We start from the raw sequence: 55,325 nt of genomic DNA on the forward strand, positions 1-55,325 counted from the left end.
GGCCCAGCCCCGATCAGCATCAGCGCCATGTAGTCACTATCACTGGCCTTGCCCTTCAGCGTCGCGCCCTTGTTGAAGTGGAAGATGCCGAAGCCACCGGCCATGCGGATCAACGCGCTGTCGATCTGCTCGGCGTCATCGCGGAAGTAGCGGCTGATCTCGCTGCGGGTGGCTTTGTGCAGGGCGTTGGGTTCGCGCTGCCACTGGTCACCGCGGCTGAAGGAGACGAAGTACTGGCCGCCTTCCTTGTCGATGCGGAAATCGGCCGGTTTGCGCGCGCCGGTGGCGAAGCAGCCCTGCAACGGGTCGGCGCTGAAAGGAAGCCCGGCATCACCACTGCAGGCGGTGAGCAGCAGGAGGGCACCGGGCAGCAGCAGGCGGAGCGTGCGCATGGGATGTCCCGACGGGGCAGGTGCGGCTAGTGTAGGCAGTGCACGGGCGTGGTCCGTACAGAAATTCGGCAAGGACACAGGGGTTTTCGGATGGCGAAGGACAAGGCACCGTGGTGCGGCGTGGCCAGTTGGCTGGGGATCGTGGTGGGCTGGGGCGCGGGCAGCCTCGCTGCGCAGGCGGCGGTGGCCGCAGGCGGCAATGGCATGGCTGCGGGATTGGGCGTGGGGGTGCTGGGCGCGGCGCTGGTGGGCTGCGGTCTGGCGGTGGCTTCGCGCGTGCGCGGCGAGCGCTGGCCGTGGATCGGCATCGGTGGTGCAGTGCTGAGCGCGCTGCCGCTGCTGATGTACCTGCTGCGGATGATGTTGAAGCTGTAGTTGTAGAGTCGAGCCATGCTTGTATGTTCCTCCCGGCTCCTACGAGGTATGTAGGAGCCAGGGTGGAGGGACCGTCAAGCATGCATCTGCGGATACTAGCCGACAGACGAGTCGAGCGATCCCCATCCCGCACACGAACGTCGATAAAGGATCGTACGGCCCCCAAAGGGGATCGTCGATGTAGGCAAGCTAACGTCGGTGCGGTACCACCCCAGCCCCTTAAAGATAGCTGGGAGCCGTACAAATGTCTGATTCTCTCGATATTGGCGTGGACGTGGACTCCAAGGAGTTCGTACCGGCAGTGGCCGACCGCAAGGCCGGCGACAGGATCGCCAACACCCGGGCCGGCATAGCCCAGTGGCTCAACACCTTGCCCCAGCGATGCCGGATTGGCATGGAGGCGACGGGGCGGTACTACGAGTTGTTGGCTCGGATGGCTGGCCAGGCAGGCCACGTTGTCTATGTGATCAATCCACGTCTGATCAAGCACTACGGCCGGGCGACGGGCTCGCGTGGCAAGACGGACGCCATGGACGCCGAAGCGATCGCCCGGTACGTGAAGAAGGAGAACGATCGCCTGCGTGAATACGTACCGCGTACCGATGAGCAGCAGCAGATGCACGATTTGCTGCGCAAGCGGCAGACGCTGGTAAAGACACGCGCGCGCCTGGAGCAATCCTTCGGGGTAAGCAAAAGTGCCCCCGGGGAGCTGTCAGATCTGTTCTGCGCTCTGGCTGGGACGCTGTCCGAGCTGGAAAGCGAACTGCAGCGCTTGGGTCGCGATGGAGAGCATGGCGCGCTCTACAAGCGCCTGTTGACCATCCCTGGTATCGGCCCTGCCGTCGCCGCTCACCTGATTTACTACATGACGCGCTGGCCGTTGGCCAACGCCAACGCGTGGATCGCCTGCACGGGCCTGGATCCCCGGCCTAACGAGTCTGGCGGCAGAACGGGACGGCGTCGGCTGTCCAAACAGGGCGCGCCAGTGCTGCGCCAGATGCTCTACATGGCCGCAATGGGGCTCAAGCGGTGTCGCCAGGGGCAACCGCTCTACGACGAGCTGTCAAAACGCGGTCACCCCAGCACCGCCGTCTTCAACATCCTGGCCAGAAAGCTGGCCAGGATCGCCTGGGGTGTCTTCAAAAGCGGCCGGGACTTCGATCCGGCCATGCTGAAGGTGGGTCAAGCCTGCTTCCAGCAGGCTTGACCACGAACATAGGATCTCGACTTGTGGGCAACGCAGCCAGGCATGGCCTGGCTCTACTGGTCAGCGGCGGCCGGAGCATGCCATGCCGGCCAGCGGCCGGCACTACCGGATGCGGGTCAGGCGCTGCGGTGAATCTCCACCGTCACGTGCACCAGCTCCTCATGAATCGCCAGCGCGTTGCGCACGGTATCGGCATCCAGACTGACGTCGCTGGTGACCACGCTGGCGCTGACCGCGTACTTGCCGCGACCCACCTGCCAGACGTGTAGGTCGGCCAGGCGTGCCGGCCACGGGCCCTGTTCGATCACTTCGCGTACTTCGGCCACCACAGGTGCATCCATCTGCGCGTCGAGCAGGATGCGGCCGCTATCGCGCAGCAGGCCGATCGCCCAGACCGTCACCAGCACGGCGCCGACCAGGCCCATCACCGGGTCCAGCCAGGTCAGGCCCAGCAGCTTGCCGCCAAGCAGGGCGACGATGGCCAGCACCGAGGTGGCGGCGTCGGCCAGCACGTGCACGTAGGCCGAGCGCAGGTTGAGGTCGTGACCGTGCGCATGGCTGTGATCGTGGTCGTGCCCGTGATGATGGTCATGCCCATGCCCATGATGGTGATGCGCGTGGCCCGGGCTGTCGTGCAGCCACCAGGCGCAGAGCAGATTCACGCCCAGGCCCAACGCTGCAATGGCGATGGCTTCGTCGTAATGGATCGGTGCCGGCACCCACAGCCGTTCCAGCGATTGCACGGCCATCAGCGCGGCGACGCCAAGCAGTGCGATGGCGCTGGTGTAGCCGGCCAGGATCTCGATCTTCCACGTACCGAAGGCAAAGCGCGGATCGTGCGCGTAGCGGCGCGCGCAGCGGTAGGCGAACACCGAGAGGCCCAGCGCCAGCGCGTGCGAACTCATGTGCCAGCCGTCGGCGAGCACGGCCATGGAGTTGAACCACCAGCCGCCGACGATCTCCACCAACATCATGCTGACGGTGAGCCACAGGGCGCGGCGGGTATTGCGTTCAGCCAGCGGGTTGCCGTCGTCGAAGCGGTGTTCGTGGCGACGGGCGGCGGCGAGGGCGTCCAAGTGCATGGCGGCGGGAGCTGGAGTGGATACCCCCATAGGGTATATGATCCCGCCATGGCCCATGTACATAAGAATCGAAAGCAGCTGCGGACCCGGGTACGCCGTATCGCGGGTCAGGTGGCGGCGTTGGAGCAGGCGCTGGACAAGCCCGAGGGGGAAGCGGGGGACTGCGCGGGCGTGCTGGTGCAGGTCGCCGCGGTGCGCGGTGCCGCCCACAGCCTGCTGATGGAGTTGCTGCACGAGCATCTGCAGGAACACGTAGTGGGTGCCGATGACCCGCAGCAGCGGGCGGACGAGGCTGCGGTGCTGGTGGAGCTGCTGCGCCGCTACGGCAAATAGCAGGGGTAGTGCCGGCCGCTGGCCGGCAACTGCAGGTTGCGTCCGAAGCTCATGCAGTTGCCGGCCAGCGGCCGGCACTACCCGTGGCGTCCGAAGCTCATGCGGTTGCCGGCCGGCGGCCGGCACTACCCGTGCCGGTGCCGCGCGTTCCAGATATGCGTGGCGGCCAGCAGCAGGCTGCCAGTGACCGTCATCGGCGTTTCCCAGTCATGTGAGGGCAAGGCCAGCGCGCCGGCCAGCAGCAGGCCGAGCCCGGCGCCGGCGGTGGCCCAGGCCAGCACGGGCAGTGGGTGACGGCGCTCGGCCCGCCACAGCGCGTAGCCGGTCAGTGGCAGGGCGATGGCCACGAACAGCAGGTGGACCCATTCCGCTTCGGCCCAGGTGCCGAACAGCGGCAGCGCGGCGGCAAGCAGGGGCAACGCCAAGCAGTGCAGCAGGCACAGGCTGGACAGGGCGACCGCGCCGGCATCGAGCAGGGCGGCAGAAGGCGACTTCATCAGGGGAGGTTCCTTGCGCGGCAACTGTTATACAGTAACATTTCCGTTCCGCAGCCAACCCGCTCCGACATGAACACTGTTTCCCGCGCCGACCGTCGCCTTCCGGTCACCGTGCTGTCCGGCTTCCTTGGGGCCGGCAAGACCACCCTGCTCAACCAGATCCTGCGCAACCGAGAGGGCCTGCGCGTGGCAGTCATCGTCAACGACATGAGTGAGGTCAACATCGATGCGCAGCTGGTGCGCGAAGGTGGCGCCGAGCTGCGCCGCACCGAAGAGACGCTGGTGGAGTTCAGCAACGGCTGCATCTGCTGCACCCTGCGCGACGACCTGCTGCAGGAAGTGCAGCGCCTGGCCGAGGCCGGCCGCTATGACTATCTGTTGATCGAATCGACGGGCATCGGTGAACCGATGCCGGTGGCGGCCACGTTCGCGGTGCGCGACGAGCACGGCTTCAGCCTGAGTGATATCGCGCGGCTGGACACGATGGTGACGGTGGTCGACGGCAGCGCGTTCCTTGCCGACTTCGGTTCGACCCTGCGCCTGGCCGAGCGCGGCCAGCAGGCCGGGCCGGACGATGATCGCGGTGTGGTCGACCTGCTGTGCGAGCAGGTGGAGTTCGCCGACGTGATCGTGGTCAGCAAGATCGACCAAGTGGATGACGAAGTGTTGCAGGACACGCTGGCGGTACTGCGTGGCTTGAACCGGGATGCGAAGCTGCTGCTGTCCAGCTTCGGTGATGTGCCGTTGGCCGAGCTGCTGGATACCGGCCGCTTCGACATGGAGCGTGCGCAACGCGCGCCGGGTTGGGTGAAGGAGCTGCGTGGCGAGCACACACCGGAAACCGAAGAGTACGGCATCGGCAGCTTCGTCTACCGTTCGCGGCGTCCGTTCCACCCCGCGCGATTCGCCCGCGCGCTGCAGTCCGGCATGCCCGGCGTGATCCGCAGCAAGGGCTGGTTCTGGCTGGCCAACCGCATGGATTGGGTAGGCGAGTTGAACACCGTGGGCGCCGCGACGCGGACGCAGGCGGCGGGTTTCTGGTATGCCGCGCGCGACCGCGTGCGTGCCGGCCTGGAAGACACCGCACCGTTGTTGCCGCCGACACCGCTGCCCTACAGCGACCTTGGCTGGGCGCGGCAGCAGGCCGATTGCTGGAGCGCACCGTTGCCGGGGCTGGAAGAGTTTCCGGATGCAGCCGCGCACACGGCGATGCAGCGGCTGTGGCACCCGTTGTGGGGTGATCGCCGCCAGGAGCTGGTGGTGATTGGTGTGCACATGGATGAGCGTGCGGTGCGCGCGGAGCTGGATGCGTGCCTGCTCAATGACCAGGAGCTGCGGGCGGGGCCGCTGCTGTGGCAGCAGATGCCACAGGCGTTCCCGGTGTGGAAGCGCTGACGGTGCATTGAGGTTTCCTGGGCTGCCGGCCAGCGGCCGGCACTACCCCGGGTCGATACGCCATGCGTGGATCTACAAGGCGTCATGCCACTGCCAGCCCTCGGTGCTCACGTGCAGCACCTGGGTCGGCCGCAACGCCTGCAGCAGGTGCCGGTCGTGGCTGACCATCACCAGTGCGCCCGGCCATGCCGCAAGCAGTTCTTCCAGCGCCTGTAATGCACTGAGGTCCAGTGCATTGCCGGGCTCGTCCAGCAGCAACAGTTGGGGCGCGGGATCGGCGTAGAGCACACTGGCCAGTGTGCCCTTCACCCGTTCGCCATCGCTGAGGCTGCGGGCGGGGCGCTGGATGCGTTGTGCGTCCAGACCCAACAGGGCCAGGCGCGTGCGCAGCTCCCCGGGGTCGGCACTCGGGTTGGCGGCCTGCACGCTGTCGAGGATGCTGCATTCGCCGGACAGCCCCAGCAGCTGCTGGTCGAGCAGAGCCAGTGGCGCATGCCGTTGCACGATGCCGCTGCGCGCCGGCAGCTGGCCGGCCAGCACACGCAGCAGGGTTGATTTTCCACTGCCGTTGTCACCGACCACGGCGATGCGCTGCCCTCGACGGATCTCCAGCTGCAATGGTGCGCTGCAGCCATGTGGCAGGACCAGATCCTGTACCTGCAGCAGGCGTGCGCTGCCACGCTCGCCATCGGTGGCAAACAGCGCCAGTTCCGGTGCCGCATGAACCGCCGACGCCGCTGCGCGCAGCTGCTCTGCACTGGCCTGCAGGCGTTCGGCCTGCACCTGCTGCGCGCGGCCGTGGCTGGCCTCGGCGCGCTGCTTCTGCCGGCCGAGCAGGATGGGGGCCTGGTTGGCCTGCTTCGCATCACGGTTGCCACGTGCCTGGCGTTGCTGCTGGCGTTCGTGTTGTTCGCGCGCGCTGCGTTGCTGTTGCCGGTGCTGCGCACGCGCATGGTCAAGCTGGGCGGTGGCGGCTTCACGTTCGGCGGCGCGTGTGTCGGCGTAGTGCTGCCATGCGCCGCCATAGCGATGCAGGCCACGCCCATCGAGTTCGACAATCTGCTGCATGCGGCCCAGCAGTTCGCGATCATGACTGATCACCAGCAGGCCACCGCGCCACTGCTGCAACTGTTCGTACAGCTGTTGGCGATGGCGTGCGTCGAGGTGGTTACTGGGTTCGTCCAGGATCAGCCAGTCGGCACCGCTGGCCCAGGCGCCGGACAGCGCCACCTGCATGGCCTGGCCGCCACTGAGGCGCGCGGCCGGCTGGGCGGGATCGAGGTCGTCGGGAAGCTGCAGCGCACGCCATTGCTGCTGCAGGCGTTCGCGCAGGTCCCAGCGCTCGCCTAGGCAGGTGAAGTCGGCCTCATCGACGCTGCCGGCTTCGATGCGTTGCAGTGCGGCCAGTTCCGCGCCGACGCCGGCCAGTTCACCGACCGTGCCGGCGGGTGGATAACCGGGTGTCGGCAACAGGAACACGCGGCCACTGCCACGCACCTGGCCACTATCGGGCGACAGACGCCCGGCCAGTAGGCGTGCGAGCACGCTTTTGCCAGCGCCATTGGCACCGACCAGGCCGGTGGCGACCGGTTCGAAGGAAAACGTCAGATCGGAAAACAGCGGGCGGCCGTCGGCCAATCGATACGACACGCGATCGAGCGTGAGGGAATGCGGGGTCATGCGACCTCCATGGATGCCGGGTTCTCCCCTGCGCGCAGGGGCGGGAAGAGTCAGGCCGTCTGTTGCGAAGACGGCGGCATCAATGGCGCATTGGTCGCGAGCCTCTGGGAGGGATGAGGGGAGATTATACCGCCCGCAGGGCATGCGAATTGTAGAGTCGAGCTTGCTCGACTGCTTTTGAGGAGCAGTCGAGCAAGCTCGACTCTACGTGGCACGGCCATCGAGCGCGGATCTACCGGCCTACGGCACGGTTTCCAGGCGCGCGCTGACGAAGTCGATGAATACCCGCAGCTTCGGAAGCACGTGGCGGCCGGAGGGCCACAGCAGGTGGAAGATGCCGCAGGAGTGCACATGCTCGTCGAGCACGGTCAGCAGCCGGCCGTCGGCCAGTGCATCGCGCACCGAGTGCACCGGCACGAAGGCCAGGCCGATATCGCGCAATGCAAGCGCCACCCGCGCTTCGATGGTATTGGCCACCATGTGTACCGGCAGTTCCTGCGGTGTTTCATGGTCGGGCCAGTGGATCGGCCACAGTTCCAGCTTGCCGGTGCTGGGGAAGCGATAGTGCAGCAGCGTGTGCTGCATCAGATCGGCCGGCGTGCGCGGCGTGCCGCGCCGCTGCAGGTACGCCGGCGAGGCGACGATGCGGCGTGGGAACACGCCCAGGCGTCGGGCGTTCATGCGCGAGTCGCTGGGCTCGCCGACGCGCAGCACGGCATCGAAACCCTCCTCGATGACATCGACCAGGCGGTCGCAGAAATCGAGGTCGAGGCGGATGTCCGGATACGCGGTCATGAACTCGGCCATCAGCGGCAGGGTGAGATCGCCCACCAGCGGCAGGCTGATGCGCAGCGTGCCACTCGGTGCGGCATGCGGTTGCGCCAGCTCGGTGCGTGCGGCATCGCGTTCGTCGAGGATGCGCCGGCAGCGTGCCAGGAACAGCTGGCCCTCGGCGGTGAGGGTGATGCTGCGCGTGCTGCGGTGGAACAGGCGCACGCCCAGTGCCTGTTCCAGCCGGGCAACGCATTTGCCCGCGGCCGAGGCCGAGATGCCCTGCAGGCGCCCGGTCTCGACGAAGCTGCGGGTGTCGGCCGCGTGCACGAAGGTCTGCAGATTGGCGAGGTTGTCCAGGACTGACATGGGCGTGCGGGCAATGAAAGCGGCAGGGTAGGTCGGCGCGGCTGTAGCGGACGGCTCCGCCATCGCAACACTGTGGTGCGAAGTGGTGTGGAGCCCGTTGCGGCCTTGCAGTTCCGGCCATCATGCCGATTGCGGACTGCAGGGTCCATGATGCCCGGAGCCGCAACCGGCTTTTTGCACGAGGGCGTGGTGCCTAACGTGGCGGGCCTCTCCCCACGGATCACCGCGATGAACGCTGTTCCTTCCCTTGCACCTGCGCCGACGCTGCCGTCGGTGCAGCGGCTGCTGCAGCAGGTCCACCCACAGCGCCTGGTCGGTACGGTAGTGCTGGTGCGCGAGCACGGTGTGCTGCGCCACGCCAGCGCGACCGGGCTGGCCGATCGCGAGTCGGCCACGCCGATGCTGCGCGACCAGTTGTTCCGGCTGGCATCGGTCAGCAAGCCGCTGTTGACCACGGTGATCCTGCGCCTGGTAGCCGAAGGCGTGCTGGACCTGGATGCGCCGGTACAGCGCTGGCTGCCGGACTTCCGCCCGGCGCTGGCCGATGGCAGCACGCCGCCGATCAGCCTGCGCCAACTGCTCAGCCATAGCAGCGGGCTGGGTTACCGCTTCCTCGAAGCCGATGCGGATGGCCCGTACGCACAGGCCGGCGTCAGCGATGGCATGGATGCGAATCCGCTGACGCTGACCGACAACGTGCATCGCATCGCGCAGGCGCCGCTGCTGTTCGCGCCGGGCAGCCAATGGTTGTACTCGTTGGGCGTGGACGTCGCGGGCGCCGTGGCTGAAGCCGCGACTGGTGAAACGCTGCAGGCATTGTTCGCACGCCTGTTGGCCACGCCGCTGGGCCTGCGCGATACCGCGTTTGCCATCGACGATGCCGCACGGCTGGCCACGCCCTATGTCACCGACGCGCCGCAGCCGCATCGCCTGCAGGAAGGCGAGGTGGTCGCTCCATTCGAGGGTACCGTCGGCATCGAGTACAGCCTCGCCCGTGCTACCGATGCCAGCCGTTTCCCTTCGGCCGGTGCTGGACTGATTGGCAGCGCCGACGAGGTGATGGCGGTGTTGGAGGCCCTGCGCGATGTGCAAGCTTCGAATCTGTTGCCGCCCGCGCTGGTGGCGGCGATGGCCACCCCGCAGGTGGGCGAGCAGGGGCCGCCGGAACCGGCCGGCTGGGGCTTCGGGCTGGGCTTTGCGGTGCTGCGCGATGCCGCCGCCAGTGGCACGCCACAGAGCGAAGGCACCTGGCGCTGGGGCGGTGCCTACGGCCATAGCTGGTTTGTCGATCCTGCGCGTGGGCTGAGCGTGGTGGCGCTGACCAACACCCTGTACGAAGGCATGGACGGTGCCTTCGTTGATGAGCTGCGTGACGCGGTCTACGCCGATCTGGAGGCTGCGCGATGAGCGGCCATGCCATTGATGCGGCGAGTCCTGCCGGCGAAGCTACACGCCTGCCGTGGGCCGGCCTGCTGGCGCTTGCAGGTGGCGGCTTCATCACCCTGCTGACCGAAACCCTGCCGGCCGGTGTACTGCGGCCGATGGGCGAGAGCCTGGGCGTGAGTGATGCGGCGGTGGGCCAGCTGGTCAGCGTGTACGCGCTGGGATCGGTGATGGCCGCACTGCCGATGACCGCGTTGACCCAGCGCCTGCCGCGACGCCCCTTGTTGCTGGCCGCCATTGCCGGCTTCGTGGTGGTCAACACGCTGACCGCCGTGAGCAGCAGCTATCCGCTGATCCTGGCCGCGCGTTTCCTGGCCGGTGTGAGTGGTGGCCTGCTGTGGTCGCTGGTGGCCGGCTACGCGGCGCGCATGGTGGTGCCGTCGCTGCAGGGCCGGGCAATTGCGGTGGCGATGGTTGGATCGCCGTTGGCGCTGTCGCTGGGCGTACCGGCGGGCACGTTGCTGGGCCAGCAGATCGGCTGGCGCTGGGCGTTCGCGTTGATGAGCGTGCTGGGGGTCGGCCTGCTGGCGTACGCGCGCTGGGCATTGCCGGCGTTACCGGCGGCCGCGGCCGGTCAGCGCACGTCGTTGGGTACGGTGTGGCGCATGCCCGGCGTGCGCAGCGCGTTGGCGGTGATGGTGCTGTACGTGCTGGCGCACAACGTGCTGTACACCTACATCGAACCGCTGGCGGTGGAGGCCGGCGCCGGCCCGTGGCTGGACCGCCTGCTGCTGGCCTTCGGCGTGGCTGCCATCGTTGGTATCGGCATTGCCGGTTGGGGCGTGGACCGTCATCTGCGCACGCTGGTGTGGGCGGCCGTGATCGGTTTCATTCTTCCGGTGTTGGCCCTGCTGTTGTGGCCAGGACAGGCCACACCGCTGCTGCTGGCAACGATCCTGTGGGGCGTGGCGTTCGGGTCGGTTGCGACCCTGTTCCAGACCGCGCTCGCACGCCGTGCCGGTGCTGCTGCCGACCTGGCGCAGTCGATGCTGGTGACCGGCTGGAACCTGGCGATTGCCGCCGGTGGCGTAGCAGGCGGTGTGCTGTTGCAGGTCAGCGGCCCGAGCCAGCTGGGCTGGTTGCCGTTGCTGTTGCTGGCGGTGAGCGCGGCGTGGCTGTTGGCACGGCCGAAGGCCTGGGCGTAGGCGCAGACCAGACGTTACCGAGGTGCCGGCCAGCGGCCGGCACTACCGTGGTCCACGCCATCCACGCATGGCGTGGATCTGCCGAGCGCAGCGACCCGCGTTTGCTTTTGCTTTTGCTTTCTTCTGTTGATTCCGTGGTGGGACGCCGCCGCAATGTGTCCGTGGCCGGGTGGATGGGTTGCGCAGGGGCGTGAGCCGCATGGATGCGGCGACCGAGCTTACATGGACGTACTTGCAGCGCCCCCTGCGCGACCCATCCACCCGGCCCCAACTGATGGATCCACTGTACGCGACTCACCACGAGGGGCTCCGCCGTTGGCCGTCCTACTCGATCCCCTCACGCTCGATCGGCACGCTGCGCGGATTCTGCATGTGCTCCCGCGCCGCGCCATAGCGCTGCTGCCGCTTGTGATGGAACACCACGAACTCATCCCGCGGCAGCGGCCGCGAGAACAGCCAACCCTGCGCGAACTCGACCTTCCGGGTATGCAGATACGCCAGCTGTGCCTCGGTCTCCACGCCCTCGGCCACCACCCACAGGCCCAGCTCCTTGGCCATGTCGATGATGTGCGGGGTTACCGGGCTGGTGGCGCTCTCGGTGTCGATCGCATCGATGAATGATTTGTCGATCTTCAACGCGTCCAGTGGCAGCTGTTCCAGGTACTGCAGGCTGGAGAAGCCGACGCCGAAATCGTCAATGGCCACGCTGTGCCCGGCCCGACGCGCCTGCGCCAGCATCGTGCGGGCGCGGTCCAGATCCAGGAAGCCGCGCTCGGTGGCCTCCATCCAGATCTGCTGCGGCAGGATGCCGCTGCCGGCCATGTGCTTGGAGATCATCTTCAGCGCACGGCCGCTGCTGATATCTTCGGCGGCCAGGTTGATCGCGATGTGCGCGCTGCGGTCGGCCACCAGCAGTTCACGCATGTCGCGCACCACGTTCTCGATCACCAGATCGGTGACCGCGCCGATCATGCCGGCCTCTTCGGCCAGCGGAATGAACAGGTCCGGCCGCACCTGGGTGCCATCCGGGCGCTGCCAGCGCACCAGCGCTTCGGCGCCGACGCAGATGCCGGTATCCAGCTCGATGATCGGCTGGTAGTGCAGGTACAGCTCGCGGCGGCGGATCGCTGTGGCCAGCTCGCCGCGCAGGGACAGGCGGCGACGCGACAGCCAGATCACCAGGCCGGCACCGGCAGCGGCCAGCAGAACGCCGATCGGCACGAACAGCCACGCCTGCTGGCGGAAGGTCGCGGCAAGCGCGGTACGCGGCATGGTCGCGATCGCCAACCACTCTTCGTTGCGGGCGGTGGCATACAGGGTGTGGTGGTCCAGGCCTTCATCGGGGGCGCGCAGCAGGGTCTCCAGCAATGCCGGATCCATGCCGTCCTGCCTGGCCAGGAGACGCCCATCGGGGCTGGCCAGGGCAAGGCGCACGTTCGGGTCGGCGATGACATCGACGAAGCGGCGCGGATCGACCAGCACGTCGTAGTTGCCGTACAGGAACGACAGGACCTGGCGCCGTCCGCTGGCCTCGGGGCGCACATCCACGGCGATGCCGGCGCCATCACTGGTGACGTGGTCGGCCTTGGGCTGGTTGACGTCGGACAGGAACGGCCCCCACGACGTACAGCGCAGCTTGCCACCCTCGAAGTAGCCCATCTGGTCGACCGACGGCGAGGTCATCACCAGTGTCTGCATGCGCCGGATATGCTCGGGCCCGCAGGCGTCGTGGGCGCCGACCTCGGCCGACTGCAGTGCCGCCAGCGCTTCCTGGTAGGACTGGTCGGCGCGGCGCAGCGCGCGACCGGCGATGTCGCGCAGCCGCTGCTGCTCGACGCTGACTGCACGGTCCCAGGTGGCATAGGCCATCACCGCGATCGGCACGGCCGCGGCCAGCAGCGCCAGCGCGGTGCCACCAATGATCACGCGCAGCCGACTCAAGGCCGGAGCTCCAGCGGGGCGGGCAGGGCAGGGCACATGGTCGGGCCGATCCTTGGGCAGGTGCGGCTATCTGAGCATGACGCCGGGCCGGGCGGAATGGGACGAATCCGGTATTCGGTCACAATGTGATGAAAGCGACCATGATTGACGCAATCGGGCCGTCCAGCGCTGGCGCTCCGGGCCGGGGAGGACTAACGTCGAACGCTTCGCCCGCCCCAATGCACGCCCATGACCGAGCCCGCAACGCCCCCCGAGCACCTGCGCCGCAGCCTGTCCAACCGCCACCTGCAGCTGATCGCCATCGGCGGTGCCATCGGCACCGGCCTGTTCATGGGCTCGGGCAAGACCATCAGCCTGGCCGGCCCGTCCATCGTCTTCGTCTACCTGATCATCGGCGCGATGCTGTTCTTCGTGATGCGCGCGATGGGCGAGCTGCTGCTGTCCAACCTGCAGTACAAATCCTTCATCGATTTCTCCACCGATCTGCTCGGTCCCTGGGCCGGCTTCTTCTGTGGATGGACGTACTGGTTCTGCTGGATCGTCACCGCCATCGCCGACGTGATCGCGATTGCCGCCTACGCGCAGTTCTGGTTCCCTGGGCTGGATGCCTGGATACCGGCACTGGCCTGCGTGCTGCTGTTGCTGGCACTGAACCTGGTGACGGTGAAGCTGTTCGGCGAGATGGAATTCTGGTTCGCGCTGATCAAGATCGTGGCGATCTGTGCACTGATCATCACCGGCGCCGGGCTGGTGGCGTGGGGCTTCACCTCGCCCAGTGGCCACACCGCGTCGTTGTCGAACCTGTGGAATGACGGCGGCATGTTCCCGATGGGCCTGGTCGGCTTCTTCGCCGGTTTCCAGATCGCGGTGTTCGCTTTCGTCGGCATCGAGCTGGTGGGTACCACCGCCGCTGAAACCGCAGACCCCGAGCGCAACCTGCCCAAGGCGATCAACTCGATCCCGGTGCGCATCATCATCTTCTACGTGCTGGCGCTGATCGCGATCATGGCGGTCACCCCGTGGCGCCAGGTGGTGCCGGACAAGAGCCCGTTCGTGCAGCTGTTCGTGCTGGCCGGCATTCCTGCCGCGGCAAGCCTGATCAACTTCGTGGTGCTGACCTCGGCCACGTCCTCGGCCAACAGCGGCATCTTCTCCACCAGCCGCATGCTGTACGGTCTGGCCGAAGAGGGCCACGCACCGCGCGGGTTGTCGAAGTTGTCGCGCGCCGCAGTGCCCGCCCGTGGCCTGCTGTTCTCGTGCCTGTGCCTGCTGGGCGGCACGTTGCTGATCTACCTGATCCCGAACCTGGTGACCGCCTTCACCCTGGTGACGACGCTGGCCACCGTGCTCTTCATCTTCGTCTGGTCGCTGATCCTGGTGGCCTACATGGCCTACCGCCGCCGCTACCCGGAACGCCACGCCGCCTCGATCTTCAAGATGCCCGGCGGCGTCGCCATGTGCTGGGCCTGCCTGGTGTTCTTCGCCGCCGTGCTGGTGCTGCTGAGCCTGCAGGCCGACACCCGCCAGGCGCTGGTCGCCAGCCCGGTGTGGTTCGTGCTGTTGGGCGTGGGGTATTGGGTGCGGCGGAGGACCGCGAAGTAATCCAGCATTTGCGTTCCATCGATTGATCCAGAGATCTCTCTGGAGTGGGGTCAGAGACCGTTGCGCAGCAACGGGATCCGACCCCCGCAGGAAATCGGCCGTTGCCGTTGCTGTTGAGGTTGCCGGCCAGCGGCCGGCACTACCACGGGTGCAGGGCGCAGCCCTGCCGACCCCCATTCACCCAGCATTAGCGGGCGCGGCCGGATGATCCGGCCGCCATGTTCCGTCGCCCTCTCCTGCTTGCGCTGTTGCTGCTGCCCAGCCTGTGGCCCGGGCTGGCCGCCGCGCGCACCGTCTACCGCTGCGTGCAGGGCAACACCGTCAGCCTGGCCACCGCGCCGGAACCCGGTTCACGCTGCACCCCGAAGGAAATCGACGACAACGCCATCCAGACCCCGAATCTGTGGGGCAACATGGGCGTGTTCAGCGGCGTGCTGTACGAGCGCGAGCAGGATGGCGCGCTGGTCTACTCCACCCGCAACCTGCCCGGCTCGCGGGTGTTCCTGAAGTTCACCATGGCCACGCCGGCGGGTGAACCTGCCCACGAAGGCCTGGGCAAGGTGGGCAAGCCGCAGCTGGCGCAGCATGCCAAACAGTTCAAGGCCGCCGCCAAGGCCACCGGCGTGGATGACGCGTGGCTGCGCGCGATCGCCCATGCCGAAAGCAACTTCGATGCACTGGCGGTGTCCAGCAAGGGCGCACAGGGCGTGATGCAGTTGATGCCGGACACCGCGCAGGAGTACGGGGTGAATGATCCGTTCTCGCCGCAGCAGTCGATCGATGGCGGCGCCCGCTACATGCGCGCGTTGCTGCGTCGCTACAACGGTGATCGGCCGCTGGCAGCGGCCGCCTACAACGCCGGCATCGGCGCGGTCACCCGCTACAAGGGCGTGCCGCCCTATGCCGAAACCCTGGCCTACGTGGACAAGGTGATGGCCCTGTACGCACGCTACCGCGAGGCGATGGGCATCCGTACCGAGGTGCCGGCGCGCTAGGCGGGTGGTGCTGCACGCACGTGGTTCTACATGGGAGCTTGCTCAGCGCGAGGTGGAGGTGCTGACCAGTTCGTAGCGTTCGATGCGGCCCAGGCGGGCAACCTCGGCCTGCACGTCGGCGCGCTGCTTCAGCGCACGCCAGGCCGCATCGATCTTCACGTCACCGGGCAGCGACGGATAGGTGCGCATGTCCTGCAGGCTGGCCAGCGTTTCACCGCGTTCAACGGGTGAGCGCAACTGTTCGATCAGCACGGCAGCTGCGCCGTCGAGATTGCCCTCGTCCAGCAGCATTTCGCGCTGGAACAGGCGCGCGTCATCGCCCTGGGCCAGGATCGCTGCACGCGCGGCCTGTTCGGCCTTGGCATCGCCACGTTCACGGGCGGCAACGAACTGCAGCAGTGCCTGGGCCGCCTTGCCGTAACCGGCCAGGCCCGGTATGTCATTCACTGCCGTGGCGGCATCCTGCATGCGGCCCAGCGAACTGAACACGAAGCCGACGTTGAACTGGTGCTCGGCACCATCGGGGCCCAGTGCACCGATGCGTGCGGCCAGCTTGGCTGCCGCCAGCGCATCCTCGTTGCGACCCAGCCGGCGCAGCGCCGTAAGCCGGCTGTTGAGCAGCCATGCCACCCATTCGGCTTCCGCTGCCGAAGGCGCCTCGCCTTCGGCGGCCGCAGCGGCCATGCCATCGGTCAGCGCCAGCACTTCCTCGTTGCGGTCCAGCATCAGCAGCGTGCTGCTGAACTCGGCCATGCGCGCGTCCAGCGCCCGGTCGAGCAGGCCGGAAACCCGCAGTTCGTCGAGGTGCTTCTGTGCAGCCTGCACGGGATCAAAGCGCGGGTTGGCGCGGTCGACATAGGGATCGAAGCGCTTGTCACTGCGCAGCCGGATGATTTCGGCGGGCGCGGAGATGCGGGCCAGGGTCGCGGGGATGGCCTCGCCACGGCCGTTGTCGGCCTGCAGCGTGGCCAGTGCCAGCCACAGTCCGGTGGGTTCCAGGCCGCCGCTCTTCCAGCCGTTGTCGAACAGTGCCTGCAGCAGTTCCATGCGCTGCTGCGGCTGGTCCCGCAGGCGGAACTGCAGGTAGTTGATCGCGTGGTGGTCCACCGGCAACGGCGCTTCGGCATGCTTCAGCGCCTGCACCAGGTGCTTGGTGGCAGGCGCCGGTTGGTTCTCGGACAGTTCCACCGAGACCAGGGTCAGCAGGATCTGCGCATCGTCCGGCAGTGCCTCCTGCGCGCGCTGCAGATAGCGGCGAGCCTGGTCCGGCTTCTTCTGCACCATCGCGGTCCAGCCGGCCACCTGCGCGGCGCGGCCGCGATGTTCAGCATCGAAGTCATCCAGCATCGGATCTTCCATCAGCCGTTCCATCGCGATCAGTGCGCCCAGCGTGTTGCCACTGCGTGACTGCTGGATCGCCTCATCCCATCGCGTGGCATAGGCCTGGTGCATCGCATCGGCGGTGACTGACGGCTTCTGTGGTGCCACCGAGATCGAGGCGGAGGCCGGCGTGCTGGCCAGTGCGGCCACCAGCAGGGCGGCGAGGGGGAAGATGCGGGGCATGGAGGATCTCCATCCGTGGGAAGAGCATTGAACCCGCTGTAGCCAGGGAGAACAAGCGCAACGCATGGAACTCTGGTATCCGGCAGTACGTTTGGCCGTGGCGGATCCTGCGTTCAGCGTCTATTGTCAGTGCCTCTTCAGACAGCAGGCAGGCAGCACAGCACGATGGCACGGTGGCAATGGATGGCGGCAGGCGTAGCGTTGGCGACCGTAGTGGCACTGGCCGCGACCTGGTGGGAGACGCCGCTGCATACGCCGGCTGAACCGGCAGGCCCGGTTCCAACGCCGCTGGCGTGGACCGCGCAGATCGAGCCGCTGGCCGGCGATGGCCACCCGGGTGACCGCGATGGCGCGTCCGCGCAGGCGCGTTTCGCCGATCCGTACGCGTTGCTGCGCAGTGCCGATGGCAGCGTCTATTTCACCGATGCCGGTGACAACAACCGGATCCGTCGCCGCCTTCCCGATGGCCGCGTTGAAACGGTGGCCGGGCAGGGCGAGGGGCGTATCGATGGCCCGGCACTGCAGGCCAGTTTCAATACGCCCTCGGGCATCGCCGCCGACGCGCAGGGCAACCTGTATGTGGCCGACACCGGCAACCACGCGATCCGCCGTATCGGCACCGATGGCCAGGTGACCACGCTGGCCGGTGGCGAACAGGGCTACGCCGATGGCCCTGCCGCGCAGGCGCGCTTCGATGCACCGATGGGCATCGCGGTGGACGCGCAGGGCCAGGTCTATGTGGCCGACACCTTCAACGACCGCATCAGGGTGATCGGTACCGACGGCAACGTGCGTACCCTGGCTGGCGGCGAGCGCCCGGGGCTGGCCGATGGCCTGGCGGGTGATGCACGCTTCGATACACCGGTGGCACTGGCCTTCGATGCGCACGGCGCGCTGCTGGTGGCCGACCTGTTCAACAACGCGGTGCGTCGGGTCGGTGCCGACGGCATGGTCAGCACGCTGCTGGGCGATGGCGGCGTGATCAATGGGCCGCTGTCGCTGGCCACCACGCACGACGGCGTGCTTTACGTGGGTGACCTTGATGGCCGCATCGTGCAGGTAACACCGCAGGGCCACCAGATCGCGCTGGTGGGCAACGGCCGCCTGCCACGCCTGGCCCGCCCCAGTGGGTTGGCGATGGATGCCGATGGCAGCGTGCTGGTCGCCGATTCCGCCAGCTATCGCCTGCACCGCCTGCGCCCGCTGCCGGTGGGTGACCTGCCGGCACCGGCGCTGGTCGGGCCCGCTGCCGATGCAGCGTTGCCGGACACCGGTGGGCGCTGGCCATTGGCACCCCAGGATGGCTGGCATGAAGTGGTCGGCACGCTGGGCGAGGTGCGCGGCAACTTCAAGGGCGAGAGCCGCCACCACCTGCACGGCGGTTTCGATGTGCGCGGCGATGTCGGCCAGACCGTGCTGGCGATCGCCGATGGCAAGATCAGCAGCCCGGTAGCGGCGTGGAGCCTGGGTGGGCAGGCGGAGGGCCTGGCCGTGGACCGTCTCAAGTACATCCACATGCGGGTCGGCCGCACCCCGCGCGACCAGCCGTTCGATGCGCGCTGGCAGGCGCTGTACGACGAACAGGGCAAGCTGGAGCGGATGCGCGTGCGTCGTGGCATGCGCATCCACGTCGGTGATCGCCTGGGCAGCATCAACAACCAGGCGCACGTGCATCTGGCGGTGGGTACCGGCGGTTTCGAAACCAACGCGGTGGCGCTGGGCTTCCACAACTACGCCGACCACTTCGCACCGCGCATCACCGATGTGGCCCTGCTGGACGACAACGACCAGCCGATGACCGCAGGCAGCGACGGCGTGGTGATGGTGGCGCGGCAGGGACGTGGCGTGCAGATCGTGGTCGAGGCCTGGGACCAGGTCGACAACAACCTGCCGCGGCGCCGGCTGGGCATGTACCAGGTGGGTTACCAGATCCTCGATGCCGGCGGACAGCCGCTGCAGGGCTACGAACAGCCACGCTGGAACATCGTGTTCAACCGCATGCCGCCGCAGAACGAAGCGGTGCGCGTGGCCTACGCGCCGGACAGCGGCATCACCGTGCATGGCAGCGCGGTGACCCGTTTCCGCTACCTGGCCACCAACACCGTGCGTGACGGCCTGATGGAAACCGGGCGCTGGCAGCCGGCGGCATTGCCACCGGGCGAGTACACCGTGCGCGCCAGCGTGCGCGACTACAGCGGCAACGAAGGCGTGGGTCCGCGCGAGATCAGGGTACGGCTGCTGCCATAGCCGCAGCCGGGGCGCCGCAGCGTTCGCGCTCGGCGTCCATGTCTTCCAGCGGCCGCACCTCGATGCTGCCGAAGCGTGCCCACGGGAAATCGCGGGCGATGCGCATGGCTTCGTCGCGGTCGCGGGCGACGATCAGGTTGAAGCCGGCCAGCAGTTCGCGGGTTTCCGCGAACGGGCCATCCAATACACGGCTGTGGCCATCACGCACGCGCAGGGTCTGCGCGGTGTCAACCGGCTGCAGCTTCTGCGCGGCCAGCAGCGTGCCTTCCGCCTGCAGTCTGTCGGCGTGGGCGAGGCAGTCGCGCATCAGCGCGTTGAATTCTTCGGTGGGCAGGGCCTGCAGCAGGGCAGGCTCGATGTAGATCAGAAGCAGGTACTGCTGCATGGGACGGTCCTGGCGGGGGCGAGGTGTCCATGATGGCGCAGGTTTGCCTGCCAGCATGCTGCAGCGCGAAAAGCCGCCTGCGGCGGGCGATCGGCGAACGGCGGAGCCCCTCCGTGGTGGGGTGGGTTGGTTGCTGAAAGCTCGGGTTCTTGGATTTGGCCGGGTGGGGAGGCAGGGCAGGGGGCGCTGCAAGTACGTCCATGTAAGCTCGGTCGCCGCATCCATGCGGCTCACGCCCCTGCCCTGCCTCCCCACCCGGCCTTGGACAGATCTCTGCGGCTGACCCACCACGGGAGATCAACAACAAGAGCAAAAGCGGGTCGCTCCGCTCGCAAAGCCGAGGTCGCCAGCCACCCGCTGTTGCTGTTGCTTCTGCCTTTTTTCTTGATCTTCCCGTGGTGGTTCGGCCACCGGAATCTGTCTGGGGCCGGGCGGGTGGGGTTGGCGGGGTATCCGCGGCATGGATGCCGCGGCTAAGCCCCCATGGACGGGTTTACGGCGTCCCCGCCAATCCCACCCGCCCGGCCCACCCACAGGAAACCAGCTTTCAGCGACCAGCCCACCCCACCACGGAGGGGCTCCGCCGTTCGCCGACGCCCGCCGAAGGCGCGCTTTCCACGGAAGAAATAATTTTCAAAAGACGTGTCGATTCCCAGCCCCCTGGTTCGTTGTACCCAGTGAAGGGCACGCACCACGCGTCCCCACGGGAGACCGCAATGAAAGTGATGGTGATCGTGAAGGCCAACGCCGACTCCGAAGCCGGCCGCATGCCCAGTGAACAGGAACTGTCCGAAATGGGCGCCTTCAACGAACAACTCGTGGCCGCCGGCATCATGCTGGCCGGTGAAGGCCTGCATGCCACCCAGCGCGGACGTCGCATTCATTTCGGCAGTGGCGCGCCCAAGGTCGAGGCCGGTCCGTTTGGCCCTGCGGGCGAGCAGATCGCCGGCTTCTGGCTGTGGGACGTGCGCTCGCTGGACGAGGCCGTTGAATGGGCCAGCCGCGCGCCGTTCAACAGTGGTGGCACGCTGGAGCTGCGCCCGCTGATCTCCGCCGAAGACTTCGGTGAAGCCTTCACCTCCGAATTACAGCAGCAGGAACAGCGTCTGCGTGCACAGCTGGAAGGTTGACCCGATTCATTTCCCCCGCCGGGCATGGCCCGGCGCTACCCCCCTGAAACCCACGACGGAGTATTGCCATGAAACTGATTCCTTTCCTCGGCTTCAGCGGCCAGGCCCATGAGGCGATGGCGTTCTACGCCAAGGCACTCGGTGGCCAGGTCACCTCGGAAATGAAATACCGCGACATGCCGCCCTCCGATGGCTCGCCGGGCTGCAACGAGATGCCGCCGGAAACCCTGGACCACGTCGCGCACAGCCAGCTGGAAATCGGTAGCGCCATCGTGATGGCGGCCGACGGTCCCGGCGGTGGCGAGGGTGGCTCGACCACCATCAATGTCGACGTCGACAGCATCGAAGAAGCCGAACGCGTGTTCGCCGCGCTGGCCGACGGTGGCCAGGTGCAGATGCCGATCGCCGAAACGTTCTGGGCGCACCGCTGGGGCATGTTGATCGACCGCTACGGCAAGCCGTGGATGGTCAACTGCATGAAGCAGCCCTGATCCCTCTTCTTTTCATCCACAAGGAGCTTCACCGATGAATGCACCGCAACCGCAGATGATCTTCGTCAATCTTCCGGTGAAGGACCTGGAGAAATCCAAGGCCTTCTTCACCGCGCTGGGCTACAGCTTCAATCCAACTTACACCAACGATGACGCGGCAGGCATGGTCATCAGCGAGAGCATCTACGTGATGCTGCTGACCCAACCTTTTTTCCAGCAGTTCACCAACAAGCCGATTGCCGATGCGCACACCCACACGGAAGTGATCAACGCACTCTCGGCACCCAGTCGCAAGGCAGTTGACGAGTTGGTGGACAAGGCACTGGCCGCCGGCGGCAGCGAACCGCAGCCGGCGCGCGACCTGGGCTTCATGTACCAGCGCGGCTTCCAGGATCTGGATGGCCATCTCTGGGAAATCGCACACATGGACGGCGAACCGGGCTGACGGCCGCCGCAGGGAGAATCCTCATGGCTTACGTGGATGCTTACGTGCTGCCGTGCCCCCAGGACAAGGTGGCGGCCTACCGCCGCCTTGCCCGCAAGGCCGGTGCGGTGTGGAAGGACCATGGCGCGCTGCAGTACATGGAATGCGTGGCCGACGATGTGGAACCGGGAAAGAGCACGTCGTTTCCGCGTGCGGTCAAGGCCAAACCTGGCGAAACGGTGATCGTCGCCTTCGTGGTGTTCCGTTCGCGCGCGGCGCGCGACCGTATCAACGCGAAAGTGATGGTGGACCCGCGGTTGGCGTCGCTGGGCCCGAAGGACATGCCGTTCGACACCAAACGCATGTTCTGGGGCGGCTTCAAGCCGATTGTTGAAGCGTGAGCTGCGGCGCTTGTGCGGGCCGGGCGTGCGTGCTGTGATCGGCGCATGCTCGAGCCCGCACTGACGCAGCGTCTGGAAACCCTCTGGCGGATGGAGTCGCCGGTGTTGATCGCGCGCCTGGCGCGGCTGCTCGGGGGCGATGTCGGCCGCGCCGAGGAGCTGGCCCAGGACACCTGGCTGGCCGCGCTGGAGCGCTGGCCGGAGCAGGGCATCCCGGACAACCCCGGAGCCTGGCTGATGACCACTGCGCGCAACCGTGCCATTGATGTACTGCGCCAGCACCAGCGGGTGGCGCAGCAGCATGCGCAGTGGGGCGAGGAACTGCATCCGGCGCCGCTGCCGGCGCCCGACGACAGTCAAGCGCTGGAAGATGATCTGGGTGACGACCTGCTGCGGCTGATGTTCGTGGCCTGCCATCCGGTGCTGCCGGCCGATGCACGGGTGGCATTGACCCTGCGCCTGCTCGGTGGCCTGACCACTGTCGAGATCGCGCGCGCGTTCCTGCAGCCCGAGCCGACCATCGCCCAGCGCATCGTGCGCGCCAAGCGCACCTTGGCGCAGAAGCAGGTGCCCTACGAGGTCCCGCGTGCTGACGCGATGCCCGAGCGGCTCACTTCGGTGCTGGAGGCGATCTACCTGGTGTTCAACGAAGGCTATGCGGCCAGTGCCGGTGATGACTGGATGCGTCCGGCGCTGTGCGAGGAGGCATTGCGGCTCGCGCGCATCCTGGCGCACCGGCTGCCGGTGCCGCCGGTGCTGGGCCTGCTGGCGCTGATGGAGCTGCAGGCCTCGCGTGCCGCGGCACGGACCGATGCGCAGGGCGTGCCGGTACTGCTGGACCAGCAGAACCGCGCGCGCTGGGACTGGCTGCAGATTGAACGCGGGCAGCAGGTGCTGGCGCGCGCGCTGGCCGCCGGTGGCGCTGATGATCCCTATGTACTGCAGGCGCGTATCGCAGCGTGCCATGCAGCGGCGCGCCGCCCCGAGGATACCGACTGGCCGCGCATCGCAGCGCTCTATACGCAGCTGCTGCAGGTGCAGCCCTCGCCGGTTGTTGCATTGAACCGGGTCGTGGCGGTGCTGCGCAGTGACGGTGCCTTCGCGGCGTGGGCGCAGCTGCAGCCGTTGCTGGTGGACGCGCGACTGCGCGAGTACGCGCCGCTGCAGGTGGTGCGCGGGGAGTTACTACAGGCGCTGGGGCGCGACCTGGACGCACGTCACGCTTTTGCGGAAGCCGCCAGACTCAGCCAGAACCAGGCAGAGCGGGGCCTGCTGCGGCAACGGGCCGGCCTGCCTCCCACGGAGTGACCTCGACGAAGGCAGCACTTGTCGGCGGGCCCGCGAGCCGTTATGTTTCGCGCCCAGCGGACGCGTCAGCGTCCACTTTCCATGCGTATTGACCGAGGAGCGGTTGGATGTATTCAAGGACGAAGAGCGCATCGCGCGCTTTTGCGCGCCTGCTTGCCTGTGCCCTGTGCCTGGCCGTATGGCCGATGGCCGTGCAGGCGGCAGACAAATCACAGCAGGCCTATTGGGCCGGTTTTGCCTATACCGCTGATGCCGCTGCCGTGCAGGCGACCACGCCGCATGCGCACGCCGTGCTGGAAAAGCGTGGCTTGATCCCGCTCAACCAGACCCTGGGGCAGGGGCTCAAGCGTCGCCCGCCGGCCAATCTGGAACTGATCGACCAGCCGGTGGCGATGCTCGACGGCACCACCAGTGCGACAGTGCTGGCCGCGGCACTGGACCGCGAACTGGTCTCGGTCGAGCCGATCGGCGACCAGTACAAGGTGCTGGTGGAAGTGGCGCTGCAGGCGCTGTTCTTCGATTTCCGCGAGCGCCAGGTGATCGCGTCCTATCCGCTCACCCTGCAGCGCATCGATGTGCAGGATTACCGCCCCGACAACGACGATATCGATGCGATCGTCGCCGATCTGCTGTACGGCAACGCTGCGACCAGCCTGTCGCAGGTACTGGCCGCCAGCCTCGCCCAGGCCAAGCTGCCCGATGCCGCCGTGCGTCGCCTGCAGGTCGGTGGCGTAACCCTGTCCGACGCGGTCCGCGCCAAGCTGCCCGACCCGAAGTGGGAAGCCCCGCTGCGCGCCACGCTGGCCCATGAGCTGTCCAAGACGCTGTCGTCCAATACCGGCGTCGGCCTGCTGCCGCCGGCCTCGGGCCAGGCGATCGGTGGTGCGATGGCGGCGCGCTTTGCCGACGGCAAGGTCTACCAGCTGAAGATTCCCGAGCCGGACTACGTCATCAACCTGCAGGTGGATGCGCTGAAGAACGGCGTGATCGAAGAAACGCCGGCGATGAAGACGATGCTGTTCGGCGCGTTCTTCACCGCCAAGGTGACCGAGCCGTTCTCCGGCAAGGTCTATTTCGAACAGCCGCTGCGCAAGGGTGCCACCAAGGTGGTGCCGGTCACGCAGTGGCAGGTCGACCAGTGGTCGGCCAGCTACGAAACCCTGCTGGCCGGCTTCGACGCCTTCGCCGGCGCCGCCGCCAAGCGCGCCGATTCGCGCGGCTGGCTGGACGAACAGAAGCCGGGCGGCCGCCCGTTGCAGCAGCAGACCCAAGCCCTCCAGGAGTTGATCAAGTCATGTCGTTGATGCGTACCATCCTGCTCATCCTCATCGCCCTGGTGGTGGCCTCCCCGGTCGCTGCACAGACCGCCAGTTCACGCGGTACCGGTTCGGCCAGCTACGGCCTGCGCCTGAGTGCCGACACCCGCGCCCAGGCCCTGAACAAGGCCAAGGTCAATGCACTGGAGGCGTACATCGCCGAAACCGGTGCGGCCAAGCTGCGCCTGTTCGAAGCACGTCGCTCCGAGTTCATCGGCGAGATCGACCGCTACGTGCTCAGCGCCGTGCAGCTGTCGGACATTGAAGACAAGAAGGCCAAGACCTACACCGTCACCGTCCGCGCCGAGATCAACACCACACTGCTGCAGACCAAGCTGGATGCCGGCTCGGCCGTGGCCGGTGCCACCGCCGCGCAGCGCTCGCTGCTGACCTTCCTGTTCATGGCGCGCTCGCAGGACACCGTGCAGTCGTTCCAGGACAAGGAATACCGTCGCGTCGACGCCAGCAGCAGCTACAGCGAGAACACCCGTGAAGGCGACAGCTTCCGCGGCAACTCGGTCAGCACCAACGGCAGCATCAACCAGAATGGTTCGATGTCGGTCACCAGCGGTGGCAGCACCACCCAGCGCAGCGACAACATCAGCTGGAAGGTGGCCAACGCCGCCGAAGTGAACACCGCGATGACCGGCGCCTTCAGCGCCGCCGGCTACGAAGTGGTTGAAGCCGAATACGTGGAAGGCGAGTCGCGCGGTCTGCTCAGCATCGAGCGTATCCGCAAGGACTTCAGCACCGGCAACGACCTGGCCCCGGCCACCCTGCGTGATACCGCCAACGGCATCCGTGCGGCCAACATCCCGTACATCGCCGTCGGCACCCTCGACGTCGGCATGCGCGACCGCGACCCGGCCAGCGGCAACACCCGCGTGTTCGTCACGGTCACCGGCAAGGTGCTGGACGTGACCGGTCGCTTCCCGCGCACCGTGTCGTCGGTGGGCCCGGTGCAGTTCTCCGGTACCGGCCCGAACGAAACCGTCGCCCGTACCAACGCGCTGCAGCTGGCGGCTGAAAAGGCTGCCCAGCAGATGATCAACGAACTGAACGTCAAGGCAGTTCGTTGATCCGCCACCCCGGTGGGTGCCGAGCTCGCTCGGCATCGCCCGGGGTTACCGATTTCCCACGTGCCGCTTCGCGGCCGTCTCTCCCAAAAGGACACTCACATGATCCGCAATACCGCTCTTGTCGTGGCCATCGCGGCCGCCACCCTGTCGATGCCGGCCCACGCTGGCCTGGGCAAGCTGAAGGACCTGGCTGGCGCCGCTACCGGCACCTCCAGCAGCAGCGCCTCCAGCGCCGCCGCTCCGGACGAAGCCGCGCAGGAAGCGCTGGTGCGTCGTTTCGTCAGCTCGCAGTCGCACTCGCTGCAGGCCCAGACCTCGTTTGCCCGCGCCTTCGGCCTGGCCGAGCAGGTGCAGCTGCTGGAAGCCGAGCGCCAGGCGCTGTCGTCGGGTTCGGTCAGCGTCGATGCGATGAAGAAGTCGGTGTCGGTCAGTGAAGCTGCGCAGGCGGCGATCAACGAGCGCCAGGCCGCACAGCCGGAACTGAACGCTGAATCCAAGCAGCACTACGCCGAAGGCCTGGTCTCGCTGCTGTCCTCGGCGGCCGAAGCACAGAAGCTGGGCGGCGAAGCCAGCAACTTCACCGCCGGCATGAAGAACCTGGGCGCGACCCAGCTGGCCACCGTCGGCCGCAAGCTGGCAGCAGGTGCATGGGTGGCCAAGGAATCGCCGGGCTTCATCCAGGGCCTGTACGGTTCGACCAAGTCGGCCGTGACCTTCGCCAAGAAGAGCAAGGTGAAGGTGCCGTCCAACGCCGATTCGATGCTCGACACGCTCTGATCCGAGGCGAATCTCCATGCGTATGACCTACCGTTTGATCGGCCTGGGCCTGGCTGCCACGCTGCTTGCAGCCTGTGGCAAGCAGGACACCCCGGCCGCCGCGCCCGCCAAGGACAAGGCAACCAGTGCACTGGCCAGCAATGCGCCAGTGGAAGCAGCGCCCCTGCGTGGCACGCCGGATTTCGGCGGCATCACCCAGGTCGCGCGCGAAGCCGACGGCATTGGCAGCACCCCGGAACTGGCGGTGCTGGCGGCATTGCAGTCGGCGGTGGCGCAGGTCAACGGCGTACGCGTGGCCAGTCAGATGCAGAGCCTGCGTGCAGGCCTGCATGTGGATGTGGATGACGAACACGTCGGCGATATCCGCGCCGACGCGTTCACCCAGCAGATGATCGCCGGCTCGCAGGGCGCGGTGCTGGGCTATGAAATCCTGTCGCAGGATGAAGTGCGGCAGCTGGACGAGGAAACCATCGCCCGCGTGCGCGCCAGCGACGAAGGCTGGAGCTTCAAGGGCTCGGCGTCGGCCAGTGCCTCCGGCGAAGCATCGGCCAAGAGCGGTTCGGCCTCGGCCAGCGTCAGGGAAAGCTACGACGAGAAGGTCAACGTCGATGCCAAGCGTGGCGCCAGTTCGTTCGATTCCGACGTGACCCATCGCAGCATGCGCAGCTACTGGAAGGTGCGCGTGCGCGCACAGATTGCCCAGTACCGCGCGCCGGACGAGCAGGGCAAGCCGAAGATCGTGGTTGCCCTGCCGCGCACCAAGGCCGGCAGCTACGCCGTCGGAGACGGCCGCGTGGATGCCGATGAAGTGGCCGATGCGATCCGCGCACGGCTGTCCGACACGCTGACCCAGACCCAGCGCTTCATCGTGCTGGACCGCGAATTCGGCGACGAACTGCAGGCCGAGATCGATCACATCAACAGTGGCAACGTGCGCCTGCAGGACACCGCACGCGTGGGCCAGCAGCTGGCGACCGACCTGATCCTGATCCCGACCATCGAACGTTTCGAGTACCCGCGCAGCGTGCGCAACCTGCGCATGTCCGACCGCCAGGTGACCTCGTACTCCGGTGGCGGCCGCATTACCCTGCGCCTGATCAACGCCACCACCGGCCAGGTGGTGATGTCCGACAGCTTCGATCACCAGCTGGCCTCGACCGGCCCGAGCACCCTGCCGCGCGTGGTCAATGGCCGCAACATGGCCGCGGCGATGATGGAATCGCTGTCCGGCCAGATCGGCACCGCCATCGTCACCACGCTGTTCCCGGTGTCGGTGGTTTCGGTGGACGGAGACCAGGTGGTGCTGAGCCAGGGCGGTGACACCGTGCAGGCCGGCCAGCGCTGGCAGGCCGTGCGCCTGGGCGAAGAACTGAAGGACCCGCAGACCGGTCGCTCGCTGGGCCGCAGCGAACACCCGTGCTGCACCATCCGCATCGACCGCGTGGCTGCACAGACCTCGTACGGCACCATCGAAGACGGCGTCGACGCCATGCGCGGCGGCTTCCGTCCGGGCCAGATTGAATTGCGCCAGAAGCTGGGCAGCAAGCCGGCTGCTGCCGCTGCTGGCGCAACGGCCTCGGCTGCACCGGCTGCCGCCGCGCGCCCGGCGGCCAAGCCGAAGCCCAAGCCCGCTGCCGCCCCGGCCGAAGACCCGAACTGGTAACAGGCTCAAGCAACACACCGATGGGGTCAGAGACCGTTCCCGCTGGGAAAGGGAACTGACCCCTTCTTGTTTCCGTCCGTGTCGACCAAGGTCGACACCTACCAGCAGCGGTGTGTCGACCAAGGTCGACACCTACCAGCAGCGGTGTGTCGACCAAGGTCGACACCTACCAGCAGCGGTGTGTCGACCAAGGTCGACACCTACCAACAGCGGCGTGCCGACCAAGGTCGACACCTACCAACAGCGGCGTGTCGACCAAGGTCGACACCTACCAACAGCGGTGTGTCGACCAAGGTCGACACCCACCAACAGCAGCGGGAACCTGTCGAAGGCGGGGTGGGTCCGGTTGCGGGGGTGTAAGCGCCATGGATGGCGCGCCCAAGCCTCCAGGGACGGATTCACGGCGTCCCCCGCAACCGGACCTACCCCGCCTACCCTCAGGAACCCAGCTTTTGCTGTTGCTTCGGCCGTTGCCGTTGTTTCTGCGGGTGCAGGGCGCAGCCCTGCCGAACCCCTTACACTCCAGAAGGATTTCCCTGCTGGAGAGAGCAATGAAACGAGTAGTACTGGGCGTGCTGGCCCTTTCGGTGTCGAGCGCACTGATGGCGGCCACCCCGAAATTCGATGGCGTGCGGATCTCCGCCGACGTCAAGGAACTGGCCTCCGACGCCTACGAAGGCCGCTCCCCGGCCACCGCCGGCGAAGAGAAGACCATCGCCTTCCTCAGCAAGCAGTTCGCCGACGCCGGCCTGCAGCCGGGCGGCGACCTCAAGGACGGCAAGCGCCTGTGGACCCAGGCGGTGCCGCTGCGCAAGGGCGACATCGTCGGCGCACCGCAGCTGGCGCTGCACCAGGGCGGCAAGACCGTTGCGCTGGAACAGGGCAAGCAGATCGCCGTGCGCGCTGCCATGAACGGCGCCAGCAACGTCGACATCAGCAAGGCCCCGCTGGTGTTCCTCGGCTACGGCGTGAAGGCCCCGGAGCGCAACTGGGATGACTTCAAGGGCGTGGACCTGAAGGGCAAGATCGCCGTCGTGCTGATCAACGACCCGGACTTCGAGACCGGCCAGGGTGATTTCGACGGCAAGGGCATGACCTACTACGGCCGTTGGACCTACAAGTACGAAGAAGGCGCCCGCCAGGGGGCGCTGGGCGTGCTGATCGTGCACGAGACCGCACCGGCGTCGTACGGCTGGGCCACCGTGGCCGGTTCCAACACCAACACCATGTTCGACGTGGTGCGCGACAACCCGGCCGACAGCCACCCGCTGCTGGAAGGCTGGATCCAGCGCGACCTGGCCGTGGAGCTGTTCCGCTCGGCCGGGCAGGACTTCGAGGCGCTGAAGAAGAAGGCGCAGCAGCGCGACTTCACCCCGGTGCCGCTGACCGGCGCCAGCCTGGACGCGAAGTACGCGGTGAAGACCGAAGTGATCACCTCGCACAACGTGGCCGCACGCCTGGAGGGCAGCAGCCACCCGGACGAGACCATCGTCTACAGCGCGCACTGGGATCACATCGGCGTGGGCGAGCCCGACGCACGTGGCGACCGGATCTTCAATGGCGCTCTGGACAACGCCAGTGGCACCGCATCGCTGATCGAACTGGCCCGTGGCTTCGCCAAGGCCAAGCGCCCGCAGCGTTCGCTGCTGTTCCTGGCGGTCACCGCCGAGGAAAAGGGCCTGCTGGGTTCGGAGTACTACGCCACCCATCCGCTGTATCCGCTGGAAAAGACCGTGGCGGTGATCAACATGGATGGCATGGCGCCGTTCGGGCCGTCGCGTGATTTCGGCATCTACGGTGCCGCGCGCTTCGAGCTGCTGGACCAGCTGAAGGACGTGGCCAAGGGCTGGGATATCCGCTACACGCCGGACCCGAAGCCGGAAGCGGGCCTGTTCTTCCGCTCCGATCACTTCCCGTTCGCCAAGCGTGGCGTGCCGGCGCTGTCCTGGTCGGCCGGCCAGGACTGGGTGGACGGTGGCGTGGCCGCAGGCAAGAAGGCCTCCGAGGACTACACCGCCAAGCGCTACCACCAGCAGGGCGACGAGTGGCAGCCGGACTGGGTGTTCGCCGGTGCCGCCCGCGACCTGGAGGTGCTGTACACGCTGGGCAACCAGCTGGCCAACTCGCGCAGCTGGCCAAACTGGAGCAAGGACGAATCGTTCCGCGCCGTGCGTGACGCCAGCGCCGACCAGCGCAAGTAAGGGAATGCGCCGGGTTCGCCCGGCGCCTCCCGGGTAGTGCCGGCCGCTGGCCGGCAACCTTGTGATGCTTGTGGAGGTCATGGGGAGCCGGCCAGCGGCCGGCTCTACCAGAATGGCTTCCATCCCCGCTTTCCGGCCCTTCGTCGCAACCCGCTTGTTTGCCCGGCGGGCCGCCCTATGCTCGGCTCACCCCCTTCCTCCAAGGCGCCGCCGTGTTCGCCAGCCTCTCTCTCCTGCTTCGTCACCTGCTGGCCTGGGCTGCGGCGCTGTTCGTCGCCGGCATGGTCTGGAGCGGCATCTTCAGCGGCATGAACGATGGCCCCGGCTGGATCTTCGGCCTGCTGGCGATGTTTCTGATGATTTCCGCGCTGGGCAGCGCGATTACCCATGTACGCCGCGTCTGGCTGGTCGCCGGCCGGCTGGATTCGACCACGCTCTCCGGCCGCCAGCGCCGCCAGGTGGAACTGCCGATGGATGCCGGCCAGGCATTCTCGGTGGTGGAAGCGGCCATCGCTGAACTGCCGCGCGTTGAAGACGTGGAAAGTTCGGCCGGCAGCCTGCAGGTGCGGGCCTACGTGCGCCGCGTGGATGCCTGGAACGGCCGCCAGCCATCGCGCTGGAACCTGCCGGCACGGCTGGCGATCAAGCGCAACAGCGTGCTGGCGACGGTCACGCCGGGGCAGGGCACCAGTACCGTCACCCTGTTGTTTGAGCCGGATGCCGGCTGGTGGGCCGACCTGCTGGCACTGGATGAGGGCAGCAACTTCGAGAACGCCGAAGCGGTCACCCGCGCGATCAGCCGCCGTGTTGCCGACCAGCGTCGCGACGAGCAGGCCGCGGCCGAGCAGACCCAGGTGGAAAAGGAGCTGTCGGTGGCCCGGTTGAACCTGCTGCACGCGCAGGTGGAACCGCACTTCCTCTACAACACGCTGGCCAACGCGCAGGTGCTGACCCGCACCGACCCGGCACGTGCTGACCAGATGCTGGGCCACCTGATCCAGTACCTGCGCAGCTCGTTGCCACAGGTGGACGAATCGCTGTCCACGCTGGGCGTGGAGCTGGAGCGCACCCGTGCCTACCTGGAGATCCTGCGTATCCGCATGGGCGCACGGCTGGGGGTGGAGGTGCAGGTACCGAACGAACTGCACGGCGTGCAGCTGCCGGCGATGGCGCTGCAGACGCTGGTGGAGAACGCGATCAAGCATGGCCTGGAACCGAAGCCCGGCGGTGGCACGATCTGGATCCTGGCGCGTGGCTTCGATGACCATGTAACGGTGACGGTGGCCGACGATGGCCTCGGCTTCGGCCAGGGCACCAGCGGTACCGGCATCGGCCTGAAGAACCTGCGCGAGCGCCTGCGCCTGACCTGCGGCGAACAGGCCGGCGTGGCGATCGTCGCCAACTTCCCCAGCGGCGTGGCCGCGACCATGACCCTGCCGCAGTCGAGCAAGGAGCGCAGCCATGCCGCTTGAGGCGCTCATTGCCGAAGACGAGGAACTGCTGCGGCAGTCGCTGGTCGAGCAGCTGGGCCGGTTGTGGCCGGACCTGAAGCTGGTGGCCGAGTGCGAGGATGGCGCCAGTGCGCTGGAACAGCTGGCCGAGAAACAGCCGGACATCGCCTTCCTCGATATCCGCATGCCCGGCATCAGTGGCATTGAAGTGGCCCGTTCGCTGTCCGAACTGAGCCCGCGCACCCAGGTGGTGTTCGTTACCGCCTACGACCAGTACGCCATCGACGCGTTCGAGCAGGGTGCGATGGACTACCTGCTGAAGCCGGTCAGCGATGAGCGCCTGCTGGCCACGCGCGAACGCATCCTGTCGCGGCTGCCATCAACGCGCCAGGACGATGCCGTACTCGAACGCCTGCTTCAGCGCCTGGGGCCGTCGCAGAGGGCGGCAGAGCGCCCGCCCTTGGCCTGGATCACCGCCAGCAACGGCCGCGAGACGCAGCTGATCATGCTGGAAGACGTGGCCTATTTCCGTGCTGACAACAAGTACACCACCGTGATGACCGCGGCCGGTGAGAGCCTGCTGCGCACACCGTTGCGCGAGCTGCTGGAAGTGCTCGATCCGCAGCACTTCCGCCAGATCCATCGCTCGACCATCGTCAACATGAAGGCGGTGGCAGCGGTCAGCCGCGACGATACCGGGCGCGGGGTGCTGCGCCTGCGTGGGCGTACGGAGACGCTGGTGGTCAGCCAACCCTTCATGAGCCTGTTCCGCGGCATGTAGCCGCACCCTGGAGGCACCATGCGCCTGTTCCTGTTTGCCTGCGTTGCTGCGCTGTCGTTGGCCGGCTGCGAGAAGTCCAGCGAAACCTCGATCACCCGTACCAATGCCAACGGCGTGGACACGCTGTACAGCAAACGCACCGTGGTCGATGGCGAGGCGCGGTTCCAGTGCATCGCCAGCAGCAGTGGCCACTGCCACTACGTGGTGCTGGACCCTGCATGCAGCAGCGGGGCCGCGTGTGCCACGCCGCCGTTGCGTCGGTTCGCGGTGGCGGTGGGAAAGACCGAGGCGATGCGTGACCTGCCCAGGGGCTTCCACCAATGCGTCAGCCAGGACCCGATAGAACAATGCCACCGTGAGTGATCACGGTGGCATTGTGGGTCCCCCCGCTTCCCTGAAGGGTCAGTAGGCAGGTTGCAGTGTCAGGTCGTGGTGGTGCTCGTTCTCACCCACATGGTTCAGGCGGCCGACCAGTTCTGAGTGCTGCTTCATGCGCCCGATCTCGGTCATGATGCGGATGTCCTCATGGCGCAGCTCGCGCTTGGCGGTGACGGCCTGCTTGTAGTCCAGCACTTCCGGGTAGTGCTCGGCCAGGTCCAGTGCCTCGGCCACGTTCTCGACGCTGTCGGCCTTGGAGCTGATGCGGGCGCGGCTGTTGAAGGCCTTCATCCAACGCTCGAAACCGGCGGTGCGGTCGAACATGTTGGCCATGAACCAGATCACGAACAGGATCGAGATCCATGAGCCGAACACCACGACCACGCGGGTGAAGGTGATGTGGTAATCGTCGCGCCACAGGTAGTTGGTGATCAGCCCGAGGATCAGCAGCGAGGCCGCCTGCCAGCCGACGATCGAGGCGATCAGCCATTGGCACTTAGCCTGGGCCAGCACAGCCACTTCATCGCGGATCTGCTGCTCGCTGAGGCTGCGCCAGTGCGCGACCTGTTTTTCGAACGGGCTGCTGTAGAGCTCGTTGTCGCGAAGCAGTAGTCCCAAACCCTTGAACAAAGCAATCATGGCTGGCTCCTTGTGGAACGTGCGTCGATCAGCGTTGGACGGTGTGGCGGGTTCAGTTCTAGCACTTCCAGCGAGCCGTGCAATGGGCGCAATGCCTAGCGGCGTAAGGGTTTTGTCTGAATGGGTGAATGTTGTTGCACTGCAACATCATGGTCGCAGCCTGCGACAGGATGTCGCAGGGTGAAACGTGCTGCGGCTGCACATGAAACCGTGGCTGAGCGCGGAGACTCGCCGTCGGCGTCGTGATCGCCCAGAATCGGGGCCGACCGCGCAACCTGCGGCCGCTCTTCCGCCTTTCCTGGACCTGTGATGCCGGCTCTGCTGCAGCGACTTTCCCGCCCCGTCACCGCGCCTATCCGGCGCTGGGTGCTGGAGGCCTTCCCGCGTGGCCAGAGCGGCATCGATTACGACCACCCGCTGGGAGACCCGGGCTGGTTCGGCCCGGACAGCGTCACCTGGCGGCTGCATGCGGAATTCCCGTCGATGCTGGCCGGTGGCCTGTGTGCGCTGATGCTGCAGACCCTGCACCCGCGCGCGCTGGCCGGCGTCTACGACCACTCCAATTTCCGCCAGGACCTGGTGGGACGCCTGCGTCGCACCACCGCCTTCGTTGCCGGCACCAGCTATGCGCCCAGCGGCGAGGTGGAGGCGCTGGTGGCCAAGGTACGCCGCATCCATGCGCAGATCCGGGGCCAGACCGCGCAGGGGGAGCCCTATGCGGCGGACGATCCGCAGCTGCTGACGTGGGTGCACGTGACCGAGGCGTTTGGCTTCCTGCAAGGCTTCCGCCGCTACGGGCGCGAGGTGCCGGCGCACATCGCCGATCGCTACTACGACGAGTACCGCTGCGTGGCCGAGGCACTGGGTGCGGTGGATGTGCCACGCAGTGAAGCCGAAGTGGCCGCGTACTTCTGCGCGCGGCAGCCGGAACTGCGCGTCGACGAACGCTCGCGCGAAGTGCTGGAGGTGTTGTCCGGCGTGCGCCTGCCGGTACCGGTGCCGGGTCTGTCGCGCGAAGTGTTTCTGGGGGCCGGTGCCGCGCTGCTGCCGGACTGGGCCGAAGGCATGCTCGAGCGCAATGGCCGCCAACGGGCGCAGGCGGCCGCGTCGGCGAAGCTGATGCAGGGCATGGCGCCGCTGTTCCGCCGCGCGCTACCCGATGGCCTGGCCAGCCGCGCCTGCACGCGCATGGGCGTGCCGGTGGCGGTGTTGCGCGGGTGGCCCACCGTTCCCAGGTAGGTGCCAACCTTGGTTGGCACGCGTTTCGCGCGGTGCCGCAGAAGCGCCAACCAAGGTTGGCCTCTACCAGAGCGGATTCCGCAGTAGCTGGATCTACTGACACCTTGGTTCTGGTAGCTGCCGACCTTGGTCGGCACGCATTTCGCGCGGTGCCGAAGAAGCGCCAACCAAGGTTGGCCTCTACCAGAGCGGATTCCGCAGTAGATCCACGCCATGCGCGGATGGGCTTCACCCGGCCGACTTCAACCCACGCAACAGCATCTCCAGCGCCGCCGTCGCCTGCCGCAGGCGCGCGTCGCCATCCTCGCCCTCGGCGATCCAGAACGCGGCCTCGGCCAGGCTGCCGTAGATCAGCGACGCCAGCGCCTGCGCGTCCACCGGCGCCACCACGCCCTGCGCCACCAGATGTTCGATCAGGTGCTGCATCGAGTGCACGCAGTGGCGCTGCGATTCCGGTGAGGCACCACCCAGTACCGCGCGCGCATCGCGCAGCACAATGCGCTGGATCTCCGGCTCCAGTGCCATCTCCAGATAGGCGCGGCAACGCTGCACGAAGCCGTCCCAGGCATCATCCGCGCCATCGCTGATCGCCTGCAGACGCAGGTCGGTCTCGGCATCGAGCTGGGCGACGACAGCCGCCAGCAGACCCCTCTTGTCGCCGAAGTGGTGGTACAGCGCGCCGCGGGTCAGCCCGGCCTGGGCGGTCAGGTCGTCCATCGAGGTGGCGGCATAGCCATGCGCGCTGAACACCCGGCGGGCGGTGGCCAGCAGGGTGGCGCGGGTTTCTTCCATCTCGGCGCGGGTGCGACGAACCATCCGGAGCTCCTTACATACACAGTGCATGATTATTTACATACGGTGCGTATGAATGTAGCCTCTTATTCATACACTCTGTATGTATTGTCGTGGCGCCCAGTGCGCCAGGCAAGTCGCTGCCCTGGAGAACCTGATGGCCACCCCCTATCGCGACCTGTTCGCGGCCCCCGGCACCGCCGGCCTCGCCCTGGCCGGGCTGCTGGCACGCCTTCCTCTACCGATGACCGGTATCGGCATCATCACCCTGCTGTCCCAGCTGCGCGGCAGCTATGCACTGGCCGGTGCGGTGTCGGCCACCTTCGTGCTGACCTACGCGTTGCTGTCGCCGCAGGTATCGCGCTGGGTCGACCGGCGCGGGCAGGGCAGGGTGCTGCCGTGGGCCACCGCGGCCAGTGCGGCCGGGTTGCTGTTGCTGCTTGCGTGCACGCTGCTGGCCGCGCCGGACTGGACGCTGTTCATTGCGGCGATGCTGGCCGGTTGCATGCCCAGTGTGTCGGCGATGGTGCGCGCGCGCTGGACCGCGATCCATCGCGGGCGCCCGCAACTGCAGACCGCCTACTCGCTGGAGACGGTGTTCGACGAGGTCACCTTCATCGCCGGGCCACCGTTGTCAGTCGGATTGTCGGTAGCGGTATGGCCACAGGCCGGCGTGCTGGCTGCAGCCCTTCTGCTGGTGATCGGAGTGACCGCACTGTTCCTGCAGCGTGGTACCGAACCACCGCTGCAGCGCTGCGAAGGCGCAACACCCTCGCGCTCGCTGCTGCGGCAAGCGGAGATCCGCCTGCTGGCGTTGCTGATGCTGGCGATGGGTGTGATTGTCGGTACCGTCGACATCACCAGCGTGGCCTTCGCCGAACAGCGCGGGCAGCCACTGGCTGCCAGTTGGGTGCTGTCGGCCTATGCGCTGGGCAGCTGCGCGGCGGGCCTGCTGTTTGGTGCACTGAAGCTGCAGATCCCGTTGCCGCGCCTGTTGCTGACCGCAGCAGCGGCCACTGCATTGGCCACGCTACCGCTGCTGTGGGTCGGCAGCCTGCCTGCCCTGGCCGTTGCCGTGCTGCTGGCCGGGGTGTTCTTCGCGCCGACGATGATCGTGGCGATGTCGCTGGTCGAACAGTACGTGCCCGAATCGCGCCTGACCGAAGGCATGACCTGGTTGCTGGCCGGATTGAACATCGGCGTGGCGCTGGGCGCGGCACTGTCCGGGCAGGGTGTCGATGCGGGGGGCGTGCGCAGCGGTTTTGCTGTTGCGCTGGTGGCAGGCGGTGGCGTGCTGCTGTTCGCCGTGCTCGCGCACCGTGCACTGCGCCCGTCTGCCTCGACCACATCCCCTGAAGGAATCGTCCCGTGAGCGCTTCATCGCCTGCGCACGCCGCGCCTGTGCCTCGTCATCCGTGGTGGGCGGTTTCCGCCGTCGGCCTCGCCACGTTCTCGGTGGTCACCACCGAAATGTTGCCGGTCGGCCTGCTGACCCCGATCGCCGAAGATCTCGGCGCGTCCACCGGCACAGCCGGCCTCATGATCTCGCTGCCGGCCCTGCTGGCGGCAGTGTTCGCACCGCTGGTGGTGATCGCAGCCGGTGGCATCGATCGCCGTCGCATCCTGTGCGCGCTGCTTGCGCTCCTGCTGGTCGCCAACCTCGCGTCGGCGCTGGCACCGGGCATCGGCTGGCTGTTGGCCGCACGGGTGCTGGTGGGGTTCTGCATGGGCGGCATCTGGGCCATCGCCGGCGGTCTGGCTGCGCGTCTGGTGCCGGCTGACCGCATCGGCCTGGCTACCTCGATCATCTTCGGCGGCGTGGCCGCAGCGTCGGTGCTGGGCGTTCCGTTGGGCGCGCTGATCGGGGATGCATTGGGTTGGCGCAGCGCCTTTGCGGCGATGGCGTTGTTCAGTGCGGCGGTGATGCTGCTGCATCTGCGGGTGGTTCCCGCGTTACCTGTAAGTACATCGGCGCAGCCGCGGCAGTTCGTACAGCAGCTTGGCCAGCGCGACCTGCGGCGTGGGCTGTGGCTGACCGTGCTGCTGGTGTCCGGGCACTTCATCGCCTTCACCTACGTGCGGCCGCTGCTGACGTCCGTCTCGGGCGTGGAGGCGTCGTGGATCGGTGCACTGCTGTTTGCCTACGGCCTGGCCGGCATCGCCGGCAACTTCATCGCCGGGCCGCTGGCAGCACGCCATCCGCGCGGTACGTTGCTGGCGATCGCATCGGGCCTGCTGCTGACGCCGCTGCTGTTGCTGTGGGTGGGGGGCACGCCGAGCGGTGGCATTGCGGTGCTGCTGCTATGGGGCCTGGCCTATGGCGGCGTATCGGTGGGCCTGATGAGCTGGATGATGAAAGCGGTGCCGCAGGCCGTGGAGATCGCCACCGCCCTGTATGTAGGCGTGTTCAACATCGGTATCGCACTTGGCGCGTGGGGCGGGGGACGGCTGCTGGATGGTGTCGGGCCGTACGCCACGCTTTGGGCTGCTGCGGTGTTGGCTGCGAGCGCTCTGCTGATGGTTGCCACCACCCGCAGGTAGATCCACGCCATGCGTGGATTCCTGCTCCGTGCCAACCAAGGTTGGCACCCACCAGAGCGGGGCATTTGCCAACCAAGGTTGGCAGCTACCAGAGCGGGGCATTTGCCGACCAAGGTTGGCACCCACCAGAGCGGGGCATTTGCCAACCAAGGTTGGCAGCTACCAGAGCGGGGCATTTGCCGACCAAGGTTGGCACCCACCAGAGCGGGGCATTTGCCAACCAAGGTTGGCAGCTACCAGAGCGGGGCATGTGCCGACCAGGGTTGGCACCCACCAGAGCGGGGCATTTGCCAACCAGGGTTGGCAGCTACCGGGAAATGAAACAGGCGCCTTTCGGCGCCCGTTCCGGTTACATCACCACACCTTGACCCGCTTGTCCGGGGCCAGGTACAGCTTCTGGCCTTCCTTCACTTCGAACGCCGGGTACCAGGCGTCGATGTTGCGCACGGTGAGTGCGCGGAACTGGCCCGGTGCATGCACATCGGTCAGCAGCGAGTTGCGCAGCGCCTGCTCGCGGCTCTTGCTGCGCCACGCCTGGGCGAAGCCGAGGAAGAAGCGCTGGTCGGGGGTGAAGCCTTCCAGGGTCTGCCCCGGCTTGCCCTGCAGCGACAGCTGGTAGGCATCGTAGGCGGTACCCAGGCCAGCCACGTCGGCGATGTTCTCGCCCAGGGTCAGCTTGCCGTTCACATGCACGCCCGGGAACGGCTCGTAGCTGCTGAACTGTGCGGCCAGCGCATCACCAGCGGCGTTGAACTGCTTCAGGTCTTCAGCGGTCCACCAGTTGTGCAGCTTGCCGGTCTCGTCGAACAGCGCACCGGCGTTGTCGAAGCCGTGGCTGATCTCGTGGCCGATCACTGCGCCGATGGCGCCGTAGTTCACCGCGTCGTCGGCAGCACCGTCGAAGAACGGCGGCTGCAGGATCGCGGCCGGGAACACCAGGCGGTTCTCCAGCGGCACGTTCATCGCGTTGATGGTCTGCGGCAGCATCGCCCACTCGCTGTGGTCGACCGCCTTGCCCAGCTTGGCGATGTTGCGCTGGTACTCGAACAGTTCGGCGCGCTGCGCATTGCCCAGCGCGTCATCACGGCGGATCTCCAGGCCGGTGTAATCACGCCACTTTTCGGGGTAGCCCATGCCCACGGTCAGGCCGGCCACCTTGGCCTTGGCGCTGGCCTTGGTCTGCGGCGACATCCACGCGAGCGCGTCGATGCGCTTGGCGAAGGCGGCGATGATGTTCTTCGCCATCTCGTCCGCGCGTTCCTTGGTCTTGGCGTCGAAGTGCTTCTCGACGTAACGCTTGCCGATCGCTTCGCCGATGGCATGGTTGGCGTCGTCCACTGCACGCTTCCAGCGGTCGCTCTGCTGCGGCGTGCCGCTCAGCGTGGTGCCGTGGAAGGCGAAGCGGGCATCAGCGAATTTCTTCGGCAGGTAGGCAGCGGCGCGGTCCAGCGCGTGGAAGGCCAGGTAATCCTTCCAGACATCCAGCGGCTCGGTGGCGACCAGCTTGGACAGGCCGGCCACGGCCTTGGGCTGCCAGACGATGAAGTCCTGCTGCTTGCCCAGCGCGGCCGCGTCGAGGAAGGCGTTCCAGTCCATGCCCGGCGCCTTGGCATTGAAGTCGGCCTGGGTCCAGGGATTGGCGCCCTTGGTCACATCATTGGTTTCTTCCTGGGTGGCGTGCGCCTGCGCGATCTTCGTCTCCAGCGCGAGGATGCGCTGCGCCTTGCCCGCCGGATCGGCGACACCGGCCAGCTGCAGCATCTGTGCGATGTAGGCCTGGTACTGCTTGCGCAGCTCGGCCATGCGGCCGCCGCCCAGGTAGAAGTCACGGTCGGGCATGCCCAGGCCGCCCTGCACCAGGTAGGGCGCGTTGCGGTCCGGCTGCAGCAGGTCCACCGACACCCACAGGCCGAACAGGCGGTCGGTGTAGAAGTTGGTCGCATTGAGCAGGTCGACGTCGGCACGCACGTCGCCGCCCAGGGCACGGGCCAGCCCGGCCTTGTCGGCGATCGCATCGATGGCCTTCAGCTGCGGCTGCACCGGCGCGATGCCGTGCTGCTCGATGCCGGCTTCGTCCATGTAGGCGGCGTAGTAGTCGCCGATCAGCTTGTCGTCACCGCTGGCCTGGGTGTTGCCGGCGGCGCCTTCGAGAATGGCGCGGGTGTCGGCCAGGGTTTTCTCGGCGATGACGTTGAAGCTGCCGAAGCGCGAGCGGTCGGCCGGGATCTCGGTGTTCTTCACCCAGGTGCCGTTGGCGAAGCCGAAGAAATCATCGCCGGCGTTGATGCTGCGGTCCATGCCGCTGGCATCGAAGCCGAAGCTGCCCAGCATCGGCTTGGCGGCCGCAGGTGCGGCATCGGCAGGCGCGGCGGTGCCGGCAGCCGGATCGGCCGGGCGGTCGCAGGCGGCCAGGGACAGGCTGGCAACGATGGCCAGTGCCAGGGTGGGACGGCGCAGCTTGGACATGGACTTCTCTTGCAGCGGAAAACCCCAAGTCTAATCCGCTCCGCCCCGGCTGGCCCTCCCGTAGTGCCGCCCGCCCTGTGCGGGATCTGGCTGAACGCGCGGAAGCGATCTTCACGCCGTCACCGGTGTGGTGCATGCTGGCCTCAGGAGCCCTGCGCGGACACGGGGAGGTGGCCATGCGGGGGCGGGTCAGGCGTCAAGAATGGCGTCCGCCGGCCGTTGAGGTCGGGGATGTGGAGGATTCGTTCGCGCATGAAGCCAGCCGACTGCACAAGGAAGACCAACCGATGCCCGCGCTGAAACGGGCGTTGGCCCGGCCGCTGCGCGCCATTACCTGGGGCGGGGTGTTGCTGGGCATTCTGCTGGTGGCCGGGTTGACCACCATGCTGGCCAACGACCATCACCGCCGGCTGGAGGCCGCACAGCGCCAGAGCCGTGCACTGGCGGTGGGCAGCGAGCGCCTGCTGGCGCTGGAGCTGCGCAACCTGGAGCGGGCGATGTCCGGCATCGCCGCCGATGCCGTTGAAGTGTTCCGCAGCGTGCCCGCGCAGGCGCCGGCGCTGCTTGATGCCTCCATCGGCGGCGTGCTGCGCCGGCATGCCGAGCTGCACAGCATCGTGGTGCTGGACAGCTATGGCCGCGCCCTGACGGCCGGCAAAGGTGACCTGAACCTGCCGCTGTGGACCGATCCGCAGCGCCGCGGCCTGGGCAGTTCGCTGTACATCGGCCCGCCGCTGCGCGCCAGCGACGGTGGCTGGGTGGTGCCGCTGGCGCTGCCGATGGCCGGTGACCGCTGGTTGCTGGCGCGGCTGCGCTGCGGCGAACTGCAGCGCATCATCGGCGGCCTCGATGTTGGCCCGAACGGGCTGGTGTCGATCAGCGATGCGGAAGGCTACATGCTGGCCCGCGTACCGGACCCGCACGGCACGGTCGGCCGACGCTACGATCTCGCGCATCGCGACCTGCTCGGCAAGCAGGCCGTGGTCGAGCTGGGCAGCCTGCCGGGCGCGGTCGATGGTGTGCAGCGCATCATCACCATCAGCACGCTGGAGCGCAGCCCGCTGGCGGTGCAGGTCGGGTTGGCCGATGAGGACGTGCTGGCGCCATGGTGGCCCTACCTGCAGGCGTCAGTAGCAATCGTGCTGGCCTACGTCGGGGTGCTGCTGGTCCTGCTGTACGCGGTGCGCCGCAGCACCCGCCGCCAGCAGTCGATGGCGGAGGAACTGAAGACCGGGCATGCCGAACTGCGCCTGGCCCACCAGGTTGGGCGCGTCTGCACCTGGTACGTGGACGAGGATGCCGCACTGTTGCGCTGGTCACCGCTGGCGCGTGAGATCTTCGGCGTGCAGACCGATGCGCTGCCGGTGGCCGATTTCTTCGCGCGCGTGCATCGTGATGATGCAGCGCGCCTGCAGCAGGCCTTCGACCAGGCCTTCGCCGGTGGCGCGGTGCTCGACCAGGTGTTCCGCCTGGTGCTGCCCGGAGGCGCAGTGCGCTGGGTGGGCGCACGCGGGCAGCGGGTGGAGGTGGCCGACAGCGAGCGCCGCATGATCGGTGCCCTGACCGACCTGAGCGAACGCTACCAGGCCCGCGAGCAGATGAGCGAAGTGGAACGCCGCTTCCGCCTGTTGTTCGACCGCAATCCAGCGCCGTTCTGGGTGTTCGATCCGGATACGCTGCGCTTCATCGAGGTCAACGATGCCGCCGTGCGCCAGTATGGCTACAGCCGCGAGGAATTCCTGGCGATGAGCATCCTCGACATCCGCCCGCGCGAAGGCTGGGACGAGGTGAAGGGTGCGATCGCCAAGGCCCGTGTCGGCGAGCTGCAGGATGCCACCGTGCGCCTGCACCGGCGCAAGGACGGCAGTGTGTTCGAAGTGCGCGCACACCTGTCCAAGCTCGATTTCGATGGCCAGCCCGCCTGCCTGGTGCTGGCCGAGGATGTGAGCGAGCGGCTGGCTTACGAGCGCGACCTGGCCTACCAGGCGCGGCACAACCCGGCCACCGGCCTGCTCAACGTGCGTGCGTTGACCGAACAGCTGGACGAACAGCAGGAGGGCTACACCATCGCCTTCGTGCAGTTGCGAGGACTGCAGCTGGTGGCCGACACGCTGGGCCGCGAGATCGGCGATGCGGTGCTGCAGTCGATGGCGACCCGGCTCGGTGGCCTGGGCGCGCGCTGCGGCACGCTGGCATTCCAGCCGGCGGAGGACTTCGTGTTCGCCATCGGTGCCGAGCACGATACCCAGCGCGTGCTGGACGACCTGCTGCAGATCGTGTCGGCGCCGATGCGCGGCAAGGATTCGCTGCACCAGTTCGAGCCGCGCATCGGCGTGGCCGTGCACATTGCCGGCGACGGCCACAGCGCCGAGCAGGTGATCGGCATGGCCGCACAGGCCGCGCATGCCGCGCGCGCCGAAGGCAACGTGGTGGTCTGGTTCGACGCGGCGGTGACCACGCGGTTGGCCGACCGCCTGCGCCTGGCCGGACGCATCCACGCCGCCATCGACAACGAGTTCCAGCTGTATTTCCAGCCGATCCGGCACGCCAGCGATGGCAGCCCGGCCGCGCTGGAGGCTCTGCTGCGCTGGCCGCAGGCCGATGGCAGCTTCATCCCGCCCAACGAGTTCATCCAGCTGTGTGAGGACACCGGGCTGATCCTGGCACTGGGGCGCTGGGTGATCCGTGCGGCGGCGAAGGCGCAGCGCCGGCTGGTCGAGGCCGGTTGGGGCGAGCTGCCGATCGCGGTCAATGTATCGGCGGTGCAGTTCTTCAACAGCGATCTGGTGGCCGAGTTCACCCGCGCGCAGCAGGAGTTCGGCCTGGCCCGCGGCGCGCTGCACGTGGAGCTGACCGAGAGCAGCCTGATGCGCAAGCCGGCGCAGGCGATGCAGACCATGCAACGCCTGCACGAGCAGGGCATCAGCGTGTCGCTGGATGATTTCGGTACCGGCTATTCCAGCATGTCCTACCTGCAGCACCTGCCATTGGACATCCTGAAGATCGACCGCAGCTTCGTCGCCGACGTGGAAACCAATCCGCGCAATGCCTCGATCTGCCGCGCGCTGCTGTCGCTGGGCCACAGCATGGGCCTGACCATCATCGCCGAGGGCGTGGAAACGCCGGGGCAGCTGGACTGGCTGGCTGCGCACGGCTGCGACCAGGTGCAGGGTTACCTGCTCGGGCGGCCGGCGCCGCTGGAACGGATCATCGAGGCGCTGGATGAGGTTGCCGCCTAAGTGGTAGTGCCGGCCGCTGGCCGGCATTCGCCCAGGACCGGGATGTGTCTGATTGCCGGCCAGCGGCCGGCACTACCGGCAAGCGCCAGATTCGGCTACACCCCGGCCTCCACCAGATGGTCGATGAAACTGCGCACCTTCGGTGCCAGATGGCTGCGGCTGGTATAGACCGCGAAGATGCCGATCGGCGAGGCCTCCCATTCGGGCAGGATGCGCACCAGGCGGCCATCGGCCAGCGCGTCTTCCAGCAGGAAATCGGGCTGCAGGATCACGCCCATACCGGCGATCGCCGCTTCGCGCAGCACGTCGCCGTTGTTGGCGTGCAGCAGGCTGCTTACCGCCACCTTCACTTCGCCGCCCGGTCCCTGTAGCGGCCAATGGTCGCCAGCGGCCCAGTAGCTGTAGCTCAGGCAGGCGTGGGCCTGCAGCTCCTGCGGCGTCTGTGGCGTACCGCGTGCGGCCAGGTAGGCCGGCGCGGCGCACAGGCTCACCCGCGATTCGCCCAGACGTCGCGCGATCAACGTCGGCCCCGGCTCGCGGGTGATGCGGATGGCGACGTCGTAGCCTTCCTCGACCATGTCCACCAGCCGGTCGGACAGGGCCAGGTCCAGTTCCACCTGCGGGAAGCGTTCGCGGTAGCTGGCCAGCAGCGGGCCGAGGCGGGCGATGCCCCAACTGACCGGTGCGTTGATGCGCAGCGTGCCGGAGGGCTCCAGCGCCTGCGCGCCGATGCTGGCCTCCAGCGCGTCGAACTCGGCCAGCAGGCGCACGCACTGGGCGTAGTAGGCGGCACCGGCACTGGTCGGGCTGACCCGGCGCGTGGTGCGGTGGAGCAGGCGGGTGGACAGGCGCTTTTCCAGCGCGGCGACCTGGCGGGTGACGCCGGCAGTGGACATATCCAGGGCCTGGGCGGCGGCACTGAAGCCGTTGCGCTCGACCACCGCCACGAACACGCGCATCGCCTCGAGGGTGTCCATTGTTGCGCCTTTTGAAATAAATACGGTCAATCCATCGTATTTATTGGTCCACGAAGGCGCAATAACCTGTGCCTACTCCCTTCAAGGTGTTTCCCCATGCACACCACGACCGCTCCTGTTTCGCCGCTGGCCCCGTACGGCGCCACCCTGCTGCGCCTGGCCCTGGGCGTGCTGTTCCTGGTCCATGCGCTGATCAAGCTGCTGGTATTCACCCCGGCCGGCACGGCGGCGTTCTTCGAGTCGCTGGGCCTGCCCGGCGTGCTCGGCTACCTCACCATCGGCGTCGAGCTGGTGATCACCGTCGCGCTCCTGCTGGGCATCTACGCACGCTGGGTGGGCCTTGTCGGTGTGCCGCTGCTGCTGGGCACCATCGTCACCGTGCACGGCGCCAACGGCTTCGGTTTCGCCAATGCCGGCGGCGGCTGGGAATACCCGGCGTTCTGGGCACTGGCGCTGGTAGTGCTGTTCCTGGTCGGCGATGGCAAGTGGACCCTGCGTTCGCGCTGATCGCCGCCTGACCCTGCAACTGGAGAATTCCATGTCCCGCCTGCCTTCGCTGTACATCTCGCATGGTTCGCCGATGACCGCCCTGCATCCGGGCCAGGTTGGCGTGCGCCTGGCCGAGCTGGCGCGCGACCTGCCGACGCCGCGCGCCATCGTGATGGCCTCGGCGCACTGGCTGGGCCGGCAGCCGCTGGTCGGCGCGCATCCGCAGCCACCGACCATCCATGACTTCGGCGGCTTCCCGCGCGCGCTGTTTGAACTGCAGTACCCGGCGCCGGGCGATCCGGCGCTGGCCGAAGAGGTGGCCGGCCGCATCGCCGCCGCTGGCCTGCCGGTGGCACTCGACCCGCAGCGTGGCCTCGACCACGGTGCCTGGGTGCCGCTGCGGCTGCTGCGCCCGCAGGCCGACATCCCGGTGGTGCCGCTGTCGATCCAGCCGATGCTCGGCCCCGAGCACCAGTTCGCGCTCGGCCGCGCGCTGGCGCCGCTGCGCGAGCAGGGCGTGCTGCTGGTCGGCTCGGGCAGCATCACCCACAACCTGCACGACTGGGGCGACTACCAGGACGGCAAGGAAGCGCCGTACGTGCGGCCCTTCATCGAGTGGGTGGAGCAGCGCCTGGCCGCCGACGACCGCCAGGCCCTGCTCGATTACCGTCGGCAGGCGCCGTTCGCCGAACGTGCGCACCCGACCGACGAGCACCTGCTGCCGCTGTTCTTCGCGATGGGCGCGGCCGGCGAGGGCGGCTTCGGTGCACGCCGCATCGACGCCGGTATCGATGCCGGCTTCCTCGCCATGGATCTGTACCGCTTCGACGGGGCATGAGCCGGGGCTGACGCGCGGCGGCCCCGGCCGTCGCGGTCATGGCCGCATGTGGTAGTTTTTTCCGGGTTTCCGGCGCTGGCTTGCGAGCCTCCCCGCGCGCCGCTTCCTGGAAGAAGCATGCATACCATTGAAGTCGTCCTGGCGATGCTGGTGGCCGTTGTCGCCAGCGGCTACCTGGTTCGTGTCCTGCCGTTCTCGTTGCCGCTGCCGCTGGTGCAGATCGGCCTGGGTGCGGTCATCGCCGGCGTGTTCAACCGCGGCCACGCGCTGGAGCCGGAGGTGTTCTTCCTGCTGTTCCTGCCGCCGCTGCTGTTCCTGGATGGCTGGCGCATTCCCAAACAGGGCCTGTTCCGCGACAAGGGCGCGATCCTCGAGCTGGCGTTCGGCCTGGTGGTGTTCACCGTCATCGGCGCCGGCTTCCTCATCCACTGGCTGATTCCAGTGATGCCGCTGGCGGTGTGCTTCGCGCTGGCGGCCATCGTGTCGCCGACCGACCCGGTGGCGGTCGGGGCCATCGCTTCCAAGGCGCCGATTCCCAAGCGCCTGATGCACATCCTTGAGGGCGAGTCGCTGCTGAACGATGCCTCGGGCCTGGTCTGCTTCCGCTTCGCGGTGGCGGCAGTGATGACCGGCACCTTCTCGCTGGCCACCGCCTCGCTGACCTTCGTGTGGGTGGCGGTGGCCGGCCTTGCTGTGGGAGTGGCAGTGACGCTGGGTGTGTCCACCTTCCAGCGCTGGCTGTGGCGCCGCTTCGGCGAAGAGCCTGGCGCGGCGATGCTGGTCAACCTGCTGATTCCGTTCGCGGCCTACCTGCTGGCCGAAGAGATCCATGCCTCGGGCATCCTCGCCGCGGTCGCTGCCGGTATCGCGATGAGCTATGTCGAGCTGACCGGCCGTGTCTCCGGCAGCATGCGCGTGCAGCGTGCCGGGGTCTGGAACATGCTGCAGTTCAGCTTCAACGGCATCATGTTCGTGCTGCTGGGCGAGCAGCTGCCGGGCATCGTCGAACGCGCCACCACCACCATGAACGAGACCGGCCACCAGAGTGCGTGGTGGCTGCTGGTGTATGTGGTGGTGATCAATCTGGCACTGGTCGTGCTGCGCCTGCTGTGGGTGTGGCTGTCGCTGCGCTGGAACCTGCTGCGCGCGCGTCGTCGCGGCCTGGAGCGGGGCGAGGCGCCGAACTGGCGCATCGTGGTGGCGACCTCGGTGGCCGGCGTGCGCGGTGCGATCACCCTGGCCGGCGTGTTGACCCTGCCGCTGTTCCTGCCCGACGGCAGTGCGTTCCCGGCGCGTGACCTGGTGATCTTCCTGGCCGCGTCGGTGATCCTGTTCTCGCTGCTGGGCGCCAGCATCGCGCTGCCGCGGCTGTTGAAAGGCCTGCAGCTGCCGTCCGATTCGGGTGAGCGCAAGGAAGAGGATCTGGCGCGCCGGCTGTCGTCGAAGGCGGCGCTGGCCGGGGTCGAGCGCATGCGCCAGCAGATGGTGATGAACCAGAACACCGAGAACGTGCAGCTGTACAACGACGCCGCCTCGCGGGTCAGCCTGCTATACCAGCGCCACCTGGAGAAGGACAGCGACGGGCCCGACGTGGACCCGGAGAAGGTGCGGCGCATGGAACTGGGCTACCGCCAGCTGCGCAGTGCCGGCCTCAATGCCGAGCGCGAGGAGCTGTTCCGGCTGACCCGGCGCGGGGTGATCTCCGATGAGATCTCGCGGCGCCTGATCCGCAACCTGGACCTGCTGGAATCGCGCAAGCGCGAGTGACCCTGCCCCGAAGCGTAGAGTCGAGCTTGCTCGACTGCTCTTTCGCAAAGCAGTCGAGCAAGCTCGACTCTACCGATCCCACGGCGCGGGTTATTCCGGCTTCTGGTCCAGGAAATACGCCTCGACCTTGCCCTTGACCTTGATGGTCATCGGGTTGCCGCGGCGGTCGCGGGCCTTGCCGGCCTGCACGCGGATCCAGCCTTCGCTGACCGAGTATTCCTCGACGTTGTCGCGCTCGACGTCGTTGAAACGCACGCCAACGCCGCGCTCCAGCGCCTGCGCATCATGGAAGGGGCTGGCCGGGTTGATCGCCAGGTGGTCGGGAGGGGTATCGCTCATCGCTTCATTCACAGTGACGGCCACCAAGGCCGGCTTCAGCGGCACAGGATAAACCGTAGAATGCCGGCCTGCCCCAGAGGAAGTTCCGCCATGCCCGACAACAGCGACTATTTCGACTTCGAGGAAGACATCCACGACTTCGACGAAGACGGCTTCGAGGCGCGGGTCTGGAACCTGCTGGTACTGATCAACCCGGGCGACGAAGAGCTGGCCCTGCAGCAGTTCAACCGCTGGCGCGAGCACCTGGCCGAGGACGGGCAGCCGCTGGAAGCGGACAGCGACTGGCTGCCAGCGCTGTTCACGGCCATTGCCTGGCAGTCCGGTTTCGAGGTGGAACGAGATGACCTGGAATCGCTGCAGTCGGCGGTGAACGAGCTGTCGGCGCGCTTCAACCTGCAGCTGGACTGGGGCGGCGACCTGGACGACGAGGACTTCGCCGAAGACCTGGACGGCGTGCAGCTGATGTCCACCGCATTCGACCGCCTGCGCGAGCACAATTACACGCTGTGGAGCGTGGATGCCGGCAGCGACGGCTTCACCGGCGTGATGGCGCTGACCCGCGACGACGACGCGATGCTGGCGCTGTGCTCGCTGCTGAACGTGGAAATCCGGCTGGGCAGCGACCCGTTCTGAGATTGATCGGTAGCGCCGGGCCATGCCCGGCGCTCCCATCTACGGCCGGTACTGCGCCCTGGCGTTGGCGATCACCGCTTTGACCAGCGCGCGGTCGGTGTGCCTTGAGATCGCCCGCGCACCGAGCGCGATCGCCTGTGCGCGCAGCTCGGAAGTGACATCGTAGTGGGCACCGCTGGCCTTGTTCTGGAAGGCCCGCGGGGGAATGCCGAGCTGCGCCGCCATCGCGTGCAGCTCGGCCAGGGTGTCGGCCATCAGGTGCGCCCAGCGCTGTCCGCGCCAGGGATGCACCGCGTCATCGACGTAGACTGTCACCGCCGCGGCCGGTTCAGGCCTGCGGCTTGCTGTCGCTGTCAGCGGCCGGAGTGGCCTCGGCAGCGGCTTCTTCGGCCACGTCGCCCTCGGCGGCTTCGCCTTCCTCGCCTTCAGCAGCGTCGACGCCTTCGAACTCGGCAACCAGCTTGTCCAGGTACTCGTCGGCGGTCTGCTCGGATTCGGCCGCCAGGGTGTCCAGCAGCTTCTGCAGCAGTTCGGAGTACTCCAGGTTGACCTTGCGGCCTTCCTTCTCCTGCACGTTGGCCAGGTGCTTGAGCATGGCCAGCATCGGCACCGGGTTCTCGGCGTTGCCCATGGTCTGGCCGCCGATGGCCAGCAGCCACTCACGGCCCTGCAGGCCGATGGCCGCGACCACCTGGCCGTCTTCGTTGGTCAGCACGGCATGGTTCTGCACCTGCTGCTGCGCGTTCAGGCGCAGGAACGGGCGCTTGGCCTGCTGCTTCTTGCGCTTGTCGCGCTTGGCCTTGGAGTTCTGGGACATGGGGTGGGGTCACCTGGAAACGGAAAGACCACCATTGTAGCGGGTGCGCCGGGTCATGCCCCTGGTGGGTGCGGACCTTGGTCCGCACGCTTTTCCCGGATGTGCGGACCAAGGTCCGCACCTACCGTTTACTTTGCCGGACCCTGCGCGGCCTGCACGTCCGGGTCGGCGGCGGGGGCCGACAGCCCCACCTGCGGGCCGGCACCGGCCAGGGCGGCTGCTTCGGCGGCCTGGGTCATCACCACGATGCTGATGCGGCGGTTGATCGGATTCTGCGGGTCGGCCTTGTCGAACAGCACCGACGAAGACAGGCCGACCACGCGGGTGATCTTGCTGTCCTCCAGGCCGCCGTCCACCAGTGCGCGCCGTGCGGCGTTGGCACGATCGGCGCTCAGTTCCCAGTTGCCGTAGCCGCGCGCGGCCGAATAGGCGGTGATGTCGGTGTGGCCGGTCAGGCTGATCCGGTTCGGCACGTGGTTCAGGTAGTTGGCCAACTCGTGCAGGATCTGCTGCGTGTACGGCTTCAGCGTGGCGCTGCCGAGGTCGAACATCGGCCGGTTCTGCTTGTCCACGATCTGGATGCGCAGGCCTTCCGGGGTCAGATCCAGCAGCAGCTGGTCCTTGAACGGCTCCAGCGCCTGGCTCTTGCTGATCGCCTCCTGCAGTTCCTTCATCAGCGCTTCCAGCTGCTGCTTGTCGCGCTGCTGCTGGTCCACCGGCTGCGGCACCGCTTCCTTCTGGTTCTGGAAGGGATCGTTGCTGCTGCCCCGCGAGATGTCGGTGGCACCACCGAGCTTGATCATCGAGGTGCTGGCGCCACCCGGGCCGGCCATGCCGGGCGCCGGCGTGGCGTTCTGCCCGCTCAGCGGGCTGGGGTTGCGGAAGTACTCGGAAATGGCCGCACGGTCGTTCTTGTTGGTGGTGGCCATCAGCCACAGCACCAGGAAGAACGCCATCATCGCGGTCACGAAGTCGGCATACGCCACCTTCCACGAACCGCCATGATGGGCGGCGTGGCCGGCCTTCTTGACCCGACGGACGATGACGGTGGGCTTGGTCTCGGCCATGGCTTACTTGACCGTCTTCAGGTGCTGCTCGAAATCGGAGAAGGCCGGGCGCACGTTCGACGGCAGCGTCTTGCGGGCGAATTCCAGCGCGATCTTCGGGTTGTAGCCACGCAGGCAGGCCAGCAGCGCGGTCTTCACCGATTCGTAGATGCGGCTGTCCTGCTCGGCGCGCGCTTCCATCGCTGCCGCCATCGGGCCGACGAAACCGTAGCCCAGCAGGATGCCCAGGAAGGTACCGACCAGCGCGCCGGCCACATGGCCGCCGACCTCGACGATATCCCCGCCGATCGAACCCATGGTGATGACGATGCCGAGCACCGCCGCGACGATGCCGAAACCGGGCAGTCCGTCGGCGACCTTGGTCAGCACCTGCGACGGCGCCATGGCCTCGGCGTGGTGCTTTTCCAGCTCCAGTTCCAGCAGCGGCTCCAGCTCGTGTGGCTCGATGTTGCTGCCGATCATCAGGCGCAGGCAGTCGGTGATGAAGTCGATCAGGTGGTGGTCGGCCTGCACCTTGGGGTAGTTGCCGAACAGCGCGCTTTCGGCCGGGCGCTCGACGTGGTCTTCCAGCGCCATGAAGCCTTCGCGGCGGGCCTTGTTGAGCAGTTCATAGAGCAGGCTGAGGACATCGATGTAGTCCTGCTGCTTGTAGCGCGGGCCCTTGAACACGCCGACCATGGCCTGCAGGGTCTGCTTGACCGTCTTGGCCGGGGTGCCGACCAGGAAGGCGCCGAGCGCGGCGCCACCGATGATGACCAGCTCGTAGGGCTGCCAGAGGGCACCCAGGCGGCCGTGGGCACCGAGATAGCCCCCGATCACGCTGACGATGACGACCAGGAATCCAACGATGATGAGCATGGGGCGACGCAAGGAGAGGGGATATCTCCTTGTCGGCCCGTCGCCCGGTTTTCTGAAGAGGGAATTCTGTGAAATCGGTCAGCGGGGTGTTTCAGCCCGCCACGCCGCTTTCGGCGCCGCCACGCTGCAACGGGTCGGGCCAGGGCTCGCCATTGCCGGTGAACAAAAGTGAGACGGAGTTCAGGCAGTGGCGCTCGTAGGTGGGCGGCGGGCCGTCCGGGAATACGTGGCCCAGATGGCTGCCACAGCGCGCACAGGTGATCTCGGTGCGGACCATGCCGTGGCTGGTATCGCGGATTTCGCGCACGTGTGCCGGGTCGAACGGGGCGAAGAAGCTCGGCCAACCGGTGCCGGAATCGAACTTGGTGCTGGAGCGGAACAGCGGCAGTGCGCACAGCCGGCAGCAGTAGACGCCCTCGCGCTTGTTGTCGAGGAACACGCCGCAGAACGGCGCCTCGGTACCGTGCTGCAGCAGCACGCGGCGCTCTTCACTGCTGAGGCCGGCGATCAGCGCCTCGGTCTGGGTGGCGGTGGGGGGCGTCAGGTCGAAGGCAGTCATGGCGGCGCTCCGTGGGGGTTGATGGCCTGGGGATGGCGGAAAACGTGGGGGTGCCGGCGCGCGCTTGCAAGTGTGATGGCCGTTCATGGCCGGCACACAGGTGCAGGCGCAAGGTAAATGTGATCCACGCCGGAGCGTGACATGAAACCGACCCTTTCCCTGCTGTTGATGGCCCTGTTGCCCCTGGTCGCGCAGGCCCAGGTACCGACGTCGTCGAGCCCGACCGCCACCCGCAGTGCCACCACCGTGGCACCGCAGCCGGTGATGCCGCCGCCGCAGGCCGCTCGCCCGCAGCCGCAGGTCCTGCCGTCGCCGCAGCCGGCGCAGCCGATCAGGTCCACCGGTCCCGCCCAGATCGCGCCCACCCCGGCGCCGAAGCCGGCCGACAAGGTGTACGACCGCAATGGCCGCATCGTCCCCGGGGTACGCCCGGCCGGTCCGAACCGCGTGTTCGATTCGCGTACCGGCCGCTATTACGACAGCGTGCCGGCCGGCGATGGCCAGCAGATCAAGCGCTGATCTCGGGTGCCAAACGAGGTTGGCGGCTACCGCACGCTGTCCGGCCTGAACGCACGAAAACAACCCGCTGCAGATCACTGCTTTTTCGCCTGCGATTAACCGTTCCGGGACCAACGTGACCGTGCGCCGGCATTGCGCCGCCGCATGTCCTTCGTCCACTGGATCGCGATCATGAAAAACCAGCAGAACCGTCATCCCGGCAAGGAACCGCAGGGCCGCAACCCGCAGCAACAACAGCAGCAACAGCAACAGCAACAGCAACAGCAGCAGATGGAGCCGCAGCAGCCGCACAAGGGTGGCAAGCAGCAGGAACAGCGCTCGCAGAAGCATCCGCAGCAGCGCTGACGGACCCGGGGGTCAGAGCCCGCTGCACGGGATCTGGCCCCACTACCGTTCCGGACTCAATCCGGAATCGGCAGGCTCAGCGTTTCCTTCACTTCTTCCATCACGATGTAGCTCTTCGACTCACGCACATGCGGCAGTGTCAGCAGGGTGCTGCCGAGCAGCTTGCGGTAGGAGGCCATCTCGCTGATCCGCGCCTTCAGCAGGTAATCGAAGTCGCCCGAGACCAGATGGCACTCCAGCACGTTGGGCAGCTTCAGGGCGGCGCGCCGGAACTCCTCGAAGATGTCACCGGACTTGTAGGCCAGGCTGATCTCCACGAATACCAGCAGGCTGGCCTTCACCGCCGCCGGGTCCAAGTGGGCGTGGTAGCCGGTGATCACCCCCTCGCGCTCGAGCCGGCGCACGCGCTCGGTACACGGGGTGGTGGACAGGCCGACCCGCTCGCCCAGTTCGGTGAAGGAGATACGGCCCTCGGCCTGCAGGATGCGCAGGATCTTGCGATCGATCTTGTCCAGTTCGCGGGTACGGGTGGCCATGGCCGTCAACCTTGGGGAATGAATTGCAGGGGAACATCCTGCCGGTTGATCGCAAATCAGGCAAATCAACTGGGAATGGCTGTCTATACTTCCCCAATTATGGTCCCGGCACGCTCCAGTGCAGGGAATGATCGGGTTGGAGAAGTCCCATGCGAGTCCTAGTTCTCGGCAGCGGCGTGATCGGCACCACCAGTGCCTGGTACCTGCGACAGGCCGGGTTTGAAGTCACGGTCATCGACCGCCAACCCGGCCCGGCGCTGGAAACCAGCTTTGCCAATGCCGGCCAGCTGTCGTTCGGCTACACCTCGCCGTGGGCCGCCCCGGGCGTGCCGAAGAAGGCCATCGGTTGGCTGTTCGAGAAGCATGCGCCGCTGGCGATCAAGCCGGGCATGGACCTGGCCCAGTACCGCTGGCTGTGGCAGATGCTGCGCAACTGCACCCACGAGCGCTACGCGATCAACAAGGCGCGCATGGTGCGCATGTCCGAGTACAGCCGCGACTGCCTGAACGAGCTGCGCGCGCAGATCGGCATCGAGTTCGAAGGCCGCGACCTGGGCACCACCCAGCTGTTCCGCACCCAGCAGCAGCTGGATGCCTCGGCGCAGGACATCGAGATCCTGGCCCAGTACGGCGTGCCGTACGAGGTACTGGACCGCGCCGGCATCATCCAGGCCGAACCGGCCTTGGCCCATGTCGATGGCTTGGTCGGCGCGCTGCGCCTGCCACGTGACCAGACCGGCGACTGCCAGCTGTTCACCCGCCGCCTGGCGCAGATGTGCGTGGATGCCGGTGTCGAGTTCCGTTTCGACCAGGACATCACCGGCCTGGAATTCGATGGCGACCGCATCACCGGCGTACGCATCGACGGCAAGCTGGAAACCGCCGACCGCTTCGTGGTCGCGCTCGGCAGCTACTCGCCGGCGCTGGTCGCATCGTTGGGCATGCGCCTGCCGGTGTATCCGCTGAAGGGTTACTCGCTGACCTTGCCGATCACCGACCCGGCGATGGCGCCGACCTCGACCATCCTCGATGAGAGCTACAAGGTGGCGGTGACCCGTTTTGACGACCGCATCCGCGTCGGTGGCATGGCCGAAGTGGCCGGCTTCGACCTGTCGCTGTCGCAGCGCCGTCGCGAGACCCTGGAGCTGGTGGTCAGCGATCTCTACCCGAAGGGCGGTGACCTGTCGCGCGCGCAGTTCTGGACCGGCCTGCGCCCGGCCACGCCGGACGGTACGCCGGTGATCGGCGCCACGCCGTTCCGCAACCTGTACCTCAACACTGGGCACGGCACGCTGGGCTGGACCATGGCGTGCGGCTCGGGCCGCTACCTGGCCGACCTGATGAGCGCGCGCCAGCCGCAGATCAGCACCGAAGGCCTGGATATTTTCCGCTACGGCCAGTACGGTCACGCGCCGCAACAAGAGAACCGCACATGCGTCCTGCCCGCGCGCTGATCGATCTGGGCGCCCTGCGCAGCAACTACCGGCTCGCCCGTGAACTGGGCGGTGGCAAGGCCCTGGCGATCATCAAGGCCGATGCCTATGGCCACGGCGCAGTGCGCTGTGCGCAGGCACTGGAAGGCGAGGCCGATGGTTTCGGCGTGGCCACCATCGAAGAGGCGCTGGAACTGCGCCAGGCCGGCATCCGTGCGCCGATCCTGCTGCTGGAAGGCATCTTCGAGCCCAGCGACATGGCGCTGGTGGCCGAACACGATTTCTGGTTCGCGGTGGGCTCGCCGTGGCAGCTGGAAGCCCTGGTCGCGTTCGACAGCCCGCGCCCGCTGACGGTGTGGCTGAAGCTGGACAGCGGCATGCATCGCCTCGGCCTGGACGTGGACAGCTTC

General features: G+C 67.3%; 53 protein-coding genes (2 of these 53 running past the window's edge). 34 read left to right on the forward strand and 19 right to left on the reverse strand.

Annotated elements, in window-relative coordinates; genetic code table 11:
- Positions 1–392, reverse strand: partial view of a hypothetical protein gene (locus ACSYAO_RS02180; RefSeq protein WP_049399133.1) — the 5' portion only. It extends 25 nt beyond the left edge of the window; the window shows 392 of its 417 coding nt (coding positions 1–392); the start codon lies at positions 390–392; its stop codon lies beyond the left edge, outside the window.
- Positions 393–482: 90 nt separating this feature from the next.
- Here ACSYAO_RS02180 and ACSYAO_RS02185 point away from each other — a divergent pair, with 90 nt between their 5' ends.
- Together ACSYAO_RS02185 and ACSYAO_RS02190 are read left to right on the forward strand one after the other, a co-directional pair.
- Positions 483–767 carry a hypothetical protein gene (locus tag ACSYAO_RS02185; protein ID WP_032130412.1) on the forward strand — a complete coding sequence of 95 codons (285 nt, stop codon included), beginning with the start codon at positions 483–485 and terminating at the stop codon, positions 765–767.
- 244 nt (positions 768–1,011) lie between these two features.
- On the forward strand, positions 1,012–1,974 hold the full coding sequence (locus tag ACSYAO_RS02190; RefSeq protein WP_228355044.1) for an IS110 family transposase: 963 nt from the start codon (positions 1,012–1,014) through the stop codon (positions 1,972–1,974).
- Positions 1,975–2,090: 116 nt separating this feature from the next.
- Here ACSYAO_RS02190 and dmeF read toward each other — a convergent pair whose 3' ends face one another.
- Positions 2,091–3,056: a CDF family Co(II)/Ni(II) efflux transporter DmeF gene (gene dmeF, locus ACSYAO_RS02195; RefSeq protein WP_049461449.1), complete on the reverse strand. Its 966-nt coding sequence runs from the start codon at positions 3,054–3,056 to the stop codon at positions 2,091–2,093.
- A 48-nt stretch (positions 3,057–3,104) separates the two neighbouring features.
- Here dmeF and ACSYAO_RS02200 point away from each other — a divergent pair, with 48 nt between their 5' ends.
- Positions 3,105–3,389, forward strand: coding sequence for a metal-sensing transcriptional repressor (locus ACSYAO_RS02200; protein ID WP_049461446.1), 285 nt, complete (start codon positions 3,105–3,107; stop codon positions 3,387–3,389).
- 125 nt (positions 3,390–3,514) lie between these two features.
- On the opposite strand, the gene ACSYAO_RS02205 is transcribed toward ACSYAO_RS02200, so the two are convergent.
- Positions 3,515–3,886, reverse strand: a complete 372-nt coding sequence (locus ACSYAO_RS02205; protein ID WP_014645760.1) for a MerC domain-containing protein — start codon at positions 3,884–3,886, stop codon at positions 3,515–3,517.
- Positions 3,887–3,955: 69 nt separating this feature from the next.
- On the opposite strand from ACSYAO_RS02205, the gene ACSYAO_RS02210 reads away from it, so the two are divergent.
- Positions 3,956–5,281: a GTP-binding protein gene (locus ACSYAO_RS02210; protein ID WP_049461444.1), complete on the forward strand. Its 1,326-nt coding sequence runs from the start codon at positions 3,956–3,958 to the stop codon at positions 5,279–5,281.
- Positions 5,282–5,353: 72 nt separating this feature from the next.
- Here ACSYAO_RS02210 and ACSYAO_RS02215 read toward each other — a convergent pair whose 3' ends face one another.
- On the reverse strand, positions 5,354–6,961 hold the full coding sequence (locus ACSYAO_RS02215; RefSeq protein WP_049461442.1) for an ATP-binding cassette domain-containing protein: 1,608 nt from the start codon (positions 6,959–6,961) through the stop codon (positions 5,354–5,356).
- Between the two features lie 240 nt (positions 6,962–7,201).
- Positions 7,202–8,101: a LysR family transcriptional regulator gene (locus ACSYAO_RS02220; protein WP_049461440.1), complete on the reverse strand. Its 900-nt coding sequence runs from the start codon at positions 8,099–8,101 to the stop codon at positions 7,202–7,204.
- A gap of 228 nt (positions 8,102–8,329) precedes the next feature.
- On the opposite strand from ACSYAO_RS02220, the gene ACSYAO_RS02225 reads away from it, so the two are divergent.
- Together ACSYAO_RS02225 and ACSYAO_RS02230 are read left to right on the forward strand one after the other, a co-directional pair.
- Entirely contained in the window at positions 8,330–9,508 is a 1,179-nt protein-coding gene (locus ACSYAO_RS02225) for a serine hydrolase domain-containing protein (RefSeq protein WP_049461438.1), read from the forward strand.
- Positions 9,505–10,689: an MFS transporter gene (locus ACSYAO_RS02230; RefSeq protein ID WP_049461436.1), complete on the forward strand. Its 1,185-nt coding sequence runs from the start codon at positions 9,505–9,507 to the stop codon at positions 10,687–10,689. The genes ACSYAO_RS02225 and ACSYAO_RS02230 overlap by 4 nt, the downstream gene beginning before the upstream one ends.
- 324 nt (positions 10,690–11,013) lie before the next feature.
- Here ACSYAO_RS02230 and ACSYAO_RS02235 read toward each other — a convergent pair whose 3' ends face one another.
- Positions 11,014–12,630 (reverse strand): EAL domain-containing protein, encoded by a 1,617-nt coding sequence (locus ACSYAO_RS02235; protein WP_049461408.1) that lies wholly within the window; start codon positions 12,628–12,630, stop codon positions 11,014–11,016.
- Positions 12,631–12,858: 228 nt separating this feature from the next.
- Between ACSYAO_RS02235 and cycA the strand changes: the two genes are divergently transcribed.
- Positions 12,859–14,232 carry a D-serine/D-alanine/glycine transporter gene (cycA, locus tag ACSYAO_RS02240; protein ID WP_049399140.1) on the forward strand — a complete coding sequence of 458 codons (1,374 nt, stop codon included), beginning with the start codon at positions 12,859–12,861 and terminating at the stop codon, positions 14,230–14,232.
- Between the two features lie 218 nt (positions 14,233–14,450).
- The gene (locus ACSYAO_RS02245) at positions 14,451–15,227 is read left to right on the forward strand and encodes a lytic transglycosylase domain-containing protein (protein ID WP_049461406.1); all 777 of its coding nucleotides are present in this window, start codon (positions 14,451–14,453) and stop codon (positions 15,225–15,227) included.
- 42 nt (positions 15,228–15,269) lie between these two features.
- On the opposite strand, the gene ACSYAO_RS02250 is transcribed toward ACSYAO_RS02245, so the two are convergent.
- Positions 15,270–16,790 (reverse strand): tetratricopeptide repeat protein, encoded by a 1,521-nt coding sequence (locus tag ACSYAO_RS02250; protein ID WP_049461404.1) that lies wholly within the window; start codon positions 16,788–16,790, stop codon positions 15,270–15,272.
- Positions 16,791–16,955: 165 nt separating this feature from the next.
- Here ACSYAO_RS02250 and ACSYAO_RS02255 point away from each other — a divergent pair, with 165 nt between their 5' ends.
- On the forward strand, positions 16,956–19,037 hold the full coding sequence (locus ACSYAO_RS02255; RefSeq protein ID WP_049461402.1) for a gluconolaconase: 2,082 nt from the start codon (positions 16,956–16,958) through the stop codon (positions 19,035–19,037).
- Here the strand turns inward: ACSYAO_RS02255 and ACSYAO_RS02260 are convergent.
- Positions 19,015–19,422, reverse strand: coding sequence for a YciI family protein (locus tag ACSYAO_RS02260; protein ID WP_049461400.1), 408 nt, complete (start codon positions 19,420–19,422; stop codon positions 19,015–19,017). The two genes, ACSYAO_RS02255 and ACSYAO_RS02260, sit on opposite strands and share 23 nt — an antisense overlap.
- Positions 19,423–20,138: 716 nt before the next feature.
- Between ACSYAO_RS02260 and ACSYAO_RS02265 the strand changes: the two genes are divergently transcribed.
- From ACSYAO_RS02265 to ACSYAO_RS02325, 13 genes are all read left to right on the forward strand, one after another.
- Positions 20,139–20,552, forward strand: a complete 414-nt coding sequence (locus ACSYAO_RS02265; RefSeq protein WP_049463533.1) for a YciI family protein — start codon at positions 20,139–20,141, stop codon at positions 20,550–20,552.
- Positions 20,553–20,620: 68 nt separating this feature from the next.
- Positions 20,621–21,043, forward strand: a complete 423-nt coding sequence (locus tag ACSYAO_RS02270; RefSeq protein WP_012509913.1) for a VOC family protein — start codon at positions 20,621–20,623, stop codon at positions 21,041–21,043.
- Between the two features lie 34 nt (positions 21,044–21,077).
- Complete coding sequence (locus ACSYAO_RS02275) at positions 21,078–21,488, forward strand: VOC family protein (RefSeq protein WP_032128772.1); 411 nt, start codon at positions 21,078–21,080, stop codon at positions 21,486–21,488.
- A gap of 23 nt (positions 21,489–21,511) precedes the next feature.
- Positions 21,512–21,868, forward strand: a complete 357-nt coding sequence (locus ACSYAO_RS02280) for a DUF1428 domain-containing protein (protein ID WP_049463532.1) — start codon at positions 21,512–21,514, stop codon at positions 21,866–21,868.
- 45 nt (positions 21,869–21,913) lie between these two features.
- On the forward strand, positions 21,914–23,176 hold the full coding sequence (locus ACSYAO_RS02285; RefSeq protein WP_032128770.1) for an RNA polymerase sigma factor: 1,263 nt from the start codon (positions 21,914–21,916) through the stop codon (positions 23,174–23,176).
- A gap of 107 nt (positions 23,177–23,283) precedes the next feature.
- Entirely contained in the window at positions 23,284–24,480 is a 1,197-nt protein-coding gene (locus ACSYAO_RS02290) for a hypothetical protein (RefSeq protein ID WP_049463531.1), read from the forward strand.
- Positions 24,471–25,571 (forward strand): hypothetical protein, encoded by a 1,101-nt coding sequence (locus ACSYAO_RS02295; RefSeq protein WP_032128768.1) that lies wholly within the window; start codon positions 24,471–24,473, stop codon positions 25,569–25,571. The genes ACSYAO_RS02290 and ACSYAO_RS02295 overlap by 10 nt, the downstream gene beginning before the upstream one ends.
- Positions 25,572–25,670: 99 nt before the next feature.
- Positions 25,671–26,348: a hypothetical protein gene (locus tag ACSYAO_RS02300; RefSeq protein ID WP_049398327.1), complete on the forward strand. Its 678-nt coding sequence runs from the start codon at positions 25,671–25,673 to the stop codon at positions 26,346–26,348.
- Between the two features lie 16 nt (positions 26,349–26,364).
- Positions 26,365–28,011, forward strand: a complete 1,647-nt coding sequence (locus ACSYAO_RS02305; protein WP_049463530.1) for a CsgG/HfaB family protein — start codon at positions 26,365–26,367, stop codon at positions 28,009–28,011.
- 551 nt (positions 28,012–28,562) lie between these two features.
- Positions 28,563–30,212 (forward strand): M28 family metallopeptidase, encoded by a 1,650-nt coding sequence (locus ACSYAO_RS02310; protein WP_049460669.1) that lies wholly within the window; start codon positions 28,563–28,565, stop codon positions 30,210–30,212.
- A 212-nt stretch (positions 30,213–30,424) separates the two neighbouring features.
- A complete protein-coding gene (locus ACSYAO_RS02315; protein ID WP_010484138.1) occupies positions 30,425–31,684 on the forward strand; it encodes a sensor histidine kinase in 1,260 nt (419 codons plus the stop codon).
- The gene (locus tag ACSYAO_RS02320) at positions 31,674–32,444 is read left to right on the forward strand and encodes a LytR/AlgR family response regulator transcription factor (protein WP_032128763.1); all 771 of its coding nucleotides are present in this window, start codon (positions 31,674–31,676) and stop codon (positions 32,442–32,444) included. Before ACSYAO_RS02315 ends, ACSYAO_RS02320 begins: the two co-directional genes overlap by 11 nt.
- Before the next feature lie 18 nt (positions 32,445–32,462).
- A complete protein-coding gene (locus ACSYAO_RS02325; RefSeq protein WP_032128762.1) occupies positions 32,463–32,807 on the forward strand; it encodes a hypothetical protein in 345 nt (114 codons plus the stop codon).
- 39 nt (positions 32,808–32,846) lie between these two features.
- Here ACSYAO_RS02325 and ACSYAO_RS02330 read toward each other — a convergent pair whose 3' ends face one another.
- Positions 32,847–33,461 (reverse strand): hypothetical protein, encoded by a 615-nt coding sequence (locus tag ACSYAO_RS02330; RefSeq protein WP_032128761.1) that lies wholly within the window; start codon positions 33,459–33,461, stop codon positions 32,847–32,849.
- Between the two features lie 309 nt (positions 33,462–33,770).
- Between ACSYAO_RS02330 and ACSYAO_RS02335 the strand changes: the two genes are divergently transcribed.
- A complete protein-coding gene (locus tag ACSYAO_RS02335) occupies positions 33,771–34,700 on the forward strand; it encodes an oxygenase MpaB family protein (protein WP_049460666.1) in 930 nt (309 codons plus the stop codon).
- Positions 34,701–34,928: 228 nt separating this feature from the next.
- On the opposite strand, the gene ACSYAO_RS02340 is transcribed toward ACSYAO_RS02335, so the two are convergent.
- A complete protein-coding gene (locus ACSYAO_RS02340) occupies positions 34,929–35,516 on the reverse strand; it encodes a TetR/AcrR family transcriptional regulator (RefSeq protein WP_049460665.1) in 588 nt (195 codons plus the stop codon).
- A gap of 133 nt (positions 35,517–35,649) precedes the next feature.
- Here ACSYAO_RS02340 and ACSYAO_RS02345 point away from each other — a divergent pair, with 133 nt between their 5' ends.
- Complete coding sequence (locus ACSYAO_RS02345) at positions 35,650–36,864, forward strand: MFS transporter (RefSeq protein ID WP_049460663.1); 1,215 nt, start codon at positions 35,650–35,652, stop codon at positions 36,862–36,864.
- Entirely contained in the window at positions 36,861–38,033 is a 1,173-nt protein-coding gene (locus ACSYAO_RS02350; RefSeq protein ID WP_049460662.1) for an MFS transporter, read from the forward strand. The genes ACSYAO_RS02345 and ACSYAO_RS02350 overlap by 4 nt, the downstream gene beginning before the upstream one ends.
- Before the next feature lie 354 nt (positions 38,034–38,387).
- On the opposite strand, the gene ACSYAO_RS02355 is transcribed toward ACSYAO_RS02350, so the two are convergent.
- Positions 38,388–40,499: a M13 family metallopeptidase gene (locus tag ACSYAO_RS02355; RefSeq protein ID WP_032128756.1), complete on the reverse strand. Its 2,112-nt coding sequence runs from the start codon at positions 40,497–40,499 to the stop codon at positions 38,388–38,390.
- Positions 40,500–40,675: 176 nt separating this feature from the next.
- On the opposite strand from ACSYAO_RS02355, the gene ACSYAO_RS02360 reads away from it, so the two are divergent.
- Positions 40,676–43,738, forward strand: a complete 3,063-nt coding sequence (locus ACSYAO_RS02360) for a bifunctional diguanylate cyclase/phosphodiesterase (protein WP_049463473.1) — start codon at positions 40,676–40,678, stop codon at positions 43,736–43,738.
- A gap of 95 nt (positions 43,739–43,833) precedes the next feature.
- On the opposite strand, the gene ACSYAO_RS02365 is transcribed toward ACSYAO_RS02360, so the two are convergent.
- Positions 43,834–44,715: a LysR family transcriptional regulator gene (locus ACSYAO_RS02365; protein WP_049424802.1), complete on the reverse strand. Its 882-nt coding sequence runs from the start codon at positions 44,713–44,715 to the stop codon at positions 43,834–43,836.
- Between the two features lie 96 nt (positions 44,716–44,811).
- Here ACSYAO_RS02365 and ACSYAO_RS02370 point away from each other — a divergent pair, with 96 nt between their 5' ends.
- The 3 genes from ACSYAO_RS02370 (at position 44,812) to ACSYAO_RS02380 (ending at position 47,809) form a co-directional block, all read left to right on the forward strand.
- Entirely contained in the window at positions 44,812–45,222 is a 411-nt protein-coding gene (locus tag ACSYAO_RS02370; RefSeq protein WP_049424804.1) for a DoxX family protein, read from the forward strand.
- Between the two features lie 31 nt (positions 45,223–45,253).
- Positions 45,254–46,042, forward strand: a complete 789-nt coding sequence (locus tag ACSYAO_RS02375; RefSeq protein WP_049463471.1) for a dioxygenase family protein — start codon at positions 45,254–45,256, stop codon at positions 46,040–46,042.
- A gap of 117 nt (positions 46,043–46,159) precedes the next feature.
- Positions 46,160–47,809, forward strand: a complete 1,650-nt coding sequence (locus ACSYAO_RS02380; protein WP_032128751.1) for a Na+/H+ antiporter — start codon at positions 46,160–46,162, stop codon at positions 47,807–47,809.
- A 90-nt stretch (positions 47,810–47,899) separates the two neighbouring features.
- Here the strand turns inward: ACSYAO_RS02380 and ACSYAO_RS02385 are convergent, their stop codons facing one another.
- Positions 47,900–48,148, reverse strand: a complete 249-nt coding sequence (locus ACSYAO_RS02385) for a DUF3297 family protein (RefSeq protein ID WP_032128750.1) — start codon at positions 48,146–48,148, stop codon at positions 47,900–47,902.
- A 90-nt stretch (positions 48,149–48,238) separates the two neighbouring features.
- On the opposite strand from ACSYAO_RS02385, the gene ACSYAO_RS02390 reads away from it, so the two are divergent.
- Positions 48,239–48,781, forward strand: coding sequence for a DUF6630 family protein (locus ACSYAO_RS02390; protein ID WP_005407911.1), 543 nt, complete (start codon positions 48,239–48,241; stop codon positions 48,779–48,781).
- Between the two features lie 39 nt (positions 48,782–48,820).
- Here the strand turns inward: ACSYAO_RS02390 and ACSYAO_RS02395 are convergent, their stop codons facing one another.
- The 5 genes from ACSYAO_RS02395 to msrB form a co-directional block, all read right to left on the reverse strand.
- Positions 48,821–49,096: a DUF4031 domain-containing protein gene (locus ACSYAO_RS02395; RefSeq protein ID WP_049463469.1), complete on the reverse strand. Its 276-nt coding sequence runs from the start codon at positions 49,094–49,096 to the stop codon at positions 48,821–48,823.
- Positions 49,097–49,109: 13 nt separating this feature from the next.
- Complete coding sequence (locus ACSYAO_RS02400) at positions 49,110–49,598, reverse strand: hypothetical protein (protein ID WP_049463467.1); 489 nt, start codon at positions 49,596–49,598, stop codon at positions 49,110–49,112.
- Positions 49,599–49,726: 128 nt separating this feature from the next.
- A complete protein-coding gene (motB, locus tag ACSYAO_RS02405; protein WP_049398339.1) occupies positions 49,727–50,665 on the reverse strand; it encodes a flagellar motor protein MotB in 939 nt (312 codons plus the stop codon).
- 3 nt (positions 50,666–50,668) lie between these two features.
- Positions 50,669–51,523: a flagellar motor stator protein MotA gene (motA, locus tag ACSYAO_RS02410; RefSeq protein WP_032128746.1), complete on the reverse strand. Its 855-nt coding sequence runs from the start codon at positions 51,521–51,523 to the stop codon at positions 50,669–50,671.
- A 91-nt stretch (positions 51,524–51,614) separates the two neighbouring features.
- On the reverse strand, positions 51,615–52,082 hold the full coding sequence (gene msrB / locus ACSYAO_RS02415; RefSeq protein ID WP_049463465.1) for a peptide-methionine (R)-S-oxide reductase MsrB: 468 nt from the start codon (positions 52,080–52,082) through the stop codon (positions 51,615–51,617).
- A 141-nt stretch (positions 52,083–52,223) separates the two neighbouring features.
- On the opposite strand from msrB, the gene ACSYAO_RS02420 reads away from it, so the two are divergent.
- Positions 52,224–52,601 carry a hypothetical protein gene (locus ACSYAO_RS02420; protein ID WP_049398340.1) on the forward strand — a complete coding sequence of 126 codons (378 nt, stop codon included), beginning with the start codon at positions 52,224–52,226 and terminating at the stop codon, positions 52,599–52,601.
- A gap of 144 nt (positions 52,602–52,745) precedes the next feature.
- Complete coding sequence (locus ACSYAO_RS02425; protein ID WP_049463463.1) at positions 52,746–52,946, forward strand: hypothetical protein; 201 nt, start codon at positions 52,746–52,748, stop codon at positions 52,944–52,946.
- A gap of 56 nt (positions 52,947–53,002) precedes the next feature.
- On the opposite strand, the gene ACSYAO_RS02430 is transcribed toward ACSYAO_RS02425, so the two are convergent.
- Positions 53,003–53,482, reverse strand: coding sequence for a winged helix-turn-helix transcriptional regulator (locus ACSYAO_RS02430; RefSeq protein WP_005407919.1), 480 nt, complete (start codon positions 53,480–53,482; stop codon positions 53,003–53,005).
- Positions 53,483–53,631: 149 nt separating this feature from the next.
- On the opposite strand from ACSYAO_RS02430, the gene ACSYAO_RS02435 reads away from it, so the two are divergent.
- Together ACSYAO_RS02435 and alr are read left to right on the forward strand one after the other, a co-directional pair.
- Positions 53,632–54,936, forward strand: coding sequence for a D-amino acid dehydrogenase (locus tag ACSYAO_RS02435; RefSeq protein WP_032128742.1), 1,305 nt, complete (start codon positions 53,632–53,634; stop codon positions 54,934–54,936).
- A protein-coding gene (gene alr, locus ACSYAO_RS02440; RefSeq protein ID WP_049463462.1) for an alanine racemase crosses the window boundary here: on the forward strand, positions 54,915–55,325 show its 5' portion. Its footprint extends 660 nt past the window's final position; 411 of the gene's 1,071 nt are visible here — the first part of the coding sequence; it begins with the start codon at positions 54,915–54,917; its stop codon lies off the right edge, out of view. The genes ACSYAO_RS02435 and alr overlap by 22 nt, the downstream gene beginning before the upstream one ends.

The sequence above is a fragment of the Stenotrophomonas sp. STK16_22 genome (genome assembly GCF_051984505.1).
GTDB lineage: Bacteria > Pseudomonadota > Gammaproteobacteria > Xanthomonadales > Xanthomonadaceae > Stenotrophomonas > Stenotrophomonas maltophilia_A.

Excerpts from the sequence above, each read along its gene's own strand:
- ACSYAO_RS02185 (WP_032130412.1), top strand. The coding sequence starts at position 483 with ATGGCGAAGGACAAGGCACCGTGGTGCGGCGTGGCCAGTTGGCTGGGG.
- ACSYAO_RS02190 (WP_228355044.1), top strand. The coding sequence starts at position 1,012 with ATGTCTGATTCTCTCGATATTGGCGTGGACGTGGACTCCAAGGAGTTC.
- dmeF (WP_049461449.1), bottom strand. The coding sequence starts at position 3,056 with ATGCACTTGGACGCCCTCGCCGCCGCCCGTCGCCACGAACACCGCTTC.
- ACSYAO_RS02200 (WP_049461446.1), top strand. The coding sequence starts at position 3,105 with ATGGCCCATGTACATAAGAATCGAAAGCAGCTGCGGACCCGGGTACGC.
- ACSYAO_RS02205 (WP_014645760.1), bottom strand. The coding sequence starts at position 3,886 with ATGAAGTCGCCTTCTGCCGCCCTGCTCGATGCCGGCGCGGTCGCCCTG.
- ACSYAO_RS02210 (WP_049461444.1), top strand. The coding sequence starts at position 3,956 with ATGAACACTGTTTCCCGCGCCGACCGTCGCCTTCCGGTCACCGTGCTG.
- ACSYAO_RS02215 (WP_049461442.1), bottom strand. The coding sequence starts at position 6,961 with ATGACCCCGCATTCCCTCACGCTCGATCGCGTGTCGTATCGATTGGCC.
- ACSYAO_RS02220 (WP_049461440.1), bottom strand. The coding sequence starts at position 8,101 with ATGTCAGTCCTGGACAACCTCGCCAATCTGCAGACCTTCGTGCACGCG.
- ACSYAO_RS02225 (WP_049461438.1), top strand. The coding sequence starts at position 8,330 with ATGAACGCTGTTCCTTCCCTTGCACCTGCGCCGACGCTGCCGTCGGTG.
- ACSYAO_RS02230 (WP_049461436.1), top strand. The coding sequence starts at position 9,505 with ATGAGCGGCCATGCCATTGATGCGGCGAGTCCTGCCGGCGAAGCTACA.
- cycA (WP_049399140.1), top strand. The coding sequence starts at position 12,859 with ATGACCGAGCCCGCAACGCCCCCCGAGCACCTGCGCCGCAGCCTGTCC.
- ACSYAO_RS02245 (WP_049461406.1), top strand. The coding sequence starts at position 14,451 with ATGTTCCGTCGCCCTCTCCTGCTTGCGCTGTTGCTGCTGCCCAGCCTG.
- ACSYAO_RS02250 (WP_049461404.1), bottom strand. The coding sequence starts at position 16,790 with ATGCCCCGCATCTTCCCCCTCGCCGCCCTGCTGGTGGCCGCACTGGCC.
- ACSYAO_RS02255 (WP_049461402.1), top strand. The coding sequence starts at position 16,956 with ATGGCACGGTGGCAATGGATGGCGGCAGGCGTAGCGTTGGCGACCGTA.
- ACSYAO_RS02260 (WP_049461400.1), bottom strand. The coding sequence starts at position 19,422 with ATGCAGCAGTACCTGCTTCTGATCTACATCGAGCCTGCCCTGCTGCAG.
- ACSYAO_RS02265 (WP_049463533.1), top strand. The coding sequence starts at position 20,139 with ATGAAAGTGATGGTGATCGTGAAGGCCAACGCCGACTCCGAAGCCGGC.
- ACSYAO_RS02270 (WP_012509913.1), top strand. The coding sequence starts at position 20,621 with ATGAAACTGATTCCTTTCCTCGGCTTCAGCGGCCAGGCCCATGAGGCG.
- ACSYAO_RS02275 (WP_032128772.1), top strand. The coding sequence starts at position 21,078 with ATGAATGCACCGCAACCGCAGATGATCTTCGTCAATCTTCCGGTGAAG.
- ACSYAO_RS02280 (WP_049463532.1), top strand. The coding sequence starts at position 21,512 with ATGGCTTACGTGGATGCTTACGTGCTGCCGTGCCCCCAGGACAAGGTG.
- ACSYAO_RS02285 (WP_032128770.1), top strand. The coding sequence starts at position 21,914 with ATGCTCGAGCCCGCACTGACGCAGCGTCTGGAAACCCTCTGGCGGATG.
- ACSYAO_RS02290 (WP_049463531.1), top strand. The coding sequence starts at position 23,284 with ATGTATTCAAGGACGAAGAGCGCATCGCGCGCTTTTGCGCGCCTGCTT.
- ACSYAO_RS02295 (WP_032128768.1), top strand. The coding sequence starts at position 24,471 with ATGTCGTTGATGCGTACCATCCTGCTCATCCTCATCGCCCTGGTGGTG.
- ACSYAO_RS02300 (WP_049398327.1), top strand. The coding sequence starts at position 25,671 with ATGATCCGCAATACCGCTCTTGTCGTGGCCATCGCGGCCGCCACCCTG.
- ACSYAO_RS02305 (WP_049463530.1), top strand. The coding sequence starts at position 26,365 with ATGCGTATGACCTACCGTTTGATCGGCCTGGGCCTGGCTGCCACGCTG.
- ACSYAO_RS02310 (WP_049460669.1), top strand. The coding sequence starts at position 28,563 with ATGAAACGAGTAGTACTGGGCGTGCTGGCCCTTTCGGTGTCGAGCGCA.
- ACSYAO_RS02320 (WP_032128763.1), top strand. The coding sequence starts at position 31,674 with ATGCCGCTTGAGGCGCTCATTGCCGAAGACGAGGAACTGCTGCGGCAG.
- ACSYAO_RS02325 (WP_032128762.1), top strand. The coding sequence starts at position 32,463 with ATGCGCCTGTTCCTGTTTGCCTGCGTTGCTGCGCTGTCGTTGGCCGGC.
- ACSYAO_RS02330 (WP_032128761.1), bottom strand. The coding sequence starts at position 33,461 with ATGATTGCTTTGTTCAAGGGTTTGGGACTACTGCTTCGCGACAACGAG.
- ACSYAO_RS02335 (WP_049460666.1), top strand. The coding sequence starts at position 33,771 with ATGCCGGCTCTGCTGCAGCGACTTTCCCGCCCCGTCACCGCGCCTATC.
- ACSYAO_RS02340 (WP_049460665.1), bottom strand. The coding sequence starts at position 35,516 with ATGGTTCGTCGCACCCGCGCCGAGATGGAAGAAACCCGCGCCACCCTG.
- ACSYAO_RS02345 (WP_049460663.1), top strand. The coding sequence starts at position 35,650 with ATGGCCACCCCCTATCGCGACCTGTTCGCGGCCCCCGGCACCGCCGGC.
- ACSYAO_RS02355 (WP_032128756.1), bottom strand. The coding sequence starts at position 40,499 with ATGTCCAAGCTGCGCCGTCCCACCCTGGCACTGGCCATCGTTGCCAGC.
- ACSYAO_RS02360 (WP_049463473.1), top strand. The coding sequence starts at position 40,676 with ATGCGGGGGCGGGTCAGGCGTCAAGAATGGCGTCCGCCGGCCGTTGAG.
- ACSYAO_RS02365 (WP_049424802.1), bottom strand. The coding sequence starts at position 44,715 with ATGGACACCCTCGAGGCGATGCGCGTGTTCGTGGCGGTGGTCGAGCGC.
- ACSYAO_RS02370 (WP_049424804.1), top strand. The coding sequence starts at position 44,812 with ATGCACACCACGACCGCTCCTGTTTCGCCGCTGGCCCCGTACGGCGCC.
- ACSYAO_RS02375 (WP_049463471.1), top strand. The coding sequence starts at position 45,254 with ATGTCCCGCCTGCCTTCGCTGTACATCTCGCATGGTTCGCCGATGACC.
- ACSYAO_RS02380 (WP_032128751.1), top strand. The coding sequence starts at position 46,160 with ATGCATACCATTGAAGTCGTCCTGGCGATGCTGGTGGCCGTTGTCGCC.
- ACSYAO_RS02385 (WP_032128750.1), bottom strand. The coding sequence starts at position 48,148 with ATGAGCGATACCCCTCCCGACCACCTGGCGATCAACCCGGCCAGCCCC.
- ACSYAO_RS02390 (WP_005407911.1), top strand. The coding sequence starts at position 48,239 with ATGCCCGACAACAGCGACTATTTCGACTTCGAGGAAGACATCCACGAC.
- ACSYAO_RS02400 (WP_049463467.1), bottom strand. The coding sequence starts at position 49,598 with ATGTCCCAGAACTCCAAGGCCAAGCGCGACAAGCGCAAGAAGCAGCAG.
- motB (WP_049398339.1), bottom strand. The coding sequence starts at position 50,665 with ATGGCCGAGACCAAGCCCACCGTCATCGTCCGTCGGGTCAAGAAGGCC.
- motA (WP_032128746.1), bottom strand. The coding sequence starts at position 51,523 with ATGCTCATCATCGTTGGATTCCTGGTCGTCATCGTCAGCGTGATCGGG.
- msrB (WP_049463465.1), bottom strand. The coding sequence starts at position 52,082 with ATGACTGCCTTCGACCTGACGCCCCCCACCGCCACCCAGACCGAGGCG.
- ACSYAO_RS02420 (WP_049398340.1), top strand. The coding sequence starts at position 52,224 with ATGAAACCGACCCTTTCCCTGCTGTTGATGGCCCTGTTGCCCCTGGTC.
- ACSYAO_RS02425 (WP_049463463.1), top strand. The coding sequence starts at position 52,746 with ATGTCCTTCGTCCACTGGATCGCGATCATGAAAAACCAGCAGAACCGT.
- ACSYAO_RS02430 (WP_005407919.1), bottom strand. The coding sequence starts at position 53,482 with ATGGCCACCCGTACCCGCGAACTGGACAAGATCGATCGCAAGATCCTG.
- ACSYAO_RS02435 (WP_032128742.1), top strand. The coding sequence starts at position 53,632 with ATGCGAGTCCTAGTTCTCGGCAGCGGCGTGATCGGCACCACCAGTGCC.